The sequence below is a fragment of the Ruegeria sp. D4 genome, from assembly GCF_056534475.1.
The window spans coordinates 1-57,671 of sequence record NZ_JBQFPJ010000018.1; the positions used below are offsets into that span (position 1 = coordinate 1).

The following is a 57,671-nucleotide window of genomic DNA, read 5'->3' on the forward strand; positions in this document are numbered from 1 at the left end:
AACGGGCCACGGTTTCGAACCATTCCTGCGCGTCAGCAACCAATCGCTCCGTCGAGTGGCGCTGCCATTCCGCCATACTCTGAAGGGCTTTAGAAGGATCGGACGGGTTCGCGGAAGACACATTGCGTGCAGCTTTTAGAGCCGTCCGGACCGCCTCATGACGCCGTTCGAACCAATGCTGTGCAAAGGCCTCGGTTTCTTCGAGCAATTTCTCTTGCGCGTCCCAAAATTGTTCGATCTGGGCACCGAAGGCCGGATTGCCAGAAATGGGCGGCTGCATTTGCTTGAAAACATCCAAAAGTGAGGTCGGGCTATTTGTGTTGGATTTCTTTGTCGGCATCGAAAATTCCTCCGCATTTTCTGAATGAGCTCTTTTGCCACCTGCGGCGCGCTTTCGCCTTAATACAGATCAATATCCCTTATTTTTAGGACCTTCGGCTAAAGCTGCGACGGGACAGTCGCAATCTCTCCGACATCGGTTCCTAGCAGGCCGGGTTGGAGTTAGAGTAGTCTAGACAAGAACTTAACGCTTGGTTTTCTATGCACATTGCCGGCTTTCTGATTACCCTTGGTGTCCTTTTCCTTGCCGGATTGGCGGCCGATCAACTTGGCCGGGCCACGCATCTTCCTCGTGTTACAACCTTACTGTTCCTCGGCCTGATTGCCGGGAACGCAGGATTCGGGGTGATCCCGGTCGACGTTGCCAAGTGGTTCGATGAGATCTCCATTGTTGCCTTGACGATGGTCGCGTTTCTTCTTGGAGGATCTTTGACCCGCAAAAACCTGGTTCGGCATGGCCGAGCCATTCTGACGATTTCGATTTCAATCGTGGTTGCAACCCTTGTTATTGTGTCGGTTGGACTGACCGCGATTGGCGTACCGTTCGGGTTGGCGTTGGTGCTGGCGGCAATTGGCACGGCTACAGCTCCGGCCGCCATTGCAGACGTGATCAAACAATCTGGGGTGTCCAACAGCTTTACCGAAACATTAAAGGGCGTAGTCGCAATTGATGACGCTTGGGGTCTGATCGTTTTCAGCATCGCCTTGGTTCTGGCCGGTCATTCGGATGGTTGGGCCACCGTCACGACCACAGCGATGTGGGATTTCGGAGGGGCGATACTATTGGGTACCGCACTGGGCGTGCCATCCGCTTACCTGACAGGCCGCTTGAAACCCGGAGAACCCATGCAGGCAGAAGCAGTGGGCATAGTCTTTCTGACAGCGGGCCTCGCGCTTTGGCTGGAGGTTTCATTCTTGGTAGCAGGCATGGTTGCGGGCGCGGTTATCGGAAATCTTGCGCGCCATCACGACCGTGCTTTTCATGAGATCGAGCACATTCAGTGGCCGTTCATGATTCTGTTCTTTCTGCTGGCTGGCGCCACGTTGGACATTGAAGCCTTCGGCTTGATGGGCTGGGCTGGTGCACTTTTTCTGTTTTTGCGCGCCGTGGCCCGCCTGGTCGGAGGTTACTGCGGAGCAAGACTTGGCGGCCTGCCTCGTCGTGAGACCCGCTGGTACGGTCCCGCTTTGTTGCCACAGGCCGGTGTTGCGGTCGGAATGGCCCTTGTAGCTGGAGAGCAATTTCCGCATTGGGCCGCGTCGATCATGGCCATTACTCTGGCCAGTACTGTGGCCTTCGAGGTGTTGGGGCCGCCGTTGACTCTCATGTCGATCAGACGCACGGCGGATACCGACTAGCGGATTGGTCAGCGCCTATTCAGACTGGATCGATTCAAGAAAAGCGAGCAAATTCGCCAACGGCAGGCCAACCATCATAGATTGCCCATTGGGCAAAGCCACCGCGATTTGCTGGTCTGTCTCGAACACCGCGCCAAAGATTGGCATTTCGCCCCCATGAGCGAGCAATTGTGAACGACCATCAATCTGTTCAGCTATGCGAACTATCGGAAACACACCGTCGTTTTCGCCCGCCAATTTGGTAAGGTCGGGTGTTCGAATAGCCAACATTTCGGCCATTGGCCCGTCTCCGGTCGCTTCGAAACCGTGACATTGCCAGCAATACGTCCGGTACAAATCACTTCCCTCACTGAGGCGGACCTCCTGCGCTAGTGCAGGCCCCGTGACTAACAGTGCCAGTAAAATCCCTCGATAAACCTGCATATTCTCCTCCTGTCCGTCGTCAGGGATTTTGGGACAGATGGCCGGCTGAGCTAAGAGAGGATCTGGTGCATCTGTTTGGTTTGATTATGCGGCGGATTTGCGGTGAAGCAAGCGCTGGGTTTCGATTGTCTTCCGTTTGATCCTTTCTCGTTGTTTCAGAATGGTGTGGCCGCGCTCGAAGTAGACATCGGCCGGGGTGAGGTTTTGCAGGCTCTCATGATTGCGCCGGTGGTTGTAGTGATCGACGAAAGCATCGATCTGCTGCCTGAGATCACCGGGCAGGTAGTAGTTTTCCAGCAAGATACGGTTCTCTCGACATGCCGACGTGCGGGAATGAGTTATTGTGGGCCAATGGTACTCGCGGAAATGGCACGACTTGAGCGCGATCGCGATGTCCAGCTGAAGTTATTGCAGGAAGGTGAGCATGTGTTAGAGCTTGGCTCGATGAGCCGCAATCATTTCTGGTTCAGACACCTTGCGATCGAAGTTGCCATAGCCGGACGCGACCCCACAGAGGCGAGCCGGCACGCTGAAGCATTGGCAGATTTCACTCGCGCTCAGCCTCTCCCGTGGACCGACCAATACATATTGTTGGGTCAAAAATTCGCTCAGGAACACTCTTAGGCTGGTTGCGTTCTGAGAGGGCAATCTCGCGCCCACTAGCACCAGCGGTTGAGGCTGAAAAGCCGTCCATGTTCCCGATTTTCATGCGATTGCAACTTGTCCTTTCTGCCGCGAACAGCGGATTGTTTCCCACCACGACCTAAAGGGTTCAGGTCGAGCGATTGATGGAACCGCTGAATGGGTTTGTGAGCTTTGCAAAGGTATCAACAGAAAAGCGACGCCCAGCCAACCGCACACATAGTCGAATGCACCAACACTACTCAAGCAGGTTAAAATACGAGTATCGTCATTCCTTGATACGTCGGAAGAAAACAAAAAGACACTTAACTTTTTAACCAACTTCTTCGCAGACCCGGTCGCTGAGATCGTCAACACTGAACAACCAACATTCCGCTGGTTGGTCCGATTTGATTGGTCCGAATTTACCTGGCAGCACCGGTTCCTAAATGGTTGGCCAGACAACACACAATGCGCCCTTTAGGCGGCACAACGCAGTACTTCGAAATGAAAAGTGTTCTTTGCTTCAACGACTTCAGCTATGTAAAACGGTGGAGGTGGTTTAAGCATGTGTTTCTCATCACAAGCCAGTTTTGTAGCCGGTGCAGCGATCATTGCCTGCAGTGGTCTTACGATACGTTTGGCGTTGCAAATGGGCGAACGATTTCTTCCGCTAGCCAGCTTTCCACTTTTCTTTGGGATTCAGCAATTGTCCGAAGGCTTCTTGTGGGTGTCCATTGACGACCCGTCGGCGAGCCCTTCTTCGGCAGCTGCGTTGACGTTTCTCTTCTTTGCCTATTTATTTTGGCCGTTTTGGGTTCCGCTGTCCGCGGCTTTGATTGAATGTGACCGGCGTCGCAGGTTGATATTCCAAGGGATTTGCGGAATTGGTTTTTGCCTTGGCTTGTTGCTCTACTTGCCAGTGTTGTTGTCACCAGCAAATCTAGATATTGGCCTCGCTCAACACTCCATTCAATATGAAAACATTGAAACGTTCCCGTCCGAGATTACGAGGAACTTTGCACGTGTTTTTTACGCTTTGGTGATCTGCGTTCCGCTTGTGGGATCGAGCGATAAAGGCTTACGAGGTTTCGGGTATCTAATTGTCGTTTCCGTTGCTTTGGGGTTCTTCTTTGCTTCTCATGCCTTCACGTCAATTTGGTGCTTCGTTGCGGCTGGTTTGTCTGCCTATATCTACTTCGTTCTAAAGTTTCACTACTGGGAGGTAGACGGCTTAGGTGGGCCCGCCGAAGGTTGAGGGACATTTTGAAAAATGCGTTTAAGTGCGGGCACGGGGCTTTCGAAGTTTAGCGCTTGAATAAGCGATTTCCTTTCAACGGTTTCAATATTATCCCCCAGATCACTTGTCTCACCGTGATGCCGTACGTTTGGTTCCCGATATCGCTTCGAAACGTCGAGGTCTTTCTTCAAGAGCTTGGCATCGAACTTTGCAGTGAAACTGTCCGCTTCCGGTAGAACCGTTGTGGAACGATGTTTGCGATAGAAATCCGGAGAAAATGGGTTCAGGAAATGAGCATTGCACGGCAGTTCTCGCTGACTGCTTCGCCTGTTCCGGAACTCAGGCTATTCACATCGCACAAATGCAGGCAGAACGTCTAAGGTACAAGCACCGCTGCTCCTTGCAGCTTGCCTTCCCGAAGGTGATCAAGCGCGTCGTTTGCTTTCTCAAGAGGATAAGGAATTACTTCCGTCCGAACACTTGCAGCTTCAGCAAGAGTAAAAAATTCTCTGCCATCCTGACGCGTAAGGTTTGCGACGGAGGCTATTGATCGCTCTTCCCAAAGATCGGCGTACGGGAAACTTGGAATATCGCTCATGTGGATTCCCCCACAAATAACACGGCCTCCCTTGCGCACAGACTTTAACGAAGCAGGCACCAAAGCTCCGACTGGAGCGAAAACTATAGCGGCATCCAATGGTGATGGTGACGTCTCCGAAGAGCCTCCTGCCCAACTTGCACCAAGGTTTCGCGCAAAATTTTGCGCGGCTATATCGCTATCTCGAGTAAAGGCGAAAACTTCAATACCCTGATGTTTCGCAATCTGGCAAAGAATGTGTGCGGCGGCGCCGAAACCATAGATGCCCAGTGTCTGGACCTTGCCTGCGAGTTTTAAACTTCGGTAGCCGATTAAGCCCGCACATAAAAGAGGTGCCAGGGAAACGGGGTCAGCTTTTTCGGACAATGGGAAAACAAACTTGGCATCAGCGACACAGTACTCGGCGTATCCTCCATTGATCGTATAGCCAGTAAACCCGGGGTGATCGCACAGATTTTCCCGTCCTTCGAGGCAATAAGAGCAATTCCCACACGTACGCCCGAGCCAGGGCACACCAACGCGCTGCCCTTCTTGGTGCTCTTCGACATTGGTCCCCAATCTTTCGACGCAGCCAACGATCTCGTGCCCAGGGATAAGCGGGAGCTTTGGTTCAGAAAGATCACCGTCAATAACGTGCAAGTCGGTTCGACACACGCCACATGCCAGAACTTTGATAAGCACCTGGTTGGCGGCGGGTTTCGGGGTCGGAACATTTCTAAGTTCCAGTTTTGAGACGGCATTGCCAAAAACCATTGCTCGCATAGTTTTCTTCCTTTGGATCTCCTTTGTTGCCGACATTGACGCAGCGCATTGCAGAAATTCTGAATGCGTCGGTACCACAGAATAGTATCCGGTCCGTTTGCTTTATTTTAGCGTACGGTAATCACCGTGCAGTCTGCACGCTGATTGACTTTTTGCGAAACGCTGCCTTGAAAGATCCGTTGAACCCGGCCCAAGCCGCGGTGGCCCATAACTATTGTGTCTGCACCGATTTCACTGGCCATTTTTAGGATGCCTTCATCGTAATCCCCATTGTTTACCCGTGTCGAAACGTTCTTCGCGCCTGCATCCTTCGCGCGTCGCGCCGCTCCATCAACGATTTTCTCGCCAATCACTGTGATGATACGCTCTCTGTCTGCGCGTGACAGGGGGCCCGAAAATACCGCGTCAATATTGGATGGAATGTCGCCCAAATGAAGCTTCACATCGCTTTTGACTTGCTGAACCAAGTGCTCGACCTCAGTCATGCGGCCCAATTCTTCAATGCGAGCGCCATGTTGAAGAACATGGCCGATAGTCATTGGCACATCCAGTCTGAGCGCTAGGTCTGTAGCGAATTCAACGGCACGATCAGCTGTTTCAGAGCCGTCAGTTGCGACCAAGATATTCGAAATCATGGCTTCCCCTCCGTTTTGAACGGCCAAGACTGACGGGTATCAGAGGAAAATGCATTGATGCAGGTCAATAGACTCAGTGAACTCGAAACTTGCGATTTCCGCCGTTGCCACCCTTTTGACCGAGGTTCGAGTGGTGTTGAAGCCTGGAGGTTTGCTGTGAAAAGCGGTTTGTTCAAACGCATGTAACTTCAGCTAAATCTGCAATTGGTTTTTGCTAAGATAATGCAAAGTCGACTATTATTTGATTGGGCCTTGATCAAGGATGCATAGTCTGTGTGGTTGGTTGAGGGTCTGAGGTTGTGCTGTCTGCGGACGCAAGTACCAGTCTGTTTGAAAGATTTCGCTTATGCCACAAGAGCCACCGAAACATCCCGGCAATGGGCCAAAATGGCCAGAGTGGATTTATTATGTTGCGCTTGTTGCCACGATGGGAACTTTAATTGTCGCAAGTTTCTTTGCGCCGCCTACCGATCTGACCGCTACGACGATTTCATATAGCGGCGTGAAAGAGATCGTTCGTGCGGGACGGGTTCGTTCGGCGGAATTAAGTGATCACAGCATAACGGTTCGCGCTACCTCTGCAGACGGGGATGGTGAGCAAGCTTTCCGGGCCGTTGTTCCAAGCCAGAGCGACCCGGATTTGTTGGCGCTGCTGGAAGATAACGGTGTTGATGTTACTGCGATTGAGCCATCTGGAACCTCGGTCTTCGTCTATCTTATTCCGTGGATATTTATCCTGGCCCTGTATTTCTGGTTTCAAAGACGAATGACGGGCGGGATAGCCGGCGGTCCGGGAGGTATTTCTGGTGGTCTACTCAGCGGTCGTTTCTCAAAACCAAACGAAGCTGGAAGAAAGGTAACCTTCGAAGATGTCGCGGGGCAGGATCAGGCTAAGCGCGAAGTAATAGAGTTAGTAGAGTTTTTACGCGACCCAGAGCGTTTTGCCCGTGTCGGCGCTGAGGTCCCACATGGGGTTTTGCTTGTTGGCCCCCCGGGGACGGGCAAAACGCTTCTGGCCAAAGCCCTTGCCGGCGAGGCCGACGTACCATTCTTTTCGACATCTGGTTCAGAGTTTATTGAGATTTTCGTCGGCGTTGGCGCAGGAAGGGTGCGTAAACTCTTTGAAGAGGCGCGTAAGGCTGCTCCCTCCATTGTTTTTATCGATGAGTTGGACAGCGTCGGACGTACTCGTGGAACAGGGCTTGGCGGTGGTCATGATGAACGGGAGCAGACACTGAACCAGATACTTGCCGAGCTTGATGGATTTAGTGGCCGAGAATCTGTTGTTGTGCTGGCGGCGACCAATCGGCCAGATGTGCTGGACCCAGCCTTACTCCGGCCTGGCCGTTTCGACCGTCATGTAACACTGAACTTGCCTGAGAAAGATGCCCGGCGGGCTATTCTTGACATACATGCAAGAAAACTGCCGCTTGAAGATACTGGCGACCTGGGTTGGATCGCAGCAGGAACGCCGGGGTTCTCGGGAGCTGACCTGAAAAACTTGCTTAATGAGGCCGCAATCGGAGCAGCGCGGCGAAGAGCTGATCTGATTTCTCGCAACGACCTTGATGAAGCGCGTGACAAAGTGATGATGGGGACTGTCCGCACTCTTGCGATACGACCCGAAGAAAGGCACCGTCTTGCCGTGCACGAGGCTGGCCACACCGCCGTTTGCTATTTCACGCCAGAAGCTGACCCCTTGTACAAAGTGACGATTATTCCGCGAGGTCACGCACTTGGGGGGACACACTCATTGCCGGAAGCAGAGCGTCATACCCTTAGTGAAACGTTTCTCAGAGATCAGATTGTTGCGTTGCTTGCGGGGCGAGCGGCAGAGCAACTGTTCTTGGGAACGGTCAGTTCCGGCGCTGACGACGACATCCGAAGGGCTACCGAAACCGCCAGACGTATGGTGACAAGGTGGGGGATGACCGAAGAACTCGGCCCAATCGACCTGCGACAAAACGACGACCACCCATTTCTGGGACGTACAATCGCGCAGCCGACGAACATAGCTGATACAACGGCAGCACAAGTAGACCGGGCGGTTATGAAAATGCTCATTGACGCCGAAGCCAGAGCAATTTCCACTCTCGAAGAGCACAAGCCCGAGGTCGAGACGTTGATTGCAGCGCTTGAAAAAAATGAAACTCTGGACTTCTCGGAAATTCAGGCCTGCCTGGATCCAGAACGTACAATTGAGCAGCCGCAGCAAACTCGGAGTTCGGTGACCAAAATACCGGCGGTTCCGCATAACTGATACCAAGATTATCAACCACTGTGTTCGCTGGCCACGCGGCAAGTGTTCAACTTCTTTGGTTCAGTGCAGACAGCAAAGTCAGGCCAACGGTGCTTGAGCCAAATCAATGTGGCGCGCCACTTGAACAGCTACGGTTCTCAAGTTGGGAGGCCAAAAAGATTTCGATAGAATATGCCGAAATCTGTCAGCGGGAGCGCAGGCCGAGACCAACGTATTCGTGGAAAACGGACATTTCGCTGTACAAGGCGCCGCGCTATGCGAATTTCACAACGGAGAGTCTAGCCGACAGTCAATGGCAAGTGTGAAACACTGGAGAAGTAATCGTTTTCGCAAATTAACCTTGTGAACTGGGCAGCCTAGGCGATGAACAAACCTCAACCGACACGAGCAATTAGCGGATCCAGTCGCATGATCGACTTCAGCCCATTGGCTCGTCGGTACGCCAAGGCTAGGGTTTGGAGTTTGAATCGACAGAACCCCTCTGTTGTTCAATCGACGCTGTTGACTAGGCTTGTTCGCCGCGCGTCTAAAACGAAGTTCGGACAAGCCCATGGCTTTGACCAAATCTCCAAACTCAGAGACTACCAGCAGCGAGTGCCTATCCGCCAATACGCCGAGTTCTGGCAGGAGTGGTGGCAGGCAAGATACCCCGATCTCATCGACCAAACTTGGCCGGGGCGAATTCCGCATTTTGCAATGACCTCCGGGACAACAACGGGTCGCTCAAAATACATTCCATATTCGACCGAGATGCGGCGTTCTGCGGCGCGCGGATTTCTAGATCTTTTGTGTCACCACTTTGTTAATCGACCAGGCAGCAGGGTGCTGGGGGGCTCTGTGCTTGGTTTGACCGGCCCAACTGACTTGCAGCACGCCACTCCAGAGGTGGATGTGGGTTCCGTCAGTGCCATCACTGCAGGTGCAATGCCAAACTGGTTTGAGGGGCGAGTGTTGCCAACCCCCGAAATTGCCGGGATCGCAGATTGGGAGGAAAAGATCCGCCGTCTGGCACCCCTATCTTTGCAGAGAGATGTGCGTTTTTTGGGTGGTTCACCAAACTGGTTGCTTATCTTTTTGGACGAACTCGCAAAAGATCGGGACACTTCGGGAGTAAAACTAGTCGATTGGTATCCAAACCTAGAGCTTATCGTTCACGGTGGCGTAAATTTCGCTCCGTACCGGCAGCGGTTTGTGGCGCTGATGCAGGGAGGCCACGCAGAAACACGAGAGATGTACTCCGCCAGCGAGGGCGTATTTGCCTACGCCGACCGAGGCGACGGGGAGGGTATGCGCCTGCACCTGAATGGTCATGTGTTTTTTGAGTTTATTCCGGCGGAACAGCTCCATTCCAAAAATCCCGAACGGTACTGGGTTGGAAACATTGAAACCGGAGTTGATTACGCCTTGGCAATTTCAACAGCCGCCGGACTGTGGTCGTATATTGTAGGGGATATTGTGCGCTTCTTGGATCTCTCGCCACCGCGCTTGTTGGTGGTCGGGCGAGTGGAAAACGGGCTGTCCGTCTTCGGTGAACATCTGATTGAAGCGGAAATCGCTGAGGCAGTAGCTGTGGCCGCATCGAACACAGGGCTCTCCGTTGTCGACTTTAGCGTGGGTGCAGTTTGCGAAGATCAGCGCAATCGCCATCTCTATCTCGTCGAAGTAGAGGGAGAACCTCATCCGAATGCTGCGGAAACGTTCGCTGCAACAGTTGACAAAGTCTTGTGCAGCCAAAATGAAGATTATTCCGAGTTACGTGCAAGAGGTCTCGCTCTTTCAACACCAGAAGTGAGTTTCGTTTCCGCGGGAGGGTTCCTCAGATGGATGAAATCTCGTCGTGGCTTGGGCGGTCAGTATAAGGTTCCCAGGATCGTGATAGATGCCAGTTTGTTCGATGACATGTGCAAGGCGATTTTGAGCCAGTCAAACGAAGGTCAAACTCATGACGGTTGAGGTGATTTGGCAAGACCCCAGCTTACTCAGACTGATCACGCGATCGGATGAACCTTCGGCGGCAACCGTTGAATTGCTCGGACATACAGTCTGGGGGAGCCGATCCACGAAATACCGCATTATTGATGTCCCTAATAAGTTGGCTCGGTTGCGTGACCCAAGTTTTTTCGTTTTGTCTGACGCCGGGCAAGAGCTTTGTGTTTTCGTTCTGGATAAGTGTGTGAAATTGTTGGCGGGGAAAAGGTGCCATGGTTTCCACTTTGTAATGGCCTCGACTAGGCCTGATAGACAGCATGAGGGACTTGCAGGGCAGCTGATTGAGCATGTTCGGAATTATTGCACCTCGACCGTCGGGTCACCGGGGTTTGGATTTGCCTATGTCGAAGAAACGACTGAATACTCGCTCCACCTATCGGATCAGATTGGTCATACGGTTGAGGCCAACATACCTCTGGCTCTTTTTTCGCGGTTTTTTCCGCGCAAGGATCCAAAAGTGGGCATGGTCCATCCCGAGGAAGCGGAACAGGTTTTGGCCGAGTTGGAGCAGGCTTATCAAGACCACGAATTGACCGACTTCCGCTCTTCATTCAAATCGGATGAGTGTTTTGCTGTAAGAGAAGGAGACGCGATAATAGCGCTTGCTCAGGCAGAACTGTTGAGGTGGTCGATCGTCTCGATGCCCGGAATCCAGGGGGCATTTTTTCTTAGGGTTCTCCCATATTTGCCTGGGCTAAATGGCGTTTTCTGTTTGCAGGATCTTAGGGTCGTCAGATTTGGAAATCTGGTCGTGAAAGAGGGACAGGAAGCAGTATTCTTTAAGCTATTGGAAGCCTGCTTGCATCATTACCAAGCCAAGATTGGCCTGATAATGCTTGATGAACGAAGCAGCGTTTTGCGTCGCATTCGAGAATGTGGAAAAATGGGTCTCTTATCTCATGCCACGTCAGGCTCAGCTAAATTGAGGATCGACGTCGTCGGAATGGGCGACGATATGATCGCGAAGTTGCGAAACGGTCCTGTAATGGTGAGTGCTGGTGACGTCTTCTGATCGGTCACTCGCCAACTATCTTGCGTCCCAGCGAACCGGGTATGATCTTGAAGAACAATGCCACAGCCTTATTGAACAAACCCGGGATACAGATTGGTTGGTTTTTTTCTACGGCGCGTATCGCGGTAGCCGCAACATCATTCGGCTCGCTCCACATCCACTTTGGGATCGGGACAGATTCTACGGTTCCACCTGCTGCGGCCTGAAACCCTGTGCGTGTAAAGCCGGGGCACAACGCGGTAACGTGCACGCCGCTTGGTTTCATTTCCGCCCGCAATGCGATTGAGAACTGAGCAAGGTACGATTTCAAAGGGTAGTACAGTGTTCCCCCTGCGTGAGGTGGAACAAATGCCGCCAGCGAGGATACGTTTATGATCCGCCCTGACCTTTTTTCCTGCATTGCGGGAGCAATAAAGTAGCATAGTTGGACTGGGGCCGCGCCCATGACTTCGATGGTTTCTCGATGCCTGTCCCATTCCACCTCACACAGATTTCCAGGAACCCCAAACCCGGCATTATTCACGAGGATGTCCACTTGGATGTTTTGCTCAGTCAGATAATCGAACAAACTTTGAGGCGTCCCAGGGATAGCAAGGTCTCCAACCCAAACTTGGACGTCTATTCCGTATTTTGATCGCAGTTGTGACGCCAACATTTGTAAGGGATCATTCCGACGTGCGACGATGAGTAAATTGACGCCTTCGGATGCGTATTCTTCCGCAAATGCCCGCCCAATCCCCGAAGATGCTCCTGTAATGAGCGCCGTTCTGTTGTCTAGCGGTTCCAACGTCACGCGCTCCTAAAGGTTCAGGGTCTCACGCATTTCGGCAAGACAACTCAGCAGGAAGTCAATCTGCTCGCGTTCGTGTTGACAAGTCATTACAAACCTGATGCGAGCCTGGCCGAGCGCAACAGCGGGGTAACGAGCATGTGGTGCGACGATACCGCGATGTCTAAGCAGGCGGGTAACCTCGGCCGCTTTTAGTTCGTCGCCAATCAAGGTTGGGACAATGTGTGCTTCGCTGCCAAGAGTTTCATACCCACGGGATTCCACTTCACGTCTGAAGTAAAATGCATTCTCAAGCGCTTTTTCGCGTCTCCAGGGCTCGCGTTCAGCAATGTCGATAGCTTCGGTTACCCCGGCTGCGATGGCTGGCGGTAATGGTGCGGAGAAGATGTATGTCCGTGCAGAAATACGCAAAAAGTCGATTACTTCCTGATCCCCGGAAACATATCCACCAACGCCTCCAAAAGCCTTTGTAAATGTACCCATTTGCAAGTCCACGTCGGTTGAAGCGACCCCGTGGTGTTCTAGGCTACCCCGACCATTAGCCCCGAGCATGCCGACCCCGTGTGCGTCATCGATCATCAGCATGGCGTTATGCTCGCGAGCCAAATCAGCCATCGCCGGGATTGGTGCTATGTCTCCATCCATGCTAAACACACCGTCGCTTACGATAAATTTGGATGGCATTTTCGACTCGCCAATTGCCTCAGCGAGGTGTTTCATATTCTTGTGTGGGAACCTGCTGATCTTCGCCTTTGCGAGGCGGACACCGTCTACGACGCTTGCGTGGTTCAGTTCTTCACTAAATACCTCCCAACCAACGGCGTCATTTTCTCCAAGCTTGTCTTGGCCGGGATGGCCAAGATGGGTCTCGGCCAAAGACTGGAGAAAGTCTACTTTCATAAGCGCTGGGATCACCCCGACGTTAGCCATGTACCCTGCCGCAAAACAAATAGCGTCTGCTTGGCCAACGAATTCGGCTATACGCTGCTCAAGCGCTCTATGAACATCGATGTTCGCTGCCATCTGTCGTGATCCACCGGAACCCAGCCCATAGCGCTCCAGCGCTTTCTGGGCAGTTGCTTTGACATCTGGGTGGTTCGAAAGGCCAAGAAGGTTGTTGGAGCAAAACAGCAGATGATCTCGACCGTCGACCCATATCACAGGCTCCGTCGTCGCGCTGTTTACGATAGGGTTGTTTGGGTACAGCCCTGAGTTTTGCACGAGTTTCGTCAAAGACTTTATTCGTGCGGCTGGTGAAGAAGCAGTTCCTGCCATCAGTCGAACCTTTCTTTCCAAGCCTCGAATTGTCGAGCAACTCAAGACGCACTCCGACAGGTTAACCCGCCCAACGTTGATTGAAATTGATTTGAATCATGGAGGTTTTGAACGCGATCTCAGAAGATGGAACATGTTTGAGAATTCGCCAACCAGCGGGGTGGATGTAGCGCTGTGCCAGACGATTCCCGAAGCATTCGAAGCAAGGGTCAACGATACGCCCGATAGCCCCGCCTATATTCAATTCGTGAACGGTGCCTGGCAGACACTGACTTGGCGCATGGTGAATGAACGGGTTGTCAAACGCCGTGCAGCCTTCGCGCAAGCTGATTTGCGCGCCGGGGATCGGATCGGGATTTTCCTACCGAACTGTGTCGATTGGATAGTCACTGATCTGGCGGCCATGAGCGAGGGGTTGGTAGCTGTTCCGGTCTACACGCGGGATAGTGTTGCCAATATTTGTCACGTTCTGCGCGACAGCGGTGCAGTTTTATGTGTGACCGACAGTATCGATAGATGGGAAGATTTGGGGTCTGAACGTAAGTCCTTGACCGTATTGAAACAAGTTTGGCTGGTCAGTGGGGAAGGGCCGAATAAAGGTCGAGCGATGGTTTGCCCCGACATAGAGATCGGAAGTTACAAAGAAGATCGAGGTGAATTTGGTTCGCCAGATGATTTGGCGACACTTATTTACACCTCCGGCACTACGGGGCCTCCTAAGGGTGTGATGCTAACTTACAAAGCGCTCCTCTGGAACGCGGCGACTGTGGGCGAAATCAATCCAATTTCCGAAAAGGACTTATTCCTATCCGTCCTTCCTTTGGCCCACGCATTCGAGAGAACCTTGGGCTATATCTGTCCCATGCTTGCGAACAGCCCGGTGGCTTTCGCGCGCTCCATTCAAGACTTGGCTGAAGACATGCGGGCTCTGCATCCGACCGTCATGCTTGCGGTGCCGAGACTCTTCGAGAGAGTCCATGACAAAGTGATTTCGGAAGCAGAAGGTTCGGTAATAGCCAGCAGGCTGTTAGCTTGGACAGAGGCAATCGGCTGGCGCCGTCGGCAAGTCGTTGAAAAAAAACTGCCGCCTCCTTCTATTGTGGCTAACCTTTATTGGACCCTGATCGGTAGACGTGTCAGCAGGCGTGTGCACGAAGCTTTTGGGGGGCATATTAGAATGCTGGTTTGCGGTGGTGCGCCTTTGTCCGCAGATACGTCTCGGTTTTTCGCAGCAATGGAAATCCCGCTGCTTCAGGGGTACGGACTCACAGAGGCTGGACCTGCAGTAACCGGGTCGACAATTGATGATCGTCGCTGTGACAGCGTCGGCTTCACGCTTCCGGGCAGCGAACTAAAAATAGGTGATCGGCAAGAACTGTTGATCCACTCACCGAGCGCTATGATCGGCTACTGGAATAACCCAGACGCGACAAACGATGCCTTCGATCAAGATCATTGGCTTCGTACAGGCGATGCGGCCGAGATAATCGATGAGCGTGTTTATATAAGGGGAAGAATAAAGGACATCCTCGTGCTATCGACCGGGGAAAACGTCAATCCAACGCCTATAGAAGCAGCTCTGGCTGCCGATCCTCTGATCGAACAGGTCTGTGTGTTGGGTGATAGCAAGCCATGGTGCTCGGCGGTTGTCGTTGTAAATGCACCGAAATTCCAAGCTTGGTGCGAAAAGACGGATGTTTCCTTAGCTAACCCAATGTCCGAAGAAGTTCGACGGAATTTGGTTGAATATCTAACAAATAGATTGGAAGATACCCCGCCCTTTGCCCGCATCCGCGACATTGTCATCGAGACTGAACCCTGGGGTCTAGAAAACGGTCTAATCACGCCGACACTAAAGCCTAAGCGAGCTAGAGTTCTAGCAAGGTATGAGAAAGCACTCTCAGATCTTTACCGCTGAGTACAAATTTCTTGTTGCGCCTAACCACCTTTGGCGCGCGCAATGCAGGTTCTTTTTGTCTAAAATCGGGTGGCAAATAAGAAAACGGTGTGAACTTTCAAACGAATCTTGTCCATCTTCATCTGACCCACATCAAGGAGTCGGACGGGACTCGAATGCTAAGATTGGAATGTTAAGTAGCGAAGCTGTTTTTCGCTTTTTGCTGCCCGCTCCAATAGCCGTTTTCGAAGTCGGTGAAAAAAGCGGAGTTGGTACCCATAAGGACACCGCCTTGTTTCAAATCTTAAAGGGCAAAAGACTCAATTTTAGTGGGCTTGAGACTATGAAAAAACTTACGGCAGTAATCCTGGTTGGCTCCGTGTTTTATTCGTTTCAGAGTTTGGCGGAAACAGTTCCGACACAAGGCGAAGATCTATTCATCGCACACTGCGCCAAATGCCATGGGGTTGATGCACAGGGAAATGGGCCTGCGGCGACGGCCGTGAAAACACAACCTCCGGATTTGACCAAGATTGCCGACCGAAGAAGCGGTTTTTGGCCTATGCTAGAAGTGATGTCAATCTTGGATGGCTATCTAAAAACAACGACCCCACGTGAGGACATGCCCGTTATCGCCGAGCTAAGCGAAGGCTCCACGGTCGAATTTGATACGGGAAATGGCTTGGTTGCAGAAGTTCCTGCCAAACTCATCGCGTTGACCGAGTACCTGGAGAGCATTCAATCTCCCAAGCCGCTTAGGTACGTGCCGTGAACACCTAGCCGAAAAAGACTTTTCTAGGTCGCCGGAGGCAAAGATGATTGTTGAAGACCAAAGCGAAGTGGTGGCTTTCCTTTCGGACCCAGCCACGTACGGCATCAATGAGAAAATCGACGTTATCGAAACACATATATCAATCGTATTTCTCGCCGGAGATCGAGCATACAAGCTCAAGAAGGCGGTCTATTTGCCTTATGCAGACTTCTCAACTTCTGAAATTCGGTCAGAGGCATGCGCAAAGGAGTTGCAACTTAACAAAATCACTTCGCCTGAAATCTATCTCGGCGTACGGCACATTACTCGAAGCGGTTCAGTGTTGAATTTGGACGGGCAGGGCGAGTTTGTTGACGCAGTTGTTGAGATGGTACGCTTCGATCAAGATGCAATTCTGGACAAAATGGCTGTGCGGGGAGAGTTGACCTCCAACGTAATGAGTGTCCTGGCCAAGACGATCGCCAAAGCTCATCAGTTGGCAAAAAAAGTCCAAGCCAATGGGCGTGAAAATATCGAAGCCGTCCTGGAAATTAATCATGCGGGGTTTCAGCAAAGTTCGGTGTTTTCCAAGGCTGAAGTTGACCTAATTGACGGGGCTTTTCACGCGGACTTGAAGCAGAGGGCACCTATCCTCGACAAACGCGCCGCGCGTGGTTGCGTTAGACTGTGCCATGGCGACCTTCATCTTCGAAACATTTGCCTCTTCGGCGGTCGCCCGAGACTCTTCGACTGTATCGATTTCAATGACCAACTGGCGACTGTTGACGTTCTTTACGATCTCGCCTTCCTAGCTATGGACCTTTGGCACAGGGATTTACGACAGTTCGCGAACCTCGTCGTAAATCACTATCTAGATATTACAGAGGAAGAAGACGGTTACCCTTGTTTGCCGTTTTTTATTGCTCTTCGAGCAGCGGTCCGAGCGCATGTCCTTGCGACCCAATCCGAAGACCCACACATCGAAGACGCAAACGCCAAGCGGCAAGAAGCCCGCAGTTACTACGAGCTGGCAATGTCTCTCTTTTGTGCCTCAAAGCCGCGCTTGGTCGCGATCGGCGGGTTTAGTGGTAGCGGCAAGTCGACTATGTCGATTGCAATTGCTCCTGCCATCGGATCTGCACCGGGCGCAAGAGTGATAGAAAGTGACAAGACCCGCAAAGCAATGTTCGGGTGCGATCCACACACCAAGTTACCGGATCATGCCTATGAGCCTGAGGTTTCGGATAGAGTTTATGGTTCAATGGCGCAGAGAGCCGGCTCACTTTTGAGCGGTGGGAGCGCGGTGGTGGTCGACGCCGTTTACGATCGCCCAGGCCGAAGGGAGGAAGCCGAACAGGTCGCGCGGGAAGCTTGTGTTCGCTTCGACGGCATCTGGTTAACCGCGGCGCCGGGAGAACTCAAACGACGCGTTCAAACACGGCCTCAATCAGCTTCTGATGCGACTCCGAGAGTGCTTGAAAGGCAGTTGCAAAAGCACTTGGGTCCGATTGATTGGAACCATATCAAGACCTCTTGTACGATAGAAGAAACGCGGTTGAAGATTTTGAAAACGTTGGCCTGAAATTGTCAGAAGAACTTGGCTAGAGGCGGAGCAGGGGGCTTTCGTAGCCTCAGCTTATGAATAAAAGATCGCCATTAAAGTACTACAAAACCAGCCCCGAGATCATTCGGCTGGCCCTAGGATCTGCGGATCTGCACCTTGGTATCTTCCGACTTTGCCAGTGTGACCTTAGGAATATTGATGGTCAGCACTCCATCCTTCAGGAGTGCATCGACACTGTCGGCATCCGCGTCCGGCGGCAGCCGAAAAGACCGGCTGAAAGAGCCATACTGCCTCTCGGAGAAGAACCATGTCTCACCTTTCTCTTCGCGCTTGGTTTGCTTTTCGCCCTTCAGCGTTACAACACCTTCATGAACACTCAAGTCGATGTCTTCTTCAGCCACCCCTGGCAGTTCGACGCTGATACGGTAAGTGTTATCCGAACCTGACGCCTCCGATGCAGGGGCCAACCATTCGGATACTCGCGTCCCCACCTGCCGAAGGGGTTCATAAAGCGAAGGCCAGAAGCCGCTGGTGTGAGATTTCTCAACCATTTCCATGTTCTCCTCTCTGATAGGTTGGAGAGATATTGAGCTGGTCGCCGTTCCACGTCCTTGATGCGGATCAAAAGGGAATGGCTGCAAAGTCCGCAGAGCAGACGATCAGTCAAATTTACCGAGCGTCCGCTTTGAGCCGATTGTGTTGAAAAACTCTGCTTGAACTGGGCTTTCACCGCTGATTCACTTCTCCCGAGGCGAGGGAGAGCTGGCGATGATGGGTCCGAGGCAAGTAGCGCAGAGCGCGCTGTTCTACGAGTTCTCGATCGAGGATCACGTGCCGCCGGATCATCTGCTGCGAGCCATGGACCGGTTCGTCGATCTCGGTGATATGCGCCGACATCTTGCGCCGTTCTACAGTTCGACGGGCAGGCCTTCTGTCGATCCCGAGCTGATGATGCGAATGCTGATTGTGGGCTACGCCTTTGGCATCCGGTCGGAGCGGCGGCTGTGTGAAGAGGTGCACCTGAACCTTGCGTATCGCTGGTTCTGTCGCCTGGACCTGAGCGATCCGGTGCCCGACCATTCGACCTTCTCGAAGAACCGCCACGGCAGGTTCCGGGACAGCAACCTTTTCCGGCACCTGTTCGAGAGCGTTGTCGCCCGCTGTATTGCCGAGGGCCTGGTTGGCGGTCAGACCTTCGCCTCCGACGCCAGCCTGATCCGGGCGGATGCCAACAAGCAGTACGCAGCGGCTAAGGCGGACTGGGACCCAGAGCGGATCGATGTTCAGGAGGCGCCCCGTGCTGTGCGCGAGTATCTGGAGGTGCTTGACGATGCCGCCTTCGGGGCGGCGAGCGAGGTTGATCCGAAGTTTACGTCCTTTGCCGATCCGGCCAGTCAGTGGACCGGGGCACGGAAAGGCCCTGCGTTCTTCGCCTACTCGGACAACTATCTGATCGACACGGAGCACGGCGTGATCCTCGACGTAGAGGCTACCAGGTCAATCCGGACGGCGGAGGTATGTGTCAGCCCCGCATGTAACGTTCGAAACACCGTGCGAAGTCTGAGTTTAAGGAGAAACCCGCACTACTTACCGCTTGGGAAAACGAAGTTCAGCGCTTTTGGTTTAATTGAAACCTCAAAGCGTTGATCGATCATCGGCTCGCCGTCCAAATTCATATGAAACGGCTGTGAGGTTTCCAAAACCATAGATCTCAGACGAGAGCGCTGTACAACACCATCCTTGGGATCCGAAATATCCGGCAGTCTGCCAAAGGGTAGGTTTTCTGGCATTAAACTCTCAGCGGAAAGCACGCTTAAATCGAGCAACCCGTCGGACACTTCCGCTTCAGGCGCTACGTCAAAACCGCCACCTGCATAGCGGCTGTTCGCAATCGCGATAGCGGAAATGGAAACGTTGTACGGGTCTTCATCATCAATTGAGATTTTTGCGGGAACAGATTTTGCATCAGATAAACGAGCAAGCCCAAACAGTGTGTACGCGAGTCCCCCCAGTCGTTTCTTCATTTCCTTGGGTGTCGTTGCAGTGATCATTGCTCCAAAACCGCCGCTGGCAACATTCACAAACGGTCTGCCGTTTATGTATCCGACATCGATAGGCCGCGTGTCTCCCGATGCAGCAACTCGAACAGATGTAGCCAAGTCCAAGCCCTTATCACCATAAGACCGGGCGAAATCATTCGCCGTTCCCAAGGGAACAAGACCTAGCGAGACAGGCGACTTTGTCTTCAACTTCAAAACAGCACTCACGACCGAGTTCAAAGTGCCGTCACCACCGCCAGCGATTATCCGGGTTACCCCATCGCCCACGGCTTCTCGGAGCGTCTTCTTCAAGTCTTTTCCTGACCAAGGAATACTTACCCTAATGCCAAGCTCTTTTTCCAATGGGCGAACAGCAGCACGCAGATCGGGTCTTGCTGCGGACTTCCTATTAAGAATTAGCAGGGTACGTTTGGCCATGGTTTCAGCATAAAGCTCTCGTACGTTGGAGCAACTGCTTTAAAAGTTAGAAATGCAGGGGCGTTCAGGCAATTGAAACCTTATTTGTGCTAGCCAACCCCTAAGTGACGATAGTCAGCTTTGTCCGCATAGCGGGACAACACGGTTTGCCGACACCCCATTATTTTTGCAGTTTAGGTTGAGATTTCGACGAAACTTCTTTTCTCAAAAAACCAGTGGCAAGTTGATAGATGATGAGAAAGACAGGCTGCTTTTGCAAATCAGTGCTTTCATAGATAGGGGGATGCTAGTCGGGCGACCCCGTCTCGAACTTTTGCTGGAAATGGCCTGCCTGCGAGATCTTCGAGCGTTATTTCCCGAGCGCCCTCCGCCTTTTTGTTCACAATTGAATGCAACTGTTCAGATAGATACTGGCTGTAGCACTCTACATTGAATTCGAAATTTAGTCGAAGGCTGCGTGGATCCCAATTGGTACTTCCGACAAGCGCCCATGTGTCGTCGACTAGAGTAAGTTTAGTGTGATCAAATGGTGGCTTGGTCACAAAAACGCGGCATCCATGTTCGACCATCAAGCCAAGCTGAGCCATTGCTGCCCATTCCACAATCTTAACGTTGTTATCTGAGGGTAGAAATATCTCAACACGAACCCCTCTCAACGCAGCGACTGCTAGGGCTTCTACCAAGCGCGCGTCGGGTAAAAAGTATGGGCTCACAATTCGAATGCGGTCTCGCGCACTCGATAGTGCAGCAAAAATCAGTTTGGCAAGAGCTTCAAAGTCTTCATCCGGTCCATGTGCGACCCCTCTTGCCCATACAGACCCTTCTCGGTCGAGATGAGGAAACCACCCATTACCACTAAGTTGTTCTCCGGTCGAAAATTTCCAATCGGTGAAAAACACTTCTTTCATGTGGCCGACGACTGGCCCCTCAAACTGGAAGTGCAGACATTGGGTAGCTACAACGGGGTTCAGTCTTATGCAATGAGCCTCGCGTATGTTCGTTCCTCCCGTAAACCCGATCTGACCGTCAACGACGAGAATCTTCCGGTGATTTCTCAAGTTGGAAAACCTCTTTGATCGCCATCCGCCTGTTGGCAGAAAACTCGCGGCATTGACCCCGGCGTTTGACAGAAGCGTTACCATGTTCTCTTTGCTGTATTTGGCGCCGACACCATCGATCAGAACGCGGACTTCAACACCGCGTTCTTTGGCTCGGATAAGGGCTTTGAGAAACTGCTCTCCAGCGCTGTCGCTATCGAAGATATAGCTGAGCAACCCAACTGTTTTTTCAGCTTTGTCGATTGCTTCAATCATTGCCGGATATGCTTCGTCGCCATCCACAAGACATTTAACCTTGTTCCCCGGAAGTAACGGTTTGTCGGTCACTGCCTCGCCGGCGCGCACCAAGCCTGAGAAATTTGGGAAATGCTTCAGTGCCTTCTGCGCTTGCTCAATTTCTACATCAGAAATTTCGAACTGAGGGTTGTCGCGCATAGCATCTGATAGCCCAAGGCGAGTCCCCGCCCGGTTTATTCGATTGACCCCAAGAACGAGGTAAGCGAGTGGGCCGACAAAAGGTGCAAGCCACGCAAGTGCGGTCCACCCGATTGCACTTCGGCTATCTCTTTTGTTCAAAACAGCGTGTATGGTTACTGCGCATGCAATAACCGCTTGAGCAATCGTCAGTATCAGCGCGATATCGAAATTGGAAAACACAACAGAATACTCCGCAGAATGAGCGCTTATTTTCAGTAAGAATAGTAAAAATCTTGGTTCGCTCAACTAAGCCTGTTGGGCTGAATTAATGAGAGCTTCAAAGAACCTGCGAGTATTCTGAACTGTAGGATCGTCGAGTTTAAGCTTAGAAAAGGGCATCGAGTAAAAAGTGACAAACAGCGGTTTACCCCTATCTCAAAACTGCAAAGTCTAGCTTTGAATGTCCGCATTGGGCTGTCTGCGGTCCTTTGGAAAAAAATGCGGATGGCAGCGTTGTCCGCAGAACAGTCATTTAGCCGGCCTTCAACCAACGCCCGCTTTGCGAAAAAAGAAAGCAAAGTGATCCCCCGGAAACCCGCTAAGGGCCGCCGTGGGTTCTGTCTACGAGGGTGGTCTTCGGTTGACGACATAGTCGGCCAACCACTACCAGTAGCCAGTAAATGACGAGTGGGGCAATGCTGATGGCATAGCGTAGCGGTCATAGGCTCATGTTCCGCCAGCGTTTGCACTTGATGGAGAAGCGGCTGTTCACCGCCGGATTCTGGAAGTTTCGCCCTGAATTTCGGCTATTGGGGGTATCTTGTGCACAGCATGATCCAATCGGATCATAAGGGGGAAATTTCTCCCTGTGGCCATTGTAAGCGATGTTGTGGAATCTGATGGGTACGGATTGCGTGCTCCATCGGCAGTGCAGCGGAGGTATTGCACCGCCTCCCTTTAGTCATCCTCTGTTTCAACTTTGGCTTTAGCTTTTCGCTTCCCCTTTGGGCCGGTGCTGAGGCCGCCATGCAACCTGCAACGCCGTTTTCCAGGTACTACCCGGGCCTGGCATTGGCCACCGGCTCGGGTCTTTGCGCCGCATGTTGGGCGCTCTGTCCTAGGCAAGGGTTCCCTGGCATCATTCAAGCCCAGCTCAGCCATCCGTTTGCAATTTACGCCGTGGCACTGTGAGCAATCCCTCCGATAGTTTGGGTGCTTGTGCGCCTCTGCTGGGCACGGCCGCCAACGTGACCAAATTTCACACCAATCAATCGGATCGCTTTGAAAGAGCGAACGTATTTTGACTTCCAGCTTTGTCGGTCTCCCCATCAATAAACACCAACATTTATTAACATAGTCTGCAAACCCCATGATGCGCGAAATTGCTCGTCCTTGGTCTTCGCAAGGTCCCTGCCATGCATCTCACCGTCGCGCTTGCAACTTTGTTTTGTACCACCCCGCGATCGGACAGGTGGCGCAGCGCCACCACCACCCACCCCCCTTTTAGGGGTGGTGGTGGTAGCGCAACTGTTTTTAGGGGTGTTAGCGTCACCTTGCGCTACCCCTGATTTTTGGGTGGTGGCGCACATCACACCGTTGCCCATTCGCCTACCTCCACAGTGGGGACAGGCTTGCGTTGAGCACCTGTTTTCTGCCCTTTGACCAACGCCCCGGATTTCAGCCAAGTATCGATTATCTTCTTGATGCGCTTGCGGTCGGCTTGGGCGTCGAAGCCCAGCACTTCAGCTACGGTCACACCAGCCCACTCGCCGCCAGCCTGATCCGAGTAGCGCCGCCCCTGACCATCCAGAGCATGTTGCACTGCCAGCAGGTCAGCGACCGATACCCCATCGAAAGTGTCCGGCCATTTCCAGACCTCAGCAACGCCTACGCTATCCCCATTGGATAGCTGCACAGATGCCATGCGCCGCCAAACACGATCCCCAACAGGGGCGAGGTTCGCTTTGTCACGGGTCACGGCAAAGTAGGTGGACGGATCGTTTTGAACACCCGCCTCGGCCTTCATGTCGTTGCTCATCTTGTTGAGCACACGACCGGATCTTGCTGCTGCCAAGAGCGCCGTTGCACCGCGCCCGCTTTCAGTAGTTGCTTCCTCGCCGTTTGTCTTGCGAGTGTGGTGCACAAGTTCAATTGCACAATTGCAACGATCTGCCAGCCGCGCCCATTCCTTTGCCACAAGGTCGATTGCGCCGTTGTCGTTCTCGCCCACCTGATGCGACGACACGAATGGGTCGATAATTAGAACATCGATTTCGCACGCTTCGATCTCTTGGGCTAAGGCTTCCATTTCCGGCTTGACGATCTGGACGCCTTCACGAGTTTGAATGGCGGTGCTGAGTTCGCGTTCCCGGCCCGTGTCCACAAAGAGACGCCCTGAGATTTCCTCGGGGGCGACGTTGTGATGTTGCATGGCCGCGATGATGCGCCGGTTCATCTCGTCGCGGGGATCTTCAAGGTTGTATATCCAGACTTTTAGGCCTGATGCGGTCCAATCGCCCAGTAGGTCGCGGCCAGATGCCATTGCCAGCCCTTCGCAGATCGTCAAAGACGATTTCCCGACGCCGCCGGGTGCGACCGTCACCGATACCTGTTTGCGGATCAGGTGTTGCCCGTAGAGCCAAGGACGGGGCGGAATAGCGGAAGGGTCGCGCCAGACAAACTCTGTAGGCAAACGGTCCGACCGTTCTTTGGGAAACTCGGCTCGGTGCGCATCCAGTTGCACCGCCATCTCAGCAAAATCACGCATCACGCCGCTTGCCTCCTTTGTACATGCTCAAGGAATGCTGCCTGCCGCGCGGGTTTCATGCGCTTGAAGCTGGCAAGGCAATAAGCGTCCAGTTCTTCCGGGTCGGCATAATCCGCCCAGAACGCGGCCTCATCCATGAAGCTAATGAACGGGGCAGGGGGGTGTCCCGCACCAGTGCTTAGCGCCGCCTCAGCTGCATTTACTGCGTCATCACGGTCCAGAGCCTTGAGAGCCATAAATGCCAGGGCCACGCGCTGCCGCGCATCCAGACGTGCTCGCAGGATCACCGGAAGGCCGAACCACTCGTCAGTGCCATCCAGCCAAGCGGCATATCCGATGGAGCGGCAAACACGTTTAATGTTGTCGGGGATTTGCGTCGAAATATTCACAGCAGCACCCCCCAATGCATTGCCAAAATGGGCAAAGCCGCGATATCCTTACCGTAAGAACAGACGCCTTCCATAACGTCTTTAACCCCGGTTGCGATTGCCGTCGTGCCGGGGTTTTCGTTTGTCAGTTCGGCCTCAGCCGGTTTGACACTTTCGAGGTAAGTCTTTGATGTTTCGTCGGGGGTTTGACGCGCCCCGGTTTTGTAAGTGTTTGGTTTGCTTGAATTAGCGCCGGATTGAAAATCCTCGTGTCGGTGGTTCGATTCCGCCCCCGGGCACCACAAAGTCTTCCTGTTGTTTCCAGAAACCTTTGGAACTAGCTTGTTTTTTATGGGAATTGTCGAAGTATATATCCGGCAGTGTCCTAGGTGGTCTAGCTGAAGCTACCCCCAAAAGGGGTATCAATCTGGGGTACCGTTTCGACCAAGCAGAAGAGGTACCCCCATGGCGGTTCTAAGTGATGCAAAGATTCGAGCGCTTAAGCCGAAGGATAAACCATTTAAAACCGCCGACTTTGACGGGCTTTTCATGCTTACCAAGCCGAATGGATCCAAGCTCTGGCGCTTCAAGTATCGCTGGCTGGGGAAAGAGAAACTATTAGCTTTGGGCAAATACCCGAATGTCTCTTTGAAGCAGGCCAGATCTAAGCGCGATGAAGCGCGATCATTGTTAGCGGACAACCAAGACCCATCGGCGGTTGCTAAAAGGAAGAGGGCCGAGCAGGAAGCGGATCATCATGCTACTTTTGCACGGTTAGCGACAGATCTTTTAGAGAAAAAGCATAAAGAAGGAAGAGCGCAGGCAACCCTTGCTAAAACAAGTTGGCTTCACGGTATGCTGTGCGCAGAAATTGGATCAATGCCCATAGCGCAAATAACTGCCCGTGATGTTCTGGTGCCGCTAAAGAAAGCCGAGGCTAAAGGAACTTACGAAACAGCATTGCGTATGCGTTCGGCTGCTGGAGCAGTTTTTAGATATGCGATTTCGCAGGGCCTCATTGACAATGATCCCACTTTTGGCCTGAAAGACGCCCTCGTGCGACCCAAACCAAATCACCGTGCAGCAATCCTTGACCCGGAAGGCGTAGGGGCTCTTTTAAACGCCATCGACGGATTTGAAGGTCAGCCAACTACCAGGATTGCGCTCCAACTTTTGGCACTAACTGCTCTAAGACCTGGGGAGCTTCGCATGGCTGAGTGGTCTGGAATTGATGAAAGCGGCCCTGTTTGGATAGTCCCGCCTCATCGCGCAAAAATGCGCCGCCCTCACGCAGTACCACTTTCGAACCAGGCGCAATCCAAACTTGCAGAATTAAAGAATTTGACTGGTTGGGGAACTTACCTTTTTCCGTCTATTCGGTCATCCAAACGATGTATGAGCGACAACACTCTTAACGCTGCACTTCGCAGAATGGGTTATGGCAAGGAAGAGATGTCAGCACACGGTTTTCGTGCGATATTCTCTACGCTAGCCAATGAGACGGGGCGCTGGCACTCCGACGCTATTGAGAGAGCACTTGCACACGTTGAAGGTAACGAGATTCGCCGAGCTTACGCTCGCGGACAGTACTGGGATGAGAGAACTCGGTTGTCTCAGTGGTGGGCTGACCATTTGGACCAGCTTAGAGCGGGCAAGATATAGTCTGGGTGCAAACCAGTGCAGCAGAATTTGGATTAACGAAATCACTATCCAGTGCGGGCCAAGCAGGAGTGTAACCTCTATGGTCGTCGAAAGAACCAATGACGTTGACAATAGCTATCCACTTTCGACCGGAGCTGCGCAGGGGCACCCCGAGATTGTAGTCGACGGACAATTACTGGCCGGGCCACAACAGCTCAAGCCATTGGACATCAAACAGCAACAGTTTCCGGAGGCCAGGTCACAGCCCGATTTGGTGCTATTCGAGCTGGCGGGCGAAGCTAGGACCAAGACTGAAACAAGAAGAAGGAATCTATGCATCTATTTAAGCCTCTTGAAGCGTGGCGGCTCCTTGTACTGGAAAGCCGCAGACATCATTAAATGAACAAAAAAATCCCTGACAATCGGCCTTTGGTCAACGGGATAACGCTCCAACAATTCCTGAACTTCTGGCATACCATCGACCATAAACACTCGCAGCGTGTCCCGCCATTTGTAGTAGGCGATATGGTCAGCTACATGCCAGAAGCGGCCGCTTTCTATCTGCGCGATGCTCCTATTTGCGGCAAAAGAGTCGTCACTATTTCCCAAGAAATATTGCTTCTCCAAGTGTGCGGTCGCGTCAATTGTCTCGTAACCTCCAGCTAACTTGTCATAAAATACCGTTATCGAAGACGCTTTGCTGGGGTTTCCACTAGCGTCACATTCTGCACGAAAAATCAGATCAAATACCCAAATATCTTTAGCTGGCGGAGGATCGCCTTCAAGCTGAATCGGTCTTACAAAATATGTCGCATACATCAGATAGACGTCGTTTGGCACGGTCGAGAAGTATGTTTGGACAAGCTTACGGTTCGCTCCTAGGTCGAGCGTTAGCGCATCACCAAAGCCGATCTCGGCACCAAGGCCACCGCCTAAAGTTGCCGAGTTTTCGGTTTTGACTTCTACGCCACAGGGTTTCCTGGTTATCAAGTTAACATTGAGCAGTGAACGGATACTTTCCTCAAATAGACTCTCTTTGCTTCCGAAGTTTCTGTGAAACGAGCCCCAGAGGGAAGTTTCAAATCGTCTTTCAGCCCAATCCCGATCAACAACTTTAAATCCAGTAATCTCTCTTTTCTCGATGCTCTGACAAAAACTCAGCCATACTTTCTTACGTTGATGAACAATTCCGCCCTCACGCCAGGGAACAACAGGGAACGGGGCGCAGGCTTCTTCCTGCAAAGCACTTAGGACATCAGGCTCCCAAAGCATGTTGGCCATAATTAGAGAGTCCTGCCGAATATTGCGATACGCTTCTATAGCGCTCTTCGCTTTCTCATCTGAACTGGCTGCCGATGCATATCCGAAAAACGGCGAAACCGAATACTTGCAAGTTTCCTTGGTGCACGTGTCTTCAAGGTTGCCGATACACGTTTCCTCGTTGCGACACATATATGAGCGCGCGTAGGAATCCGGAAAAACATAGGTCGTATTCTCAGATATGGGCGCGATGTCTTCCAGCGGCACAACTTTACGGTGCCCATATTCTGTCAATACCAATATCGGGGTGCCGCGTTGATATGAAGGTAAGTTAAGTACGGCAATTGGCCTGACCACTATTCCGATTGGGTATATTTCTTGTGTTTCAAACGGAGTCTCTCCACAGTTGATTCCTACGAACCGCCCTGGACTTTTGGTGAACCAGTATTTTGTATCGCCGATGCCAGACTGAAGCGTCTGTTCTTCTTCGGCCCTAAATATCTCGACCAACTGGCCTAGCGACCATTTTATGATGTTCTCGTCTTCAGACCGCTGAACGAGTTGCGTGCACGGAGATGCAGCCTGACTGGATGTTGCGGCACACAATATTGCTGCTGTCATCACAGAAAACAGCATTATTTTTCGGATCTTAAAGCTAAAAAATTCAAACAGCATCGAAATTACTCAAGAAATTACTCGAAAACATCAGTTAAGATATCATAATATCGAATTTTTTTGAAGTCGGCCGCTGATTCAGCCTATGTTATTGTTTTAATGAATTTTTTCGCACCGTCGTGGATCATCAGATTGCCCTTCAGATTTTGGGCTGAAGGGAAATATTAAGGAGTTAAGACGACAGCTGCCGTCTGGAATATCGCAGAGCACTCACCGGAAGTAGGTGAAGTTCTGTGCAATTATGACAACACTATAACCGACCGAATGCGAAACCACTGATGATTTACATCGGGCCAAGGCACAGCTTTGTCGGCTTAATTTATTTGCGATACTCCGGTGCGGTGGTGGTTTCTGAAATCTTCAATTAGTCAGTTTCCGAGCGGCTTGCTTTGCATCATATTGCTCCCACAACGCCATATGTCCTTTTTGTCGCGCGTTTGCGAGCCAGAGCTTTTTCCGAGCATTGGGCAATTCCATTGATCGGTATTTCCCGCCAGAGAACTTCGGCCAGTCTATCGCAAGGCCAAGTTTGACCATTTCTGCGGATAGGTCACGGCCATCCTCAAGATAGCATTTTGCAACAGTGCGTCCGTGGGTGTCTTGCTCGGTTATTTCGGCCCTAATTTTTTGACCTTTGCAGAGCGAAACGAGTGCCCATTTTGCCTTCTTTCCGTAGGGGTGATCCATCTCAGGAGCATCCACGCCGAACAGACGGATCTGGGTTTTCTTTATTACCAATGTATCACCATCTACTACGTACGCCGAACCCGTTATTATGGATACTTCGGGTTTGGGTAACTTATGGGCAGCATCAAAGCGCTGTGGCTGCGAAGTGCGCCGTCCTTGGTTTGCGGTTAATCTTGGTTTCTCATGCACACCTGACTGGCTCGGACGAGTCGTTGTGTCGCCAGGCCTGTTGCTGCGAACTGTCAAATAAACCGCACCAGCCAAAACCAAACCCAAAACTATCAAGATTTCCAGAACCAGGCCCCCAAAAGTTAGTTCAATCAATATTGTCACACCGGATCAGGATCGACCCAAGCACACGCCGGGGTTGATTTGCTAGGGATACCTTATATTCAATCCGAGAGATGTGACTGATTTGCTTCGCTGAGCGATCTCACGCCTAGGACTGCGAGACAGCTGACCTCTACTTACTTAGTTCCCCAGAATAACAACCTGAATTTCAGGTAGTTGGTATTCTTTGCCAATACTAGAACTACGGGCGCAAGTTGGCGGGAACTCACAGAAGAATGGCAGTTCCGCGCAAGCAATCGCTTCGTAGCGCCCAGATATGCAACCCAGGGTGAAAAGTCTTAATGAATGATTAAGTGACGAACTATCGCGTGATGAGTGTGGAGCATGTTGTAGAATGACGGAGAACAAGGATCGCTTGACGGCTGAGGAAGCTAAGGGACTTCGGACCGCAAAAGAACTAGAAGGTCATCTTGTGTGGTTGGACACGTTTACCCCCGCAGCCTTGGGTGTCCTTGCCGTCGCATCTGGTATCTACACCTATCTCGGCGTGTCCTCATTGCTCGAAGACAATGGTGCGGTTTCTTTCTTCGCAGCCGTTGCGTACTCAATCGCTGTCTCTGTGGGCATCTTCGTCTTTTGGAGCTATATGCTTCGGCTGCTACCCTCGATGCGTACGGCTAGTGGTTTCATCGGTCTGACAATCTCTACAATTGTTGGCTCCGTCGCCATTATCGCTATGTCTAGCTGGCTTAACGCAGCCGCTCTCGCAGGCTCAGCAGCGGTGGAACAACACTTGGAAAACACTGTCCGAGACTACCAAGCCGCTCTTGAGCAAGCTCACGATATAGCTCTGAGTGGTCAAGCGTTGGGTCGCGAGGTGGAACGCGCCCGCCAGAGTTTCGAAGAACTTGCTGAACTGGAGCAGTCCGGAGACCTCTCAGGTACCGCAGGTCGCGGCGCCGTGTTTCGGGTTCTGACCCAAAAAGCTGAAGAGTTGCGAAACCTTGAAGAGCAGATCGCGGCACAGCAGGAACCTATCGAGGAAGCCTTCCAACAAGGCAACGAAATTCTCGCAAAGATGCGCGAGCTTACCGTTGCGCCAGGTCCAGTCGATCGTCGCTCGGTTCAGTTTTCTGAGGAAAGCGTGAAGCTAGCAGGTGTGATCTCGCGTCTCAACCAGTACAGCGTGGCCCCGCTTGTTGCCCGCGCGGCAGAGGACCTGCCATCTTCGGTCGTACTTCCAGAGCTTGATGGACGCAGCTCCGACGTACGAGACGCGCAATCATCCACAATCAACTCCGTTTTGAATGCGTTGGACCAACGCAGCAAGACACTCAAGAACGCTGCTGACGAGGTGTTGGACATGGAGCCTCCCATTGAGACGGCATACAACCCGATTTCTAGTGCCGATGCAGTAATCAAGTACGCCCATAACTTCGTCCCTTCGTGGGCCGGAGCTATAGCCATCGACTTGCTACCCGCTGTTTTGGTTTTCGTGCTGGCAATTACTCAGGCGGCTATACGCAGCGGTAAAGACGGTATGAGCATTGAGGACACGCTGACACTGGCTGATCTGAGAGCCGCGATGAACGCCATGAAGGACGTCGAGGCAACTATGGGTGTGGCAGACGCAGCCATCCTAAACCGAGCTGCGCCGCAAAAAGATGAAGCGTGATGGGCCTGCTACGTCGTTTCGATCCACGCTCTGGGCTGCGCTACATTCTGATTTTGCAGCTAGTGATTGCGGGCGCGTTAATTGCGTCGGACGTTATTGGTGTCATTCCCAGCCCGTTCAAAGAGCGAGTTGAACTCCCAACAGGACCCGTATCTCCCGGTGATCAACGCCGCGAGTACCGCACTGATCGCAGTGATCCATCTCTTGTACCTCAAGACGGGCCACTAGATGTCCTCGTACCAGAAGCATTTCCTGACCGATTGGACTTCTCGGTTCACGACGTCGAGGGATTGGGGAGGGTACTTCTTCTCAGCGGTCAGATAGAGATGGATGACTCCTCTCGCTTCGCTTCGTACTTGTCCGACATGCAGGAGAAGCCCGACTTAGTAGCTCTACACAGTCCAGGAGGAGTGGTGTCAGAGGCATTGTCCATCGGTAAGAAAGTCAGAGAGGCTGAGCTTGCTTCTGCTGTTCTTGCTGGAGCGATGTGCGTGTCCTCATGCCCTTATATTTTAGCAGGCGGAGAAGATCGCATAGTCTCGCTGCGCGGCATTGTAGGTATGCACCAACACTACTACGAGCAGCCCCGCCTGATACCAGTCGTTTTCGCCGTCGAGCGCATCCAAAAGGGGCAAGGAGAAACAATGCAGCACCTCATCGACATGGGTGTGGACCCGGCGCTCATGCTGTATTCGCTGAACACTCCTCCGGAGGAGATCTATGCGCTTATCGAGGAAGAACTCGTGGATACCCGCATAGCAACCCAAATTATCGATTAACACGAGACACCGAGGACTTCGCCTTGTTCATAAAGCTAACCATTGCTGCGGCGCTGTTCGCTACGACTGCCACTGCGGGTGGCCTCCAAGTACGCGACGCAGACACAATCGTTGTCGATGGGACGCCCGTCCGCCTGAACGGTGTGGATGCGCCAGAACTTGGTACTCGTTCTGGTCAGGATGCTAAACGCTGGATGGTGAACTTCCTGCGCGGCAAAAAAATCGAGTGCAAACTGAATGGTGAGCGTACCTATGATCGCTGGGTTGGTGTTTGCTACGCGGACGGACAAGACATTGGTGCTGCAGTGATTGCTGCGGGGCATGCGCTGGATTGCAGGAGGTACTCAGGGGGGCGCTATAGGCACTTGGAGACTCCCTCAGCGAAATCGCGTCTAAAGCGGGCCGGCTATTGCCGGTAACGTGCGATTGCGCCGTCAAGAGCGCTCATTTGGCTGTAGCCCGTGACGCCATGGCCGCAGACAAACACGACCGTTGTTGACCGAAGATGAAGTTCGCGACCTAGCACAACTTACATTGGATATCCGGAGCATGGACTACTGCATTTAGCTGGCCCTTGAGACGTGCGAGGAAGCACAGGGAGGCGATTTGGATCCCCTCGAATAAAAGTCGGATGATGTATTCAAAGGTTGTGGCAGCGCGGTTTCTGACAGAGTTCCGAGTTTAAAATCGACAATGCTACAAGAGCTATCGGCGACTCCGTTCGAATTGATCCTTTTTCGGAAAAACTCTTTGCAGCGCACGGTTTGACAACGCATGCTTTGCATGTCTTGTTTCAATTTGAGAGTGGGTAAATTGAATAGTGCCCAAGTACAAGATCTTACAAGAGACAAAAATGAGCAGTCACAGTGAGTATCCGCAAAGCTTGGTGCAAGTTTTTGGGACTAAAGAATTTACGCATTCACTTCAAAATCTATATAAACTGGGCGGCACCCGCAGAAATATATTTAGAAAACTTCATGACTTGATTGGAGCGGTGGGCATAGATGGTGCAGACGCCTTCAAGTCGTTCAAAACGACAAAGCACGGAGAATCGAGGATTAAGAGCTGCGTCAAGTACGACTTGGGTGACGCCTTTCGATTGATAACTGTCCAATCTAATCGGATTATTTGGTTGTTGTTCTGCGGATCTCATGACGAGTGTGACAAATGGCTGAACCGAAACTCAGGGTTGACCCCTGTGCTACTTGAAGGAGAGGTAACGTATACCCGAGAAAACAAAGCGGGATCGAAGCCAGAGTTAAGAAGAGATGCAGTTCCGTCCGATTTTCATCTCATAGATCGACTTGACGAAAATCACTTGGATGAATTCCTAGATGAGTTTCCAGGGTCTGTCAGCCGCAAAATAAGTGCTTTGAAGTGTGCAGCAGACCCTAGCGGAATCTATGAAGTCTCCGGGGGTATAGAAGATCCAAATCTCGCCAGCCTAGCCCAAGACGTACTTTTGGCGTTGTTGGAAGACGACAGGGAAGGAGCGGCTATGCGTCTAGACCTGCATTTTGGACGAGCAAAGACCGAAGGTGCTTGGAGCGACGCGGAAATTGTCACCATAAACGTAGGATCCAACGTATACGACGTGCTGTTTGGTAGTGAGGAATACCTCCAGAAAATCAACGAATTTGCGCAAAGCGGAAAATCGCTTGATTGGCTACTATTTATGCACCCAGAGCAAAAAACCATCGTTGACCGCGACTATAGTGGCTCAGCGCAGCTTTCTGGCGTTTCTGGCGCCGGCAAAACCTGCATCGCTTTGAGAAGGGCTATCCGCCTTGCGGAGAACGAGAAAAAGCCGAGAGTGCTGATCGTAACTCTGAACCAAAGTCTGGCTGGGTTGATTAATCACTTGGCCAAGTTGTCTTGTAATGACCCTGACGTACTGAAGCGCATTACTGTTGTTTCAATGTTCGAGTTATGCCAAAGATTGCTCGAGGAATTAGAGCCTGATCGCATTCGTTATTACGGTGAAGTCTCGGACAAGCTCGGTGACAATATCGACGAAGTTTTTCGGGAGTATTACCGCCAATGGCAAAACAACAACGATGCATCTGTTCTTTCACGCATTCATCGCAATCTTACTGCTCAGGGTATCGATGCTGAATCTTATCTTCGTGAAGAGTTTGACTGGATCCGGAGCGCACTGCCCACTCCGGACAGAGCAAACTACCTAGATATAGAAAGAAGCGGTCGTCGCCATCCCTTAGGTGAAGGCGCAAGAATTGCCGTCTTGGACGGGTTGCTCGGTTGGGAAGCAAAAATGGAGGCTGTCGGAATTACCGATTACCTTGGGTTGACCAAAGCCGTCAGCAAACACTTGACCGGTCTATCAGTGCAATACGACCATATCATAGTTGATGAAGCTCAGGATTTCGGGACAACGGAGCTGGCAATATTGCGGCATCTCGTTGCCGAAGGACCAAACGATATTTTCTTGTGTGGAGATATCGCGCAGCACGTTTTGCCCAAACACCGTGTCTTAAAAAATGCGGGGATAGCGGTAAGCGGGCGATCCGAAAAAATTACTAGAAACTATCGCAACACACGCCAGATCCTGGAGGTTGCTTATGCGGTGTTGTTGAACAATCTGGCAGAGGAAATGTTGGATACCGCCAAAGACGATTTGGAAATTCTGGATCCTAAATACGCCAACCGATCTTTAAATGATCCGGTTCTTTTGAAAGCCGACAGTCTTGAGGAGGAGTTGACCTATGCGGTGACACACTTGAAAGACTTCGTCCAAAAAAAACCAGACAGCACCGCATGTATCGTCATTTCTGGCTACAAACATACGGAAATAAAAGCGTATGCCGAATATTTGGGCCTGCCTGCATTGGACGGCACCTTAGATCCTTTCAGTGAGTCTCTTGTAATATCCGATCTTGAGCAAACAAAGGGTTACGAATTTGATACGGTAGTAATTTTGAATTGTGAGGATGGTATACTCCCTCCCGTAGGCGTGCCAACGGATGAACTCTACAGGTTCAGTTGCCAGCTTTATGTAGCAATGACACGGGCGAAGAACGACTTATATTTGTCTTATCATTCAAATCGTAGTCGGTGGCTATCGGACATTGGCGAGCAGCTAACTGAGTTTGAATGGGGTGACATAGAAAGCCTTCCTACTGAACAGTTGTTGTCGAAGCCTGAGCGCTTGACGGACGTTGAGTGGTCAGAAAAAAGAGAGAGTGACTTGTTTGGTTTAACTGGTCACCAGTTTTGTTTCACAAAACACTCGATGGGATTGTCCAGTGAGACAATAGATAAGCTAATTGAGCTGGTTGATGGCAAAGGGCTACGAGCAGCAGGGGGCCGCAGAAGCCTAAAGTGGCGGTCAGTCAGAGACGCTGTAAGGGCCGTTGTAGAAGACCCAAATGCCAGGAGAGTGTTCGGTCCTGAGGTGTCCAGGGAGTTGCGCGAGAGGTTTGGCGAGGAGCTAGGGCTTGTGCCTACGACTGGAGCGTCGCCCATTGGCGCAAGGCCGGCTCGGCGCATTTTAAGTCTTAATCAAAAGATGTGAGAGTTGGCAGCCTGTACGAGCAGCCCTATCTGACGGGTCCAACGTGATTGTTAGTGCATGATCGGCCTGTGTTCCATCGGGATGATGGTTTCTGGTGTCGGCGGGCACGACCGGTCAAGCTGCCTGTAACCAATCACTCAACTGGAGGGCGCTTCACATAACACTCGTTCTCAGACGTTCTGGATTTGTTATGGAATAGAATTTCTAGCAGAGGTTGATATCTGGGCTCGCTTTGATACCTCTGACCGCGGGAATTTTTCAACTGGCAGGCCATTTCGGAACAAGTTGCTGACATCACATGGTCCACATCACCCTGAGTTCTGATTTTACGGTGCCAATGCGAATTCGTTCCTATTTTGTTCTAATTGTCAAGATCTAGGTTCAAGTTCAGCCAGTGGGGTGTGACAGTTTTTGACGCCCTGAAATGTCAAATAAGTCGAGCGCTTGGCAACAGGCAACGTCACTTCGATTCGATGAGGCCAATTGATGGTTAATGCAATATTCGGTTCCTTGGAGCCAAGCCAGTTCAGGCTCTTCAGTACCGAGAACGCGATGTTTTATGCCGACCTGGTCGAACATCTGGCGACCGAGGTATTTCGCTATGCGGCGGAAACTATGCGGAAGAAGCAGGTTCAACGCGCAATCGAAGACTTCATCCTCGCTCGGGAATGGCAAGCCAGCCTGACTGGAGAAGAATGTCTCCGTGACGGCCCTGTGCACTACGCGGTCTATAGCCATCTAGTGAAATCCAAATGGCTGGAAGAAAGCAGAGACGGTCTGAGAACCGTTGTCGATCTCAACAGTGAAGCGCGACTGCTACTCCAAGCGTTGCTGGACATCAAATCCGGAAAGGTGCGCTCCTTTGGCGGGGAAGTGCTTCAGGTGAAAACCCTGGTCGACGCCGTGCGTCGCGACCCTGAAAGCGCATCAGAAAATCTGACATTGGCCGGGGCCCATGCAGAACGTTTTATGACAAACCTGCGGGCCATCGTAGGTGCTTTACGCAAAGTCGAACAAAGCATGAAAGGACAATCCAGTGTAGCAGGCATGATGGACACATTCTTCCACAATTACATTACCGACAACTATATCGCCGACTACAGAAAGCTGCGTGGCGAAAACAGCCCCTACCGATTCCGCCACGATCTCGTAGAGGATGTGCGCGCCATGATGGAGGATGCCGTTCTAGTCAATGTGCTAGCCACAGCTTTTGTCCGTGAAGGCCGGGCCCCTTCTCTGGAAGAGGCTGAGCACAACATCATCAGCTCACTAAGTACGATTTCAGATGTCTTCAGCAGTATCGATAGCCACATCGATATGATCGAGGCAACCAACTCGCGGATCGAGCGGCGCGTGCTTAACATCAACCGCTTTCTGAGCCGAATGGGAGATGACCAAACCGGCCAGTATATTGATGCAGCCAAACGCCTGGGGAGATCCAAGCTCGCCAGCAACAGTCAATTTCCAGTCAATTACGACGTTTTGGATGTCCATGCACATTTTGATCGCGGCTCCATCCACAAATCGCGGCCGCTGCGCAAGGCGCCGCCACCCGTTGTCGCCAGAAAGCGCCTTAAAGACCCCGCACTGGTAGCCTATGAGGCAGCCAAACGACATTACATTGATCGCATACGGGTCAATCCCGAGCGCGTTCGAAGCTTTTTGGATACCAAAATGGGGCAGAAGATCTCCATCAGGGCTTCCGACATCGAAATCGTTTCGCTGGATGAGTTCTTCATTTTCGAGCGCTTGATGATCATCAAGACGATCTTCCCTGATGACCTCAATGATGTGGAAATAACGAGGCTTCCGACGTCTCTTGAGAACGAATGGATCAGCTGTTCCGACTTCGAAATCAAAAAACGCGCCGAAACACTGGAGATTTCAAAATGATGATGCTGGACGACTTCGAGCGCGCCTTGGATCGCGAAATCAAATATCGCCAGAACGAAGGCGACAGTGTTTCACGAGATGATGACGACATGATTGTTGATCAGTTCCAGAAAGCTGCCCGTCAACTCATCGAAAAGCAGGTCCTGCACGCTGACGACCGCATGAAAAGTGTCTACCGGCTCATCTGCCGACATGAGCCCTATTTCGACCGGCTGATGCACGGTTTGGGTTATGTTCTGCTGATCGATTCAATCTACGAATACATCATCGTGATGCCCGGCAATATAGATGGCGCCACGCGCCGCGGGAAACTGAAAAAGGATGAGAGCCTTCTTCTTTTGACACTGCGCATCATGTGGGAGGAAAGCTCACGAGATGGCGAAATGGACGACCTAGGTCGTATTTTGATCGATACAGACGCCCTTCTTGATCGTCTGACCGCCCTTGGGGGTGGGGATACACCGAGCAAAAGTCGTTTGAAAGAGATGCTGGATCTCTGGCGGGCTAAGGGGTTTGTCCGAGTTGGCGAGGAAGATCGCGAAGAAGAGATTATTCCCGTCACGATCATGCCGGCAATCAAGCACCTGGTGACACCAGATCTCGTGAAGGAGATCGAAGCTTTCTTGGATGCCGAAGATCCAGAGAGCGACGTGTTCGCCAATATCGAGAAAAACCGTGTTGAAGCTGAAGAGGTTGCCCGACAGCAAGCTCTGGATGCCTCAAGAAAAGAAGACGCTGAAGAAACCAATTTCTTTGACAGTCTGCATGCCGACGTGACTGAAAAAGAAGACCTCAAAGACCCCGTGACGAGCAACTCCAAGGTTGCCGAGGAGCTGCCCGATGTTTGAACTGAAACGCATCAGCGCAATGAACTGGAACCTCCTGGAGCTGGAGGATATCGAAATTGATGGGATCACTGCCATCATCGGGATGATGGGATCCGGAAAATCGACGCTTCTGGACGCCATTCAAACCGTCAAAACGGGCAACCAGGTTTCAAAGTTGAGTCTGAACCGTGCCGCAAGTTCGATCAAATCTACCCGGTCAGTAAAAGAATATTGCCTTGGAGTGACCGAAGACACCATCCGTCTCGGCCTGACGCGGGACGCGTGTCACAGCATACTGGTCCTTAGCTACCGGGACGACACCCTAAATGCCGAATGCGCCGTTGGTCTCACGATCTATGCCGACAAGGATGAGCCCCGGGAACACACGACCTGCCGTTTCATCGCGGAAGGCACTATGTTCTCTTTTGAGGAATTCGCAGATCGGGAGCCTGACGGAACCCTGGTCGTCGGCAGCCCGGAATTCATTTTGGAACGCGTACGGGAGAAATCTGGCCGCGGATATTCGGTTCACAACAACTCCGCCCGCGGGTTTATCGAAAACTACCTCAGAGCGATGCGCCCGAAAGGGGCGACGCCGAACGCAGATGACTACATCCGCCGCTTTCGTAATGCCATCGCCTTCCAGGAAATCAAGGACCCGACCGAGTTCGTTCGAACCTTCGTGCTGGATGAAGATCCCATCCAGACCGACCGACTGCGTGCCAATCTTCAAACTTGGGATGAAATCTCCGCGTCCATTGAAACACTGAAAAAGAAGATCGGAGAGGCGCGCTCCCTTCGTGCAGCCTATGCCAGCCATGCCGAATGGCTTTTTACGGCTCAGGAAAACGCCTACCAGACCGCCTGGTCTAAGGCTCAGATCGCTGCCATCCACAGCGCAGAAGCCAGTGACAAAACTCGCCAAGCTGAGGTTGATTTGGCGGAATTGACCCAGGAGCGGACTCGGGTAGATCAGCAGATCGAACGTGAAGAACGCCTGCGAGAGACCAAGAAAGAACAGCAGATGGCTTCCGGCTATTCTCAGTCGCAAGCCCTCATACAGGAGAAGATTGGCAGCCAGGAGCTGGTTATCAAAACCTCTGCCGGCAAGCTCAACGACATTCTTAAACTGGGATCCTCTCTGCGCCATACGGATGACCTGAAACGCTTCCTTCCGATTTCGACGGGCAACATGAAGATTGCCGCCGAACGCCTGGAGGAGATCCGCCGGGAATTTACCGGTAGCGGCAAATTCCCTGAAGATACTGCCGAAATTTCACGGTTGATTGCGACCGTCAAAGATACTGAAGGCGTCGTTGTCTCACTGAACACCCAGTATGAAGACATGGTTTATCAGCAGCGGCAGGCTGAGGAGAAGCGGACAGAAAAGCTTCGTCAGCTTCGGTCTCGCGAACGGGGTGGCAAAGGCCTGGACGGACAGGTGCAGGACTTCATCGAATACCTGGTCAGTGAAGGTATTTTCGCCGAGGCCCTGCCGATGATGGTTGAGGTCGTCCCCGGCATGGAAGATTGGGTTCGTGCTCTCGAGACCCGCCTGGGCGCCTTTAAGGAGGCGATCTATGTCGATCCGAAAAATTTTGATGAAGCCTACAGAGTGCTTCGAGACCGAAAACAGGCAACAGGTCAGGGCTATGAGCGCGAGCATCGCAACTGGAAAGTTCGACTGATCAACACGCAAAAACTCGCTCGTGGAAAGGGTCTGCGTAATGCAGCACCAAATGCCATCGTGTCGATCCTGGAGACAGACAACGATCTGATCAGAAAGTTCCTGGACTCACAGTTCGGCGGCACGGTCATGGTCGACACCCTTGACGAGCTGAAGCAGCACTCTGACGCAATCATGAAAGATGGCTCACAAAGCCAGGGGTTCTCCGTTCGTGTGAACCGGATGGGATCTCCTATTCTCGGACGGGTCGCTCAGGAGAGCCTTGTCTACGAGCTTCAGACCCAAGTTCAGGATTACACATCAGAGATTGATCGTCGTAAAGCCGACATGAAGAGACTTCAGAACGGCGTGGCACTCTTTCAGGCCGTTGGGCAACTCGATACCCAGGAAGCCAGCGCACGTGTGGCTGAAATCGAAGAATGTCTGAATACCCTCAAAGACCTCGAGCGTCGGCGGGATGAAGAAGTGTCTGATGACGTCCGTGAGCTGATCGCAGATATCAAGGCACATGGCGAGAACATCAACAAGCTGAAGGTCTATCGGGAGGGAGAGCTGGAAGATCGCAAGAACAAGCTGATCAGACAGCAAACCAAAGCCAGTGAGAAGGCAAGAGAAGAGGACGACACGCGCGCTCGCCATCAGGCGGAATGCGATGAAATTGCCGAAATCGACAAGGGCTCAGAGAATATGCGGTGGAGACATGCCCTTTACCACATGGATCACCCTGCGAAGGGACGCTCAATTTCTTCGTTGAAGGCGCGACTCGACAGGATCTCGGAGCAAGACGAAGCCTGGCATATCGACAATGTAGAAAGGCTTCGCAAGGAGAAGCGTAAGGAGCTTGATGCCAACAGTGAAGCCGCTGGGCGCCGGGCTCGCCGGATGCGGGGCATTGCCTCCTACCTGGCGGATTTTGATGAAGATATCGAGCTCGCCAAGAAATCAGAACCAGACATTCTGAACTGGTTGGTGACCCATGTTCTCTACATGGAGGACAACGAGCTTTTGAAATATCAGAAGCAGATCAGCGAATTCCGGGAGGTGACCCGCCTTGAGGTGCGTGAGGTCTTCATGACCAAGCTCAATGATAACCTCAAAGGCGCACTCTCAGAGATGCGCAAACTTAACAAGCGGATCCGGCGCCACAAGTTTGAAGGTATGACCTATGTCTTCGACTGGAAGATCGACCCCACCATGAAACCTCTCTACCAGATGGCCCAACGCGTCTCGGAAGAGGCTGACAAAGCGGAAACCCTTCTGATGGAAGGCGGAGACGAAATCCTGAACCAGGCCGTCGACATTATTCGGGAGATTTTCAAATCCGAAGAAGGTGCCGCCAAGTTCGAGGACTATCGCCAGTATTTCGAGTTCGAACTCGTCATGACCCGGGATGAGGTCACTGACGTTGATATCGACAACCAGGGTGTGGATGGCCTGAAAACAGACATTGCCGTGACCGGAAACCTGACAGACCGGATCGGCAAGGGTTCAGGCGGACAGAAGCAGACCCCCTACTACGTGGCTATCGCTGCCTCCATGGCCGCAGCCTACTACCCAAATGCGCGTCCGGGCGAGAGCATGGGGATGGGTCTCGTATGCTTCGACGAGGCATTCAATAAACTTGATATCCGCAGCACACAGGAACTTATTCGCCTCTATCGTGACCTAAATCTGCAAATCCTGATTGCAGCACCCGAAGAAAAGCGGACCAGCTTCATGGAAGTGGCCGACACCATCGTCACCATTTCCAAGGCCCCGGGCGTTCCGGAACTCTTCATTGACGTGGAGAAGATTGGAAACCGGACCAAGAAGGAACTTCGACAAGCCAATCCCGAGCATCTTGGGATCGATGGTTTCCGCCAGCAGGTGCAGTCCGGACATATCGGTCGCCTTCCCACTCTCAACGCGGCGACAGAGGCAGCTGAATGAGCGCCAGGAAGCGACACCGGGTTGCAGGGGAACTGTTTGCCAAACTGCTCGACCGTCACGAGGCGGCTGAGCGGGATGGCCGACTAGGTCCCAAGATCGGAGAGTTTGTTTTCCAGGCCTTCCGGGACCCCGCCAAGCAGAGGCAGTTTCAAGAGGCTATCCAGCATGCTCAGCGTATAGGGGCTGTCCATGTCGAGATGGACAAGGGTGACCTATCGCACCTGATGAAGCGCGTCGTATTGGCTGACGCGGATGTTCTTTACAATATGACAGGCCGGACACCTAAAGCAGGCAAGCTGGCAGGTGCCAGGAACACTCTGGAGAGATTTCTGAAAACATTGCCCGAAAAACACCGAGGATATGCGTCAGAGGCCATGGAGCGACTATTGGAGCAATGGGAATTGAACAAGCGCCCTCACCGTATGAGTGAAGATGACCTTCAGCCCGTGAAAGAATACCTCAAGGCCTATGGGGCGGCGCTCTCGAAAGATGTGACCGACGGTCGAGACTTACGAACATATTCCCGAGTGGAATGCGGAGACTCGAAACTGATTGAGCGCCATTTGACGAGAATCCTTGCAGAGCTCCGCGCAATCGATCTCTACGGCGTTGATGTCAAAGACGAAATGATCCACTCAGATCTGGGTTTAGAAAAGTTTGCACACCTCGTTCAGTTTACTGCGGATATTCCCTTTGCGCAGTCGCACTTCGACAGAAAGCTGCATTTGGGCATTCACCCTTCAATGATCGACACGCTTGAGGTCAGCCCACTACGCGCGCTCGTGACCATTGAAAACTACGCAAGCTTCAATCGTTATGTCGCAGAAGCCCTCACCCCTAATACAGCAGTACTCTATACGGGCGGCTGGCTGGGATTCGGAGAGAAGCAGCTGATCGCGAAGCTTTCAGAACATGTCACCCAAGGCGTGTTTCATTGGGGGGATATCGACATGGCTGGCGCTGCAATTGCAGATGCTGTTGCACGCTGTTCAAAAGCTCCTGTTTCTCTGCATCAAATGTCACCTGATCTGGCGCGCAAACATGGAAAACCCCGCTCCGCCAAGGCAATCTCAGTTTCCGAGAACTCCCCGGCGCGGGAGCTGATCGCGTGGCTTGCTAGCGAGGATGCCTTCACCTTGGAGCAAGAAGAGCTGGATCCAGTGCCGGTTTGCCACATAGCGACAGTTTCAATTCCTTCAATGGAAGTCAACGAACCCAATATAGGTTTTAGTAAGGCGAGTAGCCTTGGTGTGAACGAGAGGTAGTGGGCCAGCAATGGATGCACGCGAATTTAAAGTGACAGATGTGTTGAGCCGAAATGAACGGTTTGTTGTTCCGCTCTATCAAAGGCAATATCAATGGCACGATCACAAGAACTACGATGGTAGAACCAGCGCATTTTGGTTGGACGTAGTGGCCAAGGCCACTGAGGTCTTGGAGGGACATGCGAGGTTTGACCACTACATGGGAGCGTTGCTGTTAGCACCTGACGCGACGACAAGATCTTTTGGAGCCACGCCAACCGTGCATGTCGTGGATGGTCAACAACGATTGACTACCTTTCTGATTTTGCTCTCTTCAATGCGCGAGGTCGCTCGCAATAAAGGATATGTCGCGCTCATCGATCAAATTGAGAAATACCTTTTCAATCAGACCGGTAGAGCGGATACGGATCCCCTTGCGCGTTTCAAGCTAACACCAACTCCAGTAGATCGTTTGGTCTTTTTGGACATTCTCGAAAAGCCCTACCAGGATGTGAGAAACGAACATCACGGGTATTACTGGGGAGGCAGTGTGCCACAAAATACTCCCGTCCGTGCACTACGGGCTTATGAGTATTTTATCGCGCAAATTGAAGATTTCGCCGGGAGCGGAGCGGGAGATGACTACGAAGTAGACATAGATGTAGAGAACGAGAGTGAAGCTGCCTTTGAAGACGACGAAGCGGGTCCAGAGGAAGAAAAAAGAAGACTCGATGCGCTTCTGGAGGCGCTCGTGTTCCACCTCAAGCTCATTGTGATCACGCTAGGTCCAGAGGACGATGCACAAGTAATCTTCGAAACTTTGAACTCTAAAGGTCAGCCACTCCTGGCCATGGACCTAGTTAGGAACAACATTTTTCACCGGGCTGAGGCTCAAAACCGTGGCAAGGATAACGCACGCGAACTTGCCGAAGCGTTATATGATCAGGTTTGGAGGCCATTTGACGATGGATGGTGGCGAGAGAACGCTCCAAATGCGCGCCCGGCTCGCCCACGCATTGACCACTTCCTCGCAGGGGTTCTAACAGCTGAGACCGGAAACAGGATAACTGTCCGTGAGCTTTACGCCGAGTACAGAGCCTGGGCTGCGCCGAATAGACGACCCCGTTATGAGAGAGTTGAAGAAGAACTGGCCGTCCTACAGAAGCACGTACCAACCTACGAAACTTTGGAGGATCGGTGTGAAGGAGCTGAAGACGTAGCATGGCTCGGTGAGCGGCTACGTCTATGGCAAAACACGACAGCATACCCAATCGCGTTTCAGATCGCCGCTTCTGACCTAGATTCAGTCGAACGTTGGCAGATTGCAAGATGGTTGGACAGTTTTTTGGTTCGTCGGATCTTATGCGACTTGACGGCCAAGAACCTCAATCATCTGTTCGCAAGGTTAGCTGACGCGTTTCATCGGAAAGGAGTCTCAGTTGAGGTCACGCGAGCATTTTTTGCAGATATGACTATGGATACAACGCGGTTCCCAGGTGACGCGGAGCTAATCAGCTGTATTCTTGAGAAACGCGCTTACGGCCGCGTGCCGTCTCGTATTCTTACTGATATTCTTTGGTCACTGGAGCTGGCAAGCCGCACATCAATGACTGAAGAAACAATGCGACCGCAATCGTTGTGGGTCGAACACATCATGCCGCAAACTTGGGAACCGAACTGGCCGTTGGACGGCCATTTCGTCGCTGAGTTGGACAGTGATGTGCCGGGGTATTTTGAGCGTGAAGAGGCTATCCAAACACTTGGGAACTTGACGATCACAACGGACAGACTGAACCAATCGCTCGGCAACCTTGGATTTGAAGAAAAAGCCCTGAAACTTGTAGAGCACTCCAATTTAACGCTTAATCGAAAAGTGGCGGAGAAAGCGTCTTGGGACGAAGAAGAAATTCGCTCGAGAGGTGAGTATCTCGCGAATCTGGCGACTGAAATCTGGCCGGCACCGAACTAGTATTCCAGTCGCTTAACCGCGCTGCGCGCTTCCACTAATGCTCCTGTTTCACTCATGAGGAGGGCAAATGTCTTTTGAAAAGGCGCGGGATATCTTGCGATTGGCGGACATGGCAATGTCCCGACACATGGGTGTTAGCCTGAGGGAGATTGAAGAAGAATTTGGTGTCGCAAAGCGAACGGCGCAGCGAATGACGCAGGCGCTACATGAGATTTTTGGCGATAGCGTATCGGTCAATGACGCCGATCCCGACAGAATAAGACGATGGAAGATAACTTCATCAGCTTTAGCCGGGTTGCACTTGAATGGGGCCGAGGAACTAGAGGCGATTGAAGTCGCTTTGTCGCGGTTAGACGAACCGGGGGACGTAAGGCAAAGGCAGGCTTTGCAAGCGCTGCGAGATCGGTTGTTGGCGGCGTTGCCATCTGCAAAGGCGAGAATAGCGGAGACAGACGCCGAGGCGGCGCTCGAAGCCTTTGGCATGGCTGCCAGGCCGGGGCCTGTTGCATATGCAGATCGTGAGGTTGTCGAAGCGATAGCAAAGGCGATCCGGGGCTTCAACGTGATGCGTATCGTATATGGTGGAGAAGTGCGGTTGGTGGAGCCATACGGCGTTCTTTTGGGAGCGCGCCGATATCTCGTGGCGCGACAACCGGCTAAAGGTAACAATCTACGTCATTTTAGGCTGGACCGGATCGAAGATGCTGAAGTGACGAAGGATTGGTTCGAACGAGCGCCTGATTTCGACCTTTCGAGTTATGCAGAGGCGGCGTTTGGCTCCTATCACAATCCTGATCAGGTTACTGAAGTGGTTTGGATCTTCAGCAAGGCAGCGGCGGACCGAGCAGCAAACTGGCAGTTTCACCCCAAACAAGTCGTAAAACGGCTCGGCGATGGTCGGCTCGAAGTGCGGTTTCGAGCAGGAGGGTGGCTCGAAATGGCGTGGCATCTCTATCAATGGGGGGATGAGGTCGAGGTGGTCTCACCAAAGGCGTTGCGGGATCTGGTCCATGTCGCGCGGCGTTCTGATTTCGAGGCGCTACCGTAAGTTTGTTCCTAATTTGTTCGGCGCGTCAAGTTCTTGGTTTAGGTTCAGTCGCGAGGGCATGACAGCTTTTGACGCCCCTAGGTGTCAAATAAGTTGGGTGTTTGGGGAGAGGCCACGTCAATTCGATTCGATGAGGGTAAGAGATGGTTGGTTTTACATTTGTTCATACGTCCGATCTGCACTTGGGAAGCGGTTTCGGGACGATGCCCGAAGAATTACGAGGCCGGCTGATCGAGGCACGTCACGAGGTGTTGTCGCGTTTGGTGCAAGCGGCGCGGGACCATGAAGCGCGGCATATTCTGGTCGCTGGGGATACATTTGACACAACCGGGCCGAGCGATGGAGTGCGTCGTCAGGCGGCGACAGAGATGTCGGCGGATGGCGATGTGCATTGGTGGATCATTCCTGGCAACCATGACTCGTTAGCCGCCGAAGAACTTTGGCGGCTCTTTGGGGAGGAGGCGGGGCCAAATGTTCATGTCCTCCGTGAGGCCGAACCCGTCGAAGTCGAGGCGGGCGTTTGGTTGCTGCCTTCACCATGGCCGCGGCAATTTCCTGGCCATGACCTGACTGCTTGGATGCCTGCGGCCGAGACCCCCGAGAATGCGCTGCGCATTGGATTGGCGCATGGCGGAATCACTGATTTTGGCGACGATTACGACGCATCCACTTTAGTCCCGCCGAACCGAGCCGAGAGTGCACAGCTGGATTACCTGGCGTTGGGGGATTGGCACGGCGTTGTTGACGTGAACCCGCGCACCCAGTTTTCCGGCACACCGGAACGAGCCTCGTACCGACATGAAGGGCGCGGTTCATGCCATGTCGTGACGATTGCAGGCTCAGGGGCTGTACCGTCGATTAAACGGGTGGAAACAGGACGGTTCTATTGGAGCGCCAAACAATTGAGCCTGACGCCCAACATGGACGTCATGGGAGCTTTTGAAGCATTGCTTGATCCCGAAACGGCACAGCGGCGCGACCAACTATTGCGGATCGAAGCACAAGGCTACTTGCACATGGAAGAGCGTGCAGCGCTGGAGGATGCGGCGGCCAAAGTCGCACCAGATTTCGGGCGATTTGTGTTGTTCGATGACGAACTCGCGACGGAGTACCAAGCCGGTGACTTGGACCTTATTGCAACCGGTGGGGCGCTCCGAGTTGCGGCCGAGGAATTGCAAGTCGAAGCAGAAGCTCAGGGAGTGTCAGAGCACGATGCGCGCGTGGCGCAGGCGGCACTGAACCGGCTGTGGTCTCTGGTTCGGGAGGGCTGAGTTATGATGATTACATCCATATCCTTACGAAATGTGCGCCGCTTTGTTGAACCTGTGACCATCGACAACATTGGACCGGGGCTAAACGTGTTGTCGGCTCCCAACGAGAGCGGAAAATCGACGTTCTTCGATGCGTTACAGGCCGGATTTTTTGAAAGTCACCGGTCGCAAAACCAACGGATCAAGGGGCTGATCCCGAAGGTCGGGGGGGATCCGGAGGTGACGATCTGTTTCGATCTGGATGGCGCCTCTTGGACGCTGTTCAAGCGGTGGAGTTCCTCTGGCAAGCGCAAGCAAGCGAGCCTTACGAAAGACGGGGTCTTGGTTGCGCAGGGCGAGCAGGCTGAGGATACCCTGGCCAGCATGGTCGCTGCGCCGAAAGAGGGTGGTCCGGCAGCCTTGCTTTGGGTCCGCCAGGGCGTGGTTGAAGTGTCGAGCGACAGTGCGGAAAACACCGCCCGTCAGGATATCATGAAGCTGGTCACCGGCGAAGTGGAGTCCATGACGGTCGGGCGGCGAATGGACAGAGCTTCCAAGGCTTGCGAGGAGGTTCTGAAGGCGAATGTGACCGCAACTGGTAAGCCTAAAACCGGCGGGCCGTTGCAAATGGCGTCCGAGACTGTCGCCGACCTTACCAGCCATCGCGATGTTGTGCTGGAGCGGGTAACTGCGTTGGAGGAGGCACTAAAACGCCGTCGTGCTGTAAGAGCGGAGCTGGCGGAGCTTCGGGACGAAGAAGAGACCACAGCACGATTGGGCCGGTTGAAAGAGGCCGAAAAGTGCCTCTCTGAGGCGGAAAAACAGGATGCGGATGTGCAGCTTGCACTAGGCCGATTCGATGCCCTCGAGGCCAAGGAGACCCGAGCGCGAGAGAAGGTCGAAAAGTTGCGGTTGGACGTTGAAGGACTGGCCAAAGCCCAAAGTTCTGTCAAAAGAACCGCCGAGCGAACAGAGAAAGCGCAGGGGGCATTTGACACGGCGCGGGGCCGTCGGGAAAAGGCCAAGACAGCCCAGAGCAAGGCTCAGGCAGCGCACAACACAGCGACAGAACAGCTGAAGTTGGTCATGCAGTCCGAGGCTTCAGCCGGGGCTGTCGCGCGGCGCGAGGAACTGACGCGCCAGATTGCCGGTGCCGAGACGCTGCGCGGTGAGATCGAAACCTTGAAAGCCGAAATTGGTCAGGAGATTTCGACCATGGGGCTGCAACAGCTGGAAGGGCTTGCAACTGCGCTTTCAGTGGCAGAACGGGCGCGAGAAGCTGCGGCGCCGATTTTACGCATCACATACGACGGGGCAGGTGCAGATAAAGTTCTGTGGCGTGGAGAAGTCGTTGAGGGGGACCGCGATCATCCCATCACCGAAGTCACTGACCTTCAGATTTCGGGCGTCGGGCGTATGTCGATAACGCCCAATGACAGCACTGAAGGCGGTGGTGTCGGTGCTGCGCAGAAGGCACTGGATCAAGCTTTGGCCAGCTCCGGATATCCCACCGTCGAAGCGGCGCGCGCATCGGCACAAATCAGGACGGCAAGGGAGGAGCAACTGCGCACGAAGGAGGCCGAGTTCAAAGCGATTGCGCCGAAAGGTGTCGAAAGGTTGCGTGCAGCTCTGGCGGAACTGCCGGATGCCATAGAAACAGATGTTGACTTGCCGGTCCGCGCGGATGCGGAGAAAGCGGAAGCTGAGACCAAAGAGGCGCTGCACGGCGCCGCTGTAGAATTGAGCGCCGCGGAAGAAGCATTCGATACCCTCCGAGATACGCTAGAGGCTGAACAGAGGGAGGCGGCATCGGCCGAAGCGCTCTTGCAGGCGGCACAAACGGCGCTGGGTGGTGTGAAGGACCCGGAGGCTGAGATTGCCAGTCAAGATGAGACGCTACAAAAGCTCGTCGGAGAGCTGACCGAGGCGCGGGATGGTTTGGCCACATTGCGGGAGGCTGTCATCGACCTGGACGCTGCAAAGGTTGCCGTTGATCGCGCCAGAAGCGTTATCGAGAACAGCCGCATCCTTGGCGAGAAATTGGAGCGTGAGCTCGCCGGACTGAGTGAACGTATCCGGCTGTCCAGTTCGGATGCGCCGGAGGAGGAACTCGCCTTCGTCGAGGGCCAGTTGGAAACTGCCGAGGCGCGGTTAGCCGAAATTGAGTTCGAAGTGGAAGTGAACCGGCGCCTCAAGGCGGCGTTAGATGCGGCGCGTAAAGCGGCGTTGGAGGCCCATGTCAAACCGGTGACAGATGAATTGGAGCCGCTGTTAAGGATGCTGTGGCCGGACGCAGAACCCGAGATTGATGCGGAAAGCGGTACAATAATCCGGATCACCCGACGCAGCGTGGAAGAGGACTTTGAGGTGCTTTCGGGCGGTACGCGAGAGCAAATCTCTCTAATGGTGCGACTGGCATTTGCCAATATCCTTGCCAAGCAGGGTCGGCCAGCGCCACTCATCCTCGATGACGCAATAGTTTATACGGATGACGACCGCATTGAGCAGATGTTCAACGCATTGACCCTGCGGTCGAGCAATTTGCAGATCATTGTGTTTTCTTGTCGGCAACGGGCATTCCGCGGATTGGGCGGTGATCTATTGTCGATCAACCGGGCGGACGATGCGGCTTGAAGCGGGACGGAGCGGACATACGGCTGTCGGCCTCGGACCTGATGCGGTTCATGGGCTGCGCGCATGCAAGCGCCTTGGATTTGGCGTATTTGCAGGGCTGGGGGGCCGAGCCAGTTCAAGACAGTGCCGATGCCGCTTTGTTGCAAGCTCATGGCGATGCTCATGAGGCCGCGCATCTGGACCGTTTGCGGTCTCAAGGCCGGTCGATCATTGAGGTCGCAACTGAAGGCGTGCCGTTCAGTCAAGCCGTGGAAGCGACACTTGCAGCCCTGGCCGAAGGGCCTGAGGTTGTGTTTCAAGGTGCCTTGGAAGGCGGGATGTGGGGTGGGTATTCAGACTTTTTGGAACGAGTCGACCTGCCATCCGAGTTGGGATCATTCTCCTATGAAGTGACGGATACCAAGTTGAAGCGCAAACCCGCGCCAGGGCACGTTCTTCAACTGGTTCTTTATTCCGATTTGATAGCAACGGTGCAGGGTCGTGCGCCTGACCGGGCGCATGTGGAACTTGGCACAGGGGAACGGTTCAGTTTTCGGTTGAGTGAGTATGCAGCCTATGCGCGGGCGGCGCGGCGAAGGCTGGAGAGGTTTGTTGCCGAACCGGGTGCGACACGGCCTGTGCCGTGCAGCAGTTGCGGCTTATGTCGGTGGCGTGAGCATTGTGCCGAGGTTTGGGAGACTGAAGACAGTCTGTTCCGAGTGGCAGGGATCTCAAAACAGCAGGTCAAAAGGCTGGAAAGTGCTGGGATCAATACCATGCGGGGCTTGGCCGAAAGCGATGGACATGTGCCGAACATCGCTGTCGAGACGCTGGGTGCGTTGCGGGCGCAGGCGCGATTGCAAGAGGCGCGCAAATTGGGTGAGCCGCGAGCAGAACTGCGTCCACGGGTTGAAGGCAAAGGGTTTGACCTGTTGCCGGAGGCTCAGGAGGGCGATCTATACTATGATATCGAAGGTGACCCGTTCTATCGCGAGGGACAGGCTGATGGTCTAGAGTATCTGCACGGCATCTGGGACGGGCAGGTTTTCACGGCCTTCTGGGCCCATGATCATGCGCAGGAAAGGCAGGCCCTGATAGACCTGTTTGCCTATTTCACTGACCGGCTTGCAGCATATCCGCTGGCGCGGATTTACCACTACGCCCCATATGAGATTACCGCGCTCAGGAAGCTCTGCACGCGCTACGGCGTGGGTGAGGCGCAGTTGGATCAATGGCTACGTGAGGGGCGCTTCGTGGACTTATACGCTGTGGTACGCGGCGGGATCGTAGCGTCGGAGAAAAGCTATTCGATCAAGGACATGGAGGCATTTTACGCCGTGGAACGGAGCGGTGAGGTAACCACGGCCGGCGGGTCAGTGGTAGCTTATGAAGAGTGGCGGGAGAGCAATGATCAGAAAATTCTGGACGAGATTGAGGATTACAACCGCATCGATTGCATCTCGACACAGGAGCTTCGGGATTGGCTTTTGGTGCAACGGCCGGGTGATGCGATATGGAACTCTCTATCTGCGCCCAAATTGGAACAAGAGACAGACCCTTCCGACCCGGAAGAGGAAAGCCTTAAAGCGCAGCTAGCGGCAAGCGACCTGCCGGAGGATCGCCAAAAGGTTCTCTTTGATTTGGGCCGGTTTCATCCACGGGAGAAAAAACCTGCTGCCTGGGCGGTGTATGATTCCGTCAAAAAAACTTTTGACGAACTGGCAGATGATCTGGAGTGTCTTGCTGGTTTACGGGCTCAAGCGCCAAGTCACATTATCAAACAGTCTACTGAACGGCTCTACAAATACCCCTATCAGGCCACGAAACTGCGCAAGGGAAGCAGTGTTTCTGCTGCGCGAGGAGATGGTACGGTAGTTGGCCTTACAATCACTGCGATTGACAAAAAACGGCGTGAAGTCACGGTTAAGGTGTCTTTGAGGCAAGGGTTTGACCTGCCTGAGCAGTTGGACTTGTTGCCAGCCTTCGCACTTCAGACCAAGGCGATTGGAGAGGCAATTGCCGCTGTGATCGATGATCAATGCAGCGATAGGATCAATCACTCAGCAACAGATCTTTTAACCCGTTCAGCGCCACGTTTTCGTGGGGTTTCACCACTGGTTGCATCAGGTGATCCAGTGCATCGGCTTTGTGCTGCCGTTGATGCCATGGATAATACGGTACTGCCGGTGCAAGGGCCACCTGGCACAGGCAAAACCTATGTGACGGCACGCGCGATCTTGCACCTGGTACGAAAGGGCAAGCGGATCGGTGTAGCGTCCAACAGCCACGAGGCAATCAAGAACGTCTTAATGGGGTGTGTCGAGGCGATGGAAGGTAGCAATCTAGACGGCGATGGTGTTGAGATTGTTTATAAGGGGAAGGCTGGGGATGACCCTTTTCCTGAAGGCTATGAGGCTATTCAGGTGTCTTCAAAGGCCGACGACAGTCGCCATAGAGGTGCCAATATCGTTGGCGGGACAGCTTGGTTGTTCTCACGCACGGACTTGGAAAATAGTTTCGACTACCTCTTTGTGGACGAGGCGGGACAGGTCAGCTTAGCCAATGCGCTTGCCATGACGCGAGCAGCAGACAATCTGGTTCTAGTGGGAGACCCCAGACAATTGCCGCAAGTCATCCAAGGGTCGCATCCTTCCCCGGCACACCTGTCTTGCCTCGATTGGATTATCGGGGACCAGGCTGTCGTTTCAGCGGACTGTGGGGTCTATCTCGATACAACGCGACGTATGCATCCAGATCTCTGCAAATACATCTCGGAGCAGATTTACGAAGGTACGCTACAAGCACACGAGGAAACGACGCGGCAAAAGGTCGACGTAGACGGGTTACCGCATGCAGGAGCATTTCTGGTGCCCATCGCACATGAAGGGCGCGCGCAGGAAGCCGAAGAGGAGGTCGCTGCCATCTCCGCTATGGTCGAGCGGCTTCAGGAAGGCAGTTGGACTGACAAGGTTGGGAATACGCGCCAAATCCAGCGTCACGATATCATCGTAGTTGCGCCCTACAACGCACAGGTCAATGCGCTCTCAGAGGCATTGCCCGGTGTCAGGGTGGGCACAGTGGACAAGTTTCAAGGCCAAGAAGCGCCAATTGCGCTTGTATCGATGACCGCCTCGTCCGCCGAGGAAACACAGCGCGGACTAGATTTTCTTCTCTCCAGGGAACGTCTGAATGTTGCCGTGAGCCGGGCAAAAGGCCTGAGCCTTGTCTTTGCCTCCCCAAGACTGGTTGAAACGCCATGTGCAACGTTGGAACAGATGCGGTTGGTCAACACGCTCGCGGGGTTACGTGTGTGGACTTAGAAAGAAATTGAAAAAGAAACTGAATATAAATGCTAAGAACCGATCTTCTCTACATAAAGAAATGCGTTTCAATCTGAGGCGCCTCACGGGTTGCGAAGGAAAGATGCCGATGTGGTGCAGGGTTTCGGGCACAGGTAGCGAAACAAGGGATCAGAGACGGCAATTTCAAGCGCGAAAGCGCGATGGGAATTATGATTGGGAGCACTTCATAGTAAGAACTTGGCCGCCAACGCCGAAGATTCAGCTTCCAAAGCAACTTGAACGGAACCCGCGCATCGATCAACATGTTGAAAAACTAAGGCGACAGTTAGGTCAGCCAAACAATTTTTGGACAGGCGATGCCGTTCAGACAAAAAAGAGCAGGATCAGATGACCGAAAATGCAAAAAAAAATGACGATCCGGAGGATCAGCTTGAAGATCCTTTGCCTGTGCGTCGGTTACGGGCGCTAATCAAAGACCGAAAGTTAACAAAGGAGTTCGCTGAAACCGATGAGTTTCAAGCCTTAGTATCCGAAATCTCGAAGGTTCTTCATAGCCAGATTGCACACACGGTTTGCGCTGGTCTCTCCGTGTCCAGCAGAGCAGCTTCCGTCTCAAAGCCAATGGAGGAAATCTTCAACCCGCACATGGTGGAGTGCCTCAAGACTTCAAAGCCTCCTTTTGTTGCACTTCATGACGGTGAGGATCGTTGGTATCTAGCAAAGGCAATGCAGCTTGCAGATCCCAGTCGAGTTGCCGACATAGCCTTCACTGAGATTGTCCGCGAAGACGTAGGTGAGAAGGCGCGAAAGACTTGGGTCGAGATCGCGTTTGCGGCAGCGAGTTCCCGCGAAGACCTACTAAGGCAAATTAATTCGTCAATAAGTCATGTGTTCGGTGCTCAAAGATCAAGGTCCAACTCTTTGGCACGTCGGATTCGGCGTATTGTCCCGGCGCTAAAAGACGAACTGATCCTGTCTGAGCTGCCAGCCGGGCCAGATTACGGAAACCAGCTTCGTATTTTGCTTTCTGGACACTTCTCTGACGACGGACCGGAAGAAAAGGCCCTACGAGAAGAGTATGTGCAGGATGGTCTTGCTGTCTTGGCTGATGTCGCCCGCCTTTCGCTCTCGATTTCATCCGATCCGCGTACTTACATTGCTGTCAGTGATATGAAAGACTGGTGGCGCCCCGCCTCGGCTCCAGTCGAGGTTGAACGCTTGGGCGTGAAACTGGCCGCTACCGGCGTAGAAACTCTACTAGTATTCGCCCGACAAGGTCACAAGAACGAACCTTTGCGCAAGGGGATTATGGAGGCTGTCGGGCGTTCCGCTTTTCAACGACTTGCTGAAAGGACGGTAAACTTGGATGCCACCTTGTCCGAGGAAATGGGGACTTGGTTGGTTACAGGTGGTTCGGCCAAGAGCAGGCATTCAAGCGAAGTTGTGGACGCTCTTTCAACTGAGCGCACAAACGAAGACGTTTCCAGGCTTGTTATCTATCTGGCTTCGGCCGAATTGGACTCTTCTGAAATCACTAGCCTTTCAAGGGAAATCGAAGACCTTATGCCAGAACAAGGCGATGGTGTTTTGGAGATAGGAAAGCGAATTAAGCAAGTTTCCCAGATCGTTGGGTCAATGGCAAAACGAAGACACCTGGAATTATTCGGTCGCGTCGGCGACACAGTAGAGTTTGACCCAGCTCAACACGAACCAATTGGGGAAATTGCGATTGGAAGCAATTCTATTGTTTCCCGACCTGGCACACGTTTGAAAGAACCGGGTCGCCCTGAACGAATCCTTTTGAAGCCGAGAGTACGCAGCATATGAACAAAGAACTTGCCAATTTGGTCCTAGAGGGTCTTGCGGAAAGAGCGTCCGTAAATCGACAGGCTACATTTCTTTCGGAAGTAGAGCTTGATGCACTACGCGTACTCCTTGGGAAGGACGCTATTGTTAAAGAGCAAAAGAAAGATAACGAGATTGCTGAAGATAGCGAAAATCTGGGCGAAGATGAGCATTTTGTAGTGAAATGGAATCCAGCGCAGGAAATCGCTGACGAAATTCATCTCTGCATCGATTTTGGGACGTCATTTTCTAAAGCTTTTGCGTGTAAAGGTAATGATCCACTTGAGACCCCAGAGTTGATCGACATTGCGCTCTCGCGGGATGCACCGGGAGCCGAAAAGTACCTATTGCCTTCAGAACTTCTAGTTCACGAAGGAAAAGTTCATTTTGGCAGAACGGCTCGCAAACTTTTTGAGGACTTGGCCGCCGAGCAGGACAGATTAATTGACAACCCCAAGCAGTACATGACCTTAACCAAAGAGGTCGCTAACCTTTCAAAGCGAATGCTGTCTGACAAGAAGGACCCAACGGGACTGTTTTCGGAGAGAGATGTTCTTGTCTTATACTTGTCCCATTTTATCAGAATGGTGGATCTTTCACTTGATGAGATGGGTGTTAGTAACTCTCTGTTGACCCGCTATACGCATCCAGCCTGGGACAAACGCGTTGCTGCGGAAAACGCTAAGGCAATGGAAAGGATCGTGTCCGAAGCTATGGCTTTGGCACGGGCTTACGCCAGCGATTTCGAAAGTGAACTAGATGCACACCGAGCAGCCGCTTTGCTCCTTGCAGCCAGGAAAGCTTCCAACGAAAACCTACCGTTCGCTCTTCTTGAAGAACCAGTATTGGAGGCAACCGCCGCAGGCGCAGGCGCTTTGATGGACGCGCGGCCAAATGGGCGCCAACACTTTGTGATCTTGGATATCGGCGCTGGTACAACCGACGTAGGCGGGTGCATTTGCGTAAAACGCGATGAAGATCATGTGAGTGTTTGGGAAATCCAAAGCGCTCGTGATGCGAAAAACTTGGCAGGTAATATGCTCGACAATGCGCTAAGAAAGCACATTTTGGATCAAAGTAGTCTTGCTAAGGGTAGTTCAGAATATGATCAATGTGATCGGGCGCTTCGGAAGAGCATTCGCGCCGAAAAAGAACGGCTTTTTGACGCCGGTGAGATTAGCGTAGATCTCGTGACGGACGAGCTAGTCGATGTTAGCCTCAACCAGTTTCTGGCTGATCCAAATGTACAGAAAATTTTTTCGGCGATAAACGAGATGGTAGTACGTGCAGCTTTTGCCGTTAGTGAAGGAACGGGAAGAGCATTCTTGGTTCCTACTGGCGGTGGAGCGCAACTACCCATCGTCAAAGACCTTACTTCCGAGCCACTGGAAAGGGACGGTAAACGGTTAAAACTTGAACTGGTTGAAGCTATGCCTGAGCTATTGCGAGAAGCATACCCCGAGATTGAACCGTTTTACCCTCAACTCGCTGTATCAATCGGCGGAGCTCATCCCGCTCTGCCTGAGCAAAAAGAAAGTGTCGACCACTTTGATCGCGACCCGGGAAAGAAGACTCTAGCGCCAGTCTATCGATCCTAATCATATTTGCAAAAACACCTGTATGCGAATGCGTATCGCATACAGGTGAATCCAACTTTGTGTGAGCTGGGCTTCGGACTGCATTTTTCACTCAGCAGTTAAAGGCTTAGAACCAAAAAAGAAATCGCCCTGAACGACCGTTTCGCTCGGAAATGGTCGTACGCCAAATCCGCAGCAATGTTGGGGTTTCACGTCGTTGTTGATTGGCCCGGTTTACCTGTTCCGGCTTGATTGTTGTTGCATCTGAAGTGGCATCATTGACTCATTTGCACTGTACAGGCACCAACGCAGGAAACAGCTTTTCTTCGTTTCCAATTTGAAATGACAAAATGACATTGCCTGAAAACACATATGAAGTGGCCGCGAGGGAGGTATTGGAAAAGCATTTTCCCAGCCATCCGCCTTTGCTAGTAGAGTTGCTATCAAAAGTACTTGGCTCGGTGTTGTCGGCAAGCATTAGAGGTCGAATCGGAAGAACGCATGAACAAAGCGTTAGGTCGGCAGCGAACCAGCTTGAGCAACTTCACGGCAGTCTCAATGCTTCATTAAAGGCAATTTCTTCGCTGAGTAATTTAGGCAAAGAGATTTTGTCTCGAGCAATGATAGGTCTCCTTGATGGCGATGATATGAATCTCGGTGCTTACTATTATCCAGATGTGCGAATGGGCTATGTGCACAAAGTCGCCGAAGCGGAATGCCAAATCAAAAGCTTGCGCAACCAGGCTGCTCTGGCACTTAACGTTGCTAGAGCTGCCGAGAAAAAAAGAGGCCGCGGACGGCCAACCAAAGATGATGCCTTAAGCATAGCACAACATTGTGCACTGGCATTTCAGGTGCTCGGGGAGATTCCTGCAAAACCTTCTTGGGATGCATACGAATCTGAAACCTACGGAAAGTTTTACTTGTTTGTAAAAGATATGCTCGCTGCAGGGTCTGTGGAAGCAAACCCAGAAGAGTATTCAAGGCAAGCCGTTGAATTTTTTTTGAAAATTAAATGATCTGATTTTTTTATTTTCCTCCCTTTTCTCTTTCTTCGGGTTTCCGTCACGGTTCGGTCATGTTCGACCCCAACCGAGAGGATCCGATATGCAGAACAAACTAATTCGTCGTCCAGAGGTAGAAACGCTGACAGGCCTTTCCCGCTCAACCATTTATGAGTGGATCAATTCTGGACGTTTCCCTAAGCCATTAAAGTTGGGTCCTAGGACAGTTGCTTGGCGAGAAGCTGATGTCTTAGAGTGGATTGAAAGTCGCCCAGTTGCTGGAGAGGTGCTGCAGTGACTTACGCTAAGAAATTCCCACCGCAACTAAATGGTCGTTGGTT

General features: G+C 52.5%; 40 protein-coding genes and 2 pseudogenes. 27 read left to right on the top strand and 15 right to left on the bottom strand.

Annotated elements, in window-relative coordinates:
• Positions 1–340, bottom strand: a 340-nt coding sequence (locus tag ACR0MI_RS19225) for a phasin family protein (protein WP_480855247.1), incomplete at its 3' end; no start/stop codon positions are given.
• Between the two features lie 200 nt (positions 341–540).
• On the opposite strand from ACR0MI_RS19225, the gene ACR0MI_RS19230 reads away from it, so the two are divergent.
• Positions 541–1,698, top strand: coding sequence for a cation:proton antiporter (locus ACR0MI_RS19230; RefSeq protein ID WP_170817049.1), 1,158 nt, complete (start codon positions 541–543; stop codon positions 1,696–1,698).
• Positions 1,699–1,713: 15 nt separating this feature from the next.
• On the opposite strand, the gene ACR0MI_RS19235 is transcribed toward ACR0MI_RS19230, so the two are convergent.
• The gene (locus ACR0MI_RS19235; RefSeq protein ID WP_170617554.1) at positions 1,714–2,121 is read right to left on the bottom strand and encodes a c-type cytochrome; all 408 of its coding nucleotides are present in this window, start codon (positions 2,119–2,121) and stop codon (positions 1,714–1,716) included.
• Positions 2,122–2,205: 84 nt separating this feature from the next.
• Positions 2,206–2,433, bottom strand: a pseudogene (locus ACR0MI_RS19240) (integrase core domain-containing protein); the annotation flags it as partial.
• Positions 2,434–3,310: 877 nt separating this feature from the next.
• Between ACR0MI_RS19240 and ACR0MI_RS19245 the strand changes: the two are divergent.
• Positions 3,311–4,000: a DUF6629 family protein gene (locus ACR0MI_RS19245; protein WP_170617556.1), complete on the top strand. Its 690-nt coding sequence runs from the start codon at positions 3,311–3,313 to the stop codon at positions 3,998–4,000.
• Positions 4,001–4,358: 358 nt separating this feature from the next.
• Here the strand turns inward: ACR0MI_RS19245 and ACR0MI_RS19250 are convergent, their stop codons facing one another.
• Positions 4,359–5,342, bottom strand: coding sequence for a zinc-dependent alcohol dehydrogenase family protein (locus ACR0MI_RS19250; protein WP_170817417.1), 984 nt, complete (start codon positions 5,340–5,342; stop codon positions 4,359–4,361).
• Positions 5,343–5,449: 107 nt separating this feature from the next.
• On the bottom strand, positions 5,450–6,004 hold the full coding sequence (locus ACR0MI_RS19255; protein WP_170617560.1) for a universal stress protein: 555 nt from the start codon (positions 6,002–6,004) through the stop codon (positions 5,450–5,452).
• A 319-nt stretch (positions 6,005–6,323) separates the two neighbouring features.
• On the opposite strand from ACR0MI_RS19255, the gene ftsH reads away from it, so the two are divergent.
• The 3 genes from ftsH to ACR0MI_RS19270 all read left to right on the top strand — a co-directional run bounded on the left by ftsH (position 6,324) and on the right by ACR0MI_RS19270 (position 11,238).
• Entirely contained in the window at positions 6,324–8,237 is a 1,914-nt protein-coding gene (gene ftsH / locus ACR0MI_RS19260) for an ATP-dependent zinc metalloprotease FtsH (RefSeq protein ID WP_480536789.1), read from the top strand.
• Between the two features lie 408 nt (positions 8,238–8,645).
• Positions 8,646–10,190: a GH3 family acyl-acid amido synthetase gene (locus ACR0MI_RS19265; RefSeq protein WP_170617562.1), complete on the top strand. Its 1,545-nt coding sequence runs from the start codon at positions 8,646–8,648 to the stop codon at positions 10,188–10,190.
• Positions 10,180–11,238 (top strand): hypothetical protein, encoded by a 1,059-nt coding sequence (locus tag ACR0MI_RS19270; RefSeq protein WP_170617565.1) that lies wholly within the window; start codon positions 10,180–10,182, stop codon positions 11,236–11,238. Before ACR0MI_RS19265 ends, ACR0MI_RS19270 begins: the two co-directional genes overlap by 11 nt.
• A gap of 4 nt (positions 11,239–11,242) precedes the next feature.
• Here ACR0MI_RS19270 and ACR0MI_RS19275 read toward each other — a convergent pair whose 3' ends face one another.
• Together ACR0MI_RS19275 and ACR0MI_RS19280 are read right to left on the bottom strand one after the other, a co-directional pair.
• Positions 11,243–12,025 (bottom strand): SDR family NAD(P)-dependent oxidoreductase, encoded by a 783-nt coding sequence (locus ACR0MI_RS19275; RefSeq protein ID WP_170617567.1) that lies wholly within the window; start codon positions 12,023–12,025, stop codon positions 11,243–11,245.
• 12 nt (positions 12,026–12,037) lie between these two features.
• Positions 12,038–13,303, bottom strand: a complete 1,266-nt coding sequence (locus tag ACR0MI_RS19280) for an aminotransferase class I/II-fold pyridoxal phosphate-dependent enzyme (protein WP_170617568.1) — start codon at positions 13,301–13,303, stop codon at positions 12,038–12,040.
• Between the two features lie 133 nt (positions 13,304–13,436).
• Here ACR0MI_RS19280 and ACR0MI_RS19285 point away from each other — a divergent pair, with 133 nt between their 5' ends.
• From ACR0MI_RS19285 to ACR0MI_RS19295, 3 genes are all read left to right on the top strand, one after another.
• A complete protein-coding gene (locus ACR0MI_RS19285) occupies positions 13,437–15,221 on the top strand; it encodes an AMP-dependent synthetase/ligase (RefSeq protein WP_170617571.1) in 1,785 nt (594 codons plus the stop codon).
• 169 nt (positions 15,222–15,390) lie between these two features.
• Complete coding sequence (locus tag ACR0MI_RS19290; protein WP_170617572.1) at positions 15,391–15,972, top strand: cytochrome c; 582 nt, start codon at positions 15,391–15,393, stop codon at positions 15,970–15,972.
• 43 nt (positions 15,973–16,015) lie between these two features.
• Positions 16,016–17,533: a bifunctional aminoglycoside phosphotransferase/ATP-binding protein gene (locus ACR0MI_RS19295; protein ID WP_170617574.1), complete on the top strand. Its 1,518-nt coding sequence runs from the start codon at positions 16,016–16,018 to the stop codon at positions 17,531–17,533.
• Positions 17,534–17,649: 116 nt separating this feature from the next.
• Here the strand turns inward: ACR0MI_RS19295 and ACR0MI_RS19300 are convergent, their stop codons facing one another.
• Positions 17,650–18,066, bottom strand: a complete 417-nt coding sequence (locus tag ACR0MI_RS19300) for an Hsp20/alpha crystallin family protein (protein ID WP_170617576.1) — start codon at positions 18,064–18,066, stop codon at positions 17,650–17,652.
• Positions 18,067–18,283: 217 nt separating this feature from the next.
• On the opposite strand from ACR0MI_RS19300, the pseudogene ACR0MI_RS19305 reads away from it, so the two are divergent.
• Positions 18,284–19,033: pseudogene (locus ACR0MI_RS19305) on the top strand (transposase); the annotation flags it as partial.
• Positions 19,034–19,098: 65 nt separating this feature from the next.
• Here the strand turns inward: ACR0MI_RS19305 and ACR0MI_RS19310 are convergent.
• From ACR0MI_RS19310 to ACR0MI_RS19330, 5 genes are all read right to left on the bottom strand, one after another.
• Entirely contained in the window at positions 19,099–19,992 is an 894-nt protein-coding gene (locus ACR0MI_RS19310; RefSeq protein ID WP_170817411.1) for a YegS/Rv2252/BmrU family lipid kinase, read from the bottom strand.
• Positions 19,993–20,261: 269 nt separating this feature from the next.
• Complete coding sequence (gene cls / locus ACR0MI_RS19315) at positions 20,262–21,773, bottom strand: cardiolipin synthase (RefSeq protein WP_480855258.1); 1,512 nt, start codon at positions 21,771–21,773, stop codon at positions 20,262–20,264.
• A 651-nt stretch (positions 21,774–22,424) separates the two neighbouring features.
• The gene (locus ACR0MI_RS19320) at positions 22,425–22,838 is read right to left on the bottom strand and encodes an HGGxSTG domain-containing protein (protein WP_480855260.1); all 414 of its coding nucleotides are present in this window, start codon (positions 22,836–22,838) and stop codon (positions 22,425–22,427) included.
• A gap of 217 nt (positions 22,839–23,055) precedes the next feature.
• Positions 23,056–24,234: an ATP-binding protein gene (locus ACR0MI_RS19325; RefSeq protein WP_170817412.1), complete on the bottom strand. Its 1,179-nt coding sequence runs from the start codon at positions 24,232–24,234 to the stop codon at positions 23,056–23,058.
• Positions 24,234–24,623 (bottom strand): hypothetical protein, encoded by a 390-nt coding sequence (locus ACR0MI_RS19330; protein WP_170619462.1) that lies wholly within the window; start codon positions 24,621–24,623, stop codon positions 24,234–24,236. Before ACR0MI_RS19330 ends, ACR0MI_RS19325 begins: the two co-directional genes overlap by 1 nt.
• A 444-nt stretch (positions 24,624–25,067) precedes the next feature.
• On the opposite strand from ACR0MI_RS19330, the gene ACR0MI_RS19335 reads away from it, so the two are divergent.
• Positions 25,068–26,264 carry a tyrosine-type recombinase/integrase gene (locus ACR0MI_RS19335; protein ID WP_480855263.1) on the top strand — a complete coding sequence of 399 codons (1,197 nt, stop codon included), beginning with the start codon at positions 25,068–25,070 and terminating at the stop codon, positions 26,262–26,264.
• 318 nt (positions 26,265–26,582) lie between these two features.
• Here the strand turns inward: ACR0MI_RS19335 and ACR0MI_RS19340 are convergent, their stop codons facing one another.
• Together ACR0MI_RS19340 and ACR0MI_RS19345 are read right to left on the bottom strand one after the other, a co-directional pair.
• Complete coding sequence (locus ACR0MI_RS19340; protein ID WP_480855265.1) at positions 26,583–28,178, bottom strand: hypothetical protein; 1,596 nt, start codon at positions 28,176–28,178, stop codon at positions 26,583–26,585.
• 360 nt (positions 28,179–28,538) lie between these two features.
• On the bottom strand, positions 28,539–29,189 hold the full coding sequence (locus ACR0MI_RS19345) for a thermonuclease family protein (protein WP_480855267.1): 651 nt from the start codon (positions 29,187–29,189) through the stop codon (positions 28,539–28,541).
• A gap of 361 nt (positions 29,190–29,550) precedes the next feature.
• On the opposite strand from ACR0MI_RS19345, the gene ACR0MI_RS19350 reads away from it, so the two are divergent.
• From ACR0MI_RS19350 to ACR0MI_RS19430, 17 genes are all read left to right on the top strand, one after another.
• Positions 29,551–30,831 (top strand): hypothetical protein, encoded by a 1,281-nt coding sequence (locus tag ACR0MI_RS19350; RefSeq protein ID WP_480855269.1) that lies wholly within the window; start codon positions 29,551–29,553, stop codon positions 30,829–30,831.
• A complete protein-coding gene (locus tag ACR0MI_RS19355; RefSeq protein ID WP_170617635.1) occupies positions 30,831–31,610 on the top strand; it encodes a Clp protease/crotonase-like domain-containing protein in 780 nt (259 codons plus the stop codon). The genes ACR0MI_RS19350 and ACR0MI_RS19355 overlap by 1 nt, the downstream gene beginning before the upstream one ends.
• Positions 31,611–31,753: 143 nt before the next feature.
• A complete protein-coding gene (locus ACR0MI_RS19360) occupies positions 31,754–32,029 on the top strand; it encodes a thermonuclease family protein (protein WP_480855337.1) in 276 nt (91 codons plus the stop codon).
• A gap of 434 nt (positions 32,030–32,463) precedes the next feature.
• Positions 32,464–35,142: a 3'-5' exonuclease gene (locus tag ACR0MI_RS19365; RefSeq protein WP_209509490.1), complete on the top strand. Its 2,679-nt coding sequence runs from the start codon at positions 32,464–32,466 to the stop codon at positions 35,140–35,142.
• Between the two features lie 486 nt (positions 35,143–35,628).
• On the top strand, positions 35,629–37,035 hold the full coding sequence (locus ACR0MI_RS19370) for a Wadjet anti-phage system protein JetA family protein (protein ID WP_480855273.1): 1,407 nt from the start codon (positions 35,629–35,631) through the stop codon (positions 37,033–37,035).
• Positions 37,032–37,883, top strand: coding sequence for a DUF4194 domain-containing protein (locus tag ACR0MI_RS19375; protein ID WP_480855276.1), 852 nt, complete (start codon positions 37,032–37,034; stop codon positions 37,881–37,883). The genes ACR0MI_RS19370 and ACR0MI_RS19375 overlap by 4 nt, the downstream gene beginning before the upstream one ends.
• Positions 37,876–41,478, top strand: a complete 3,603-nt coding sequence (locus tag ACR0MI_RS19380; RefSeq protein WP_480855278.1) for an SbcC/MukB-like Walker B domain-containing protein — start codon at positions 37,876–37,878, stop codon at positions 41,476–41,478. The genes ACR0MI_RS19375 and ACR0MI_RS19380 overlap by 8 nt, the downstream gene beginning before the upstream one ends.
• Positions 41,475–42,743: a Wadjet anti-phage system protein JetD domain-containing protein gene (locus ACR0MI_RS19385; RefSeq protein ID WP_480855280.1), complete on the top strand. Its 1,269-nt coding sequence runs from the start codon at positions 41,475–41,477 to the stop codon at positions 42,741–42,743. The genes ACR0MI_RS19380 and ACR0MI_RS19385 overlap by 4 nt, the downstream gene beginning before the upstream one ends.
• Positions 42,744–42,753: 10 nt before the next feature.
• Positions 42,754–44,691, top strand: coding sequence for a DUF262 domain-containing protein (locus ACR0MI_RS19390; RefSeq protein ID WP_480855283.1), 1,938 nt, complete (start codon positions 42,754–42,756; stop codon positions 44,689–44,691).
• A gap of 67 nt (positions 44,692–44,758) precedes the next feature.
• Entirely contained in the window at positions 44,759–45,739 is a 981-nt protein-coding gene (locus ACR0MI_RS19395) for a helix-turn-helix transcriptional regulator (protein WP_170385636.1), read from the top strand.
• Between the two features lie 143 nt (positions 45,740–45,882).
• Positions 45,883–47,010, top strand: coding sequence for a metallophosphoesterase family protein (locus ACR0MI_RS19400; protein ID WP_480855287.1), 1,128 nt, complete (start codon positions 45,883–45,885; stop codon positions 47,008–47,010).
• Positions 47,011–47,013: 3 nt separating this feature from the next.
• The gene (locus ACR0MI_RS19405; RefSeq protein WP_480855289.1) at positions 47,014–49,623 is read left to right on the top strand and encodes an AAA family ATPase; all 2,610 of its coding nucleotides are present in this window, start codon (positions 47,014–47,016) and stop codon (positions 49,621–49,623) included.
• Positions 49,620–52,922 carry a TM0106 family RecB-like putative nuclease gene (locus ACR0MI_RS19410; protein ID WP_480855291.1) on the top strand — a complete coding sequence of 1,101 codons (3,303 nt, stop codon included), beginning with the start codon at positions 49,620–49,622 and terminating at the stop codon, positions 52,920–52,922. The genes ACR0MI_RS19405 and ACR0MI_RS19410 overlap by 4 nt, the downstream gene beginning before the upstream one ends.
• A gap of 369 nt (positions 52,923–53,291) precedes the next feature.
• Entirely contained in the window at positions 53,292–54,731 is a 1,440-nt protein-coding gene (locus ACR0MI_RS19415) for a hypothetical protein (protein WP_480855293.1), read from the top strand.
• Complete coding sequence (locus tag ACR0MI_RS19420; RefSeq protein WP_480855296.1) at positions 54,728–56,347, top strand: hypothetical protein; 1,620 nt, start codon at positions 54,728–54,730, stop codon at positions 56,345–56,347. The genes ACR0MI_RS19415 and ACR0MI_RS19420 overlap by 4 nt, the downstream gene beginning before the upstream one ends.
• 329 nt (positions 56,348–56,676) lie before the next feature.
• Positions 56,677–57,345 (top strand): hypothetical protein, encoded by a 669-nt coding sequence (locus ACR0MI_RS19425; protein ID WP_480855300.1) that lies wholly within the window; start codon positions 56,677–56,679, stop codon positions 57,343–57,345.
• An 88-nt stretch (positions 57,346–57,433) separates the two neighbouring features.
• The gene (locus tag ACR0MI_RS19430; protein ID WP_170411621.1) at positions 57,434–57,628 is read left to right on the top strand and encodes a helix-turn-helix transcriptional regulator; all 195 of its coding nucleotides are present in this window, start codon (positions 57,434–57,436) and stop codon (positions 57,626–57,628) included.
• Positions 57,629–57,671: the final 43 nt, after the last annotated feature.

Coding starts and splice junctions, on each gene's coding strand:
- ACR0MI_RS19230 (WP_170817049.1), top strand. CDS start 541: ATGCACATTGCCGGCTTTCTGATTACCCTTGGTGTCCTTTTCCTTGCC.
- ACR0MI_RS19235 (WP_170617554.1), bottom strand. CDS start 2,121: ATGCAGGTTTATCGAGGGATTTTACTGGCACTGTTAGTCACGGGGCCT.
- ACR0MI_RS19245 (WP_170617556.1), top strand. CDS start 3,311: ATGTGTTTCTCATCACAAGCCAGTTTTGTAGCCGGTGCAGCGATCATT.
- ACR0MI_RS19250 (WP_170817417.1), bottom strand. CDS start 5,342: ATGCGAGCAATGGTTTTTGGCAATGCCGTCTCAAAACTGGAACTTAGA.
- ftsH (WP_480536789.1), top strand. CDS start 6,324: ATGCCACAAGAGCCACCGAAACATCCCGGCAATGGGCCAAAATGGCCA.
- ACR0MI_RS19265 (WP_170617562.1), top strand. CDS start 8,646: ATGATCGACTTCAGCCCATTGGCTCGTCGGTACGCCAAGGCTAGGGTT.
- ACR0MI_RS19270 (WP_170617565.1), top strand. CDS start 10,180: ATGACGGTTGAGGTGATTTGGCAAGACCCCAGCTTACTCAGACTGATC.
- ACR0MI_RS19280 (WP_170617568.1), bottom strand. CDS start 13,303: ATGGCAGGAACTGCTTCTTCACCAGCCGCACGAATAAAGTCTTTGACG.
- ACR0MI_RS19285 (WP_170617571.1), top strand. CDS start 13,437: ATGTTTGAGAATTCGCCAACCAGCGGGGTGGATGTAGCGCTGTGCCAG.
- ACR0MI_RS19290 (WP_170617572.1), top strand. CDS start 15,391: ATGTTAAGTAGCGAAGCTGTTTTTCGCTTTTTGCTGCCCGCTCCAATA.
- ACR0MI_RS19295 (WP_170617574.1), top strand. CDS start 16,016: ATGATTGTTGAAGACCAAAGCGAAGTGGTGGCTTTCCTTTCGGACCCA.
- ACR0MI_RS19300 (WP_170617576.1), bottom strand. CDS start 18,066: ATGGTTGAGAAATCTCACACCAGCGGCTTCTGGCCTTCGCTTTATGAA.
- ACR0MI_RS19310 (WP_170817411.1), bottom strand. CDS start 19,992: ATGGCCAAACGTACCCTGCTAATTCTTAATAGGAAGTCCGCAGCAAGA.
- ACR0MI_RS19320 (WP_480855260.1), bottom strand. CDS start 22,838: ATGGGGTTTGCAGACTATGTTAATAAATGTTGGTGTTTATTGATGGGG.
- ACR0MI_RS19325 (WP_170817412.1), bottom strand. CDS start 24,234: ATGCGTGATTTTGCTGAGATGGCGGTGCAACTGGATGCGCACCGAGCC.
- ACR0MI_RS19335 (WP_480855263.1), top strand. CDS start 25,068: ATGGCGGTTCTAAGTGATGCAAAGATTCGAGCGCTTAAGCCGAAGGAT.
- ACR0MI_RS19340 (WP_480855265.1), bottom strand. CDS start 28,178: ATGCTGTTTGAATTTTTTAGCTTTAAGATCCGAAAAATAATGCTGTTT.
- ACR0MI_RS19350 (WP_480855269.1), top strand. CDS start 29,551: ATGACGGAGAACAAGGATCGCTTGACGGCTGAGGAAGCTAAGGGACTT.
- ACR0MI_RS19355 (WP_170617635.1), top strand. CDS start 30,831: ATGGGCCTGCTACGTCGTTTCGATCCACGCTCTGGGCTGCGCTACATT.
- ACR0MI_RS19365 (WP_209509490.1), top strand. CDS start 32,464: ATGAGCAGTCACAGTGAGTATCCGCAAAGCTTGGTGCAAGTTTTTGGG.
- ACR0MI_RS19370 (WP_480855273.1), top strand. CDS start 35,629: ATGGTTAATGCAATATTCGGTTCCTTGGAGCCAAGCCAGTTCAGGCTC.
- ACR0MI_RS19375 (WP_480855276.1), top strand. CDS start 37,032: ATGATGATGCTGGACGACTTCGAGCGCGCCTTGGATCGCGAAATCAAA.
- ACR0MI_RS19380 (WP_480855278.1), top strand. CDS start 37,876: ATGTTTGAACTGAAACGCATCAGCGCAATGAACTGGAACCTCCTGGAG.
- ACR0MI_RS19385 (WP_480855280.1), top strand. CDS start 41,475: ATGAGCGCCAGGAAGCGACACCGGGTTGCAGGGGAACTGTTTGCCAAA.
- ACR0MI_RS19390 (WP_480855283.1), top strand. CDS start 42,754: ATGGATGCACGCGAATTTAAAGTGACAGATGTGTTGAGCCGAAATGAA.
- ACR0MI_RS19395 (WP_170385636.1), top strand. CDS start 44,759: ATGTCTTTTGAAAAGGCGCGGGATATCTTGCGATTGGCGGACATGGCA.
- ACR0MI_RS19400 (WP_480855287.1), top strand. CDS start 45,883: ATGGTTGGTTTTACATTTGTTCATACGTCCGATCTGCACTTGGGAAGC.
- ACR0MI_RS19405 (WP_480855289.1), top strand. CDS start 47,014: ATGATGATTACATCCATATCCTTACGAAATGTGCGCCGCTTTGTTGAA.
- ACR0MI_RS19415 (WP_480855293.1), top strand. CDS start 53,292: ATGACCGAAAATGCAAAAAAAAATGACGATCCGGAGGATCAGCTTGAA.
- ACR0MI_RS19420 (WP_480855296.1), top strand. CDS start 54,728: ATGAACAAAGAACTTGCCAATTTGGTCCTAGAGGGTCTTGCGGAAAGA.
- ACR0MI_RS19425 (WP_480855300.1), top strand. CDS start 56,677: ATGACATTGCCTGAAAACACATATGAAGTGGCCGCGAGGGAGGTATTG.
- ACR0MI_RS19430 (WP_170411621.1), top strand. CDS start 57,434: ATGCAGAACAAACTAATTCGTCGTCCAGAGGTAGAAACGCTGACAGGC.